Origin of the sequence: Pseudomonas sp. ATCC PTA-122608 (genome assembly GCF_001952855.1) — a bacterium.
GTDB lineage: Bacteria > Pseudomonadota > Gammaproteobacteria > Pseudomonadales > Pseudomonadaceae > Aquipseudomonas.
This window is the reverse complement of record NZ_LPNO01000046.1, coordinates 114,308-170,834: the sequence shown is the minus strand read 5'-3', so window position 1 is coordinate 170,834 and position 56,527 is coordinate 114,308. Positions and strand designations below refer to the sequence as shown.

Below are 56,527 nucleotides of genomic sequence, written 5' to 3'. Positions count from 1 at the left end.
GTGAAATGCATTTTCCATCACCACCACCAGCGGCTGTTCGATGCCCTTTTTCCAGCCATGCAGCCGGGCCAGCTTCAGTGCCGTCTCGTTGGCTTCGGCACCGGAGTTGTTGAAGAACGCCTGGTCCAGCCCGGAAAGCTGGGTCAGTCGTTGGGCCAGCCGCTGCTGCCAGTCGATGCTGTAGAGGTTGGAGGTGTGCAGCAGCAAGCCCGCCTGTTCACTGATGGCCGTCACCAGGCGCGGGTGGGAGTGACCGACGTTGGTCACCGCCACACCCGCCACGGCGTCCAGGTATTCGCGACCCTGCTGGTCCCACAGGCGCGTGCCAAGGCCACGGGTAAAGCTCAGGGGCGACGGTTGATAAGTGGTCATCAGGCAGGCGGCGGTCATGGCATCAGGCTCCAGTGCATCGTAGTGATGGCGCCAGTATCGTTAGCCATCTGAGCTGGATAAACTGCATAAATCTGCAATCACTTTAAACCAGGACTTGATAATGGATCTGTTCCAGGCGATGACGGTGTACGTGAAAGTGGTGGAAGCCGGCAGCATGACGGCCGCCGCGCAGTCATGCGGCATGTCCACCACCATGGTCGGCAATCACCTGCGTGCCCTGGAGCAACGACTTGGGGTCAGCCTGCTAAAACGCACCACACGCAAGCAAAGCCTGACCGAGTTTGGCGGCCTGTATTATCAGCGTTGCCTGGAAGTGCTGGGGTTGGTGGCAGACTCTGAGCAAATGGCCGAACAAGCCAACAGCGACGTGCCCAAGGGCCTGCTGCGGATCACCGCACCACCGGCTTTTGGCACCGAACGCCTGGCACCGGCGCTCAGCGAATTTTCCCGGCGCTACCCACAGATCAAGCTGTACGTGGTGCTGAGCAACCAGCGGATGGACATGGTCGACAGCGGCTTTGACGTGGCCATCCGCTTGGGCGACCTGGACGCTCCAAGCCTGATTGCGCGCCCCATGCAGGATTACACCATCACCCTCTGCGCCTCTGCGGAGTACCTGGCGCGACGTGGCACACCTCAACGCCCCGATGATCTGCAGCAACATGACTGCCTGGCGTTCGCTTACCCGGCGACCGACGATTGGCGCAACGCCGACAAGTTGTGGCGAATGCGCGGCGCAGAGGGCGACGTGGAAATCCCCGTTTCCGGCTCGTTGACCATTAACAGTTCGCAGGCCTTGCGCCAGGCTGCACTGGAAGGCATGGGCATCGTGATGCTGCCTGACGCCTTGGTCGAGCCAGACTTGCGGGCCGGGAAACTGGTGGCATTACTGACGGACTACCAACTGCCCAGCCGACCAATGCACTTGCTGTACGCCCAAGACCGTTATCGCCTACCCAAGCTGCGGGCATTTGTGGATTTCGTCATGGAGAAGTGGGCGCGCTAGAGGTCCACCCCGAGTTCGCGCAAGCGTTCGCGGGTCTGCCCGGCAGATACGTGGTGAATCCCTTGCCAGCCAAGCGCAATGGCCGCGTCGATATTGCCGACTACATCGTCAATAAACACCACCTCCCCCGGCTGGATATCCGGCAGATGGGCGCGCACCTGCGCCAGGCTGGCGTGGTAGATCGCGGGATCGGGCTTGATCAACTTGATTTCGCCAGACACCACGATGTCGCGAAAATATCGCAGGAACGGGTAGTTGGCTCGGGCATAGGGAAAGGTTTCGGCGGACCAGTTGGTCAGGCCGAACAGCGGCATCTTTGCCTCATGCAAGGCTTCGAGGATCGCCACGCCCTCAGGCAATGAACCACGCAGCATCTCGTGCCAGCGGTCGTAGTACGCCTGGATCAGTGGTTCATGCTGCGGATGTTCGGCAATCAGCGTGCGGGTCGCCTCGGCCAGGGTGCGCCCGGCGTCCTGCTCGGTGTTCCAGGCCTGGGTGCAGACGGTGTCCAGGAATTGCTGGCGTTCATGGTCGTCGGCAATCAGCTGGCGGTAGAGATGGTGCGGGTTCCAGTCGAACAGGACACCGCCGAAATCAAAAACGACTGCACGAATCGTCATGAAGATCCTCCGTTAGCGTGGGTGTGATAACGGCCTCAGTCTGGCATGACGCGCACAAAAAAGCGGCCCCTGGAGGCCGCTTTTTCATTACCCGAAGCGCTTAAGCCTGAACCAGGCCCTTGATCTTCACGGTCGGATTGACGTCAGCGTCGTAGTCCACGCCGTCGATCTCGAAACCGAACAGGCGCAGGAATTCTGCCTTGTAGCCGGCAAAATCGCTGATCTCGTTGACGTTGTCGTCAGAGACCTGATTCCACAGGGCCGCTACCGCGTCTTGAACCTTCGGCTCAAGTTCCTTCAGGTCGGCACGCAGGCGGCCGTCGGCGTCGAGCTTGGGCTCTTTGCCATACAGGCTGTCCTTGAACAGGCCATAGACCTGTTCGATGCAACCTTCGTGGGTGCCCTGCTCTTTCATCACTTTAAACAGCAGCGACAGGTACAGCGGCATGATCGGGATCGCCGAGCTGGCCTGGGTCACCACGGCCTTGAGCACCGACACACGGGCGTCGCCCTTCAGTGCAGCCAGGTTGTCGCGCAGGGTCAGGACTTTCTTGTCGAGGTCCTTCTTGGCTTCGCCGATGGAGCCGTTCCAGTAGATATCCTGGGTCAGTTTCTCGCCGAGGTAGGTGAACGCGGTGGTCTTGGCGCCTTCGGCCAACACGTCGGCGTCACGCAGGGCGTCGATCCACAGCTGCCAGTCTTCGCCGCCCATGACTTTCACGGTGCCGTCGATTTCTTCCTGGGTAGCCGGCTCAAGGGTGGTGTCGACCACGATGCCCTTGTCGGTGTTGATACCGCGCAGGGTCACGGCCTTGCCGATCGGTTTCAGAGTGGAGGTGTGCACCACGCCTTGCGGGTCGGTACGGCGTGGCGCGGCCAGGCTGTAGACCACCAGGTCGATCTTGCCCAGGTCTTTCTTGATGGTTTCGATGGTCAGGCGCTTGATCTCGTCGGAGAACGCATCGCCGTTGATGCTCTTGGCATACAGGCCTTTTTCCAGCGCAAACTTCTCGAAGGCGGCGCTGTTGTACCAGCCGGCAGAGCTGAGCTTGCCTTCTTCGCCTTCTTTCTCAAAAAACACGCCCAGGGTGTCGGCGCCGCAGCCGAAGGCAGCGCTGATGCGCGCGGCCAGGCCGTAGCCGGTGGAAGCCCCGAGGACCAGCACCTTTTTCGGGCCGCCTGCGATGGCACCGTGTTCGGTCACGTAGTCGATCTGCTCTTTGACGTTCGCTTCACAGCCAACCGGGTGAGCGGTCACACAGATAAAGCCACGAACCCGCGGTTTGATGATCATAAAATTTCTGCCTCTTCCAAGGTGCCGAAGGCCAATGGTGGCCATTACAGCGTCAATCGTACCGGTCTATGACGTCCGGAAAACCGAAGCGTCACGATAGTCGCAAATCTTCTGTTCACAAAATGCTATCCGCCAAGCGTTTGATCCGGCGCACAACTGCGGTGGTTTGCGGGGGCAGTGGTAAAAAACTGTGCTCGACCTTCACAATTTCGCAATATTTAAACCGCCCGGCGGCTAAATAACCCCTTATGATGGCGATATTATTTCGACATGTTTCAAATCCGGCACCCGCCATAGGGATTTACGTTCATCTGCCTGGCCTTGCCAGCCCAGGATCGGGCGATTTTGAAGCAATCGAAAACCGCCCGATGGAGCCCAGTTTCATGAGTAAGAGTGTCATCCGCAAACGCCTGGCGTCCGCCGCCTGGGTCCTTGGCGTATTGCTGTTCATTTATTGCTTCCCGCGTACCACCCTCGTGTTTCTGCTGTTGGTGGTGTTCTGCGGGCTGTATGACTTCCTGCGCAATGGCTTGTACGACGGCCCGACCATCAAGAAGTACTTCGTCGGCAACGGCCGCAATACCTGGCTGCTGGCACCGTTCAACACGCTGTTTGATTTGTTGAGCCTGCGCAATCGCCACGTTTACAAGATGAACGACCTGCCGCCAGCCTGGCGCGAAGACCTGCAAAAGGTGATCGACGACGCCATGGCCAACAAAGACGAAATCATCCAGTACCTGGATGAGCGCATGGCCGAGAAAAAACGCGGCATGCTGTTTTTCCAATGGTACGGTCGCCCGATCGAGACCACCCTGGATATCCCGCAACTGCGGGAAAAACTGCCCTACGTGAAAACCATCGGCGTGTCGGTGTTCAACGAAAACCGTTCCACTTCGTTTCACTTCGGCCCGCTGCGCATGATGTTCCGCGTGCTCTACAACATGGCACCGGCGCCCCATCACGACGGCGTGTACATTCAGGTCGGCAAGCACAAGCACTACTGGCACGATGACCCGCTGTTTATCTTCGACGACACGCTGATGCACGCTTCCTTCAACAAGAACGACGCCAAGCGCTACTGCCTGTTCATCGATATCGTGCGGCCAACCCTGATGCCGTCCTTGCTAAACGGCCTGATCGCGGCTTTTGCCGGAGCCGTCTTTACCTTGCGGCGGTTTTTCTACAAAAACTGGAAGCTGATTCAGTAACTTCTGCGGCATGATGGTGCGCGACGGTGTTTGCGCCTGGCTCCAGTGCCGGGGAAAATGCCAGTCCAATGCGACCGAAAACGGCGCGCACTATCCTCAAGCCACGGGCCTTCCATGGTCCGGTGGCCGTGCTTTCAGGGAATCAGAATGCCCCAAAGACAAGTCATCAATGCCTCCGTAAGCCCTAAAGGCAGCCTCGAAACGCTGTCGCAACGTGAAGTCCAGCAACTGAGCGAAGCCGGTACCGGCAGCATCTACACCCTCTTCCGTCAATGCGCCCTGGCCATCCTCAACACTGGCGCGCACATCGACAACGCCAAGACCATCCTCGACGCCTATAAAGACTTCGAAGTCCGTATCCACCAGCAGGACCGTGGCGTGCGCCTGGAACTGTTGAACGCTCCCGCTGACGCTTTCGTCGATGGCGAAATGATCGCCAGCACCCGGGAAATGCTGTTCAGCGCCCTGCGCGACATCGTCTACACCGAAAACGAACTGGACAGCCAGCGCATCGACCTGAGCAGCTCCCAGGGCATCACCGACTACGTGTTCCACCTGTTGCGCAACGCTCGCACCCTGCGCCCGGGCGTCGAGCCGAAGATCGTGGTGTGCTGGGGCGGGCACTCGATCAATACCGAAGAATACAAATACACCAAAAAGGTCGGCCACGAACTCGGCCTGCGCAGCCTCGACGTGTGCACCGGCTGCGGCCCCGGCGTGATGAAAGGCCCGATGAAGGGCGCGACCATTTCCCACGCCAAGCAACGCATTACCGGCGGGCGCTACCTGGGCCTGACCGAGCCTGGGATCATCGCCGCCGAGGCGCCGAACCCGATCGTGAATGAGCTGGTGATTTTGCCGGACATCGAAAAGCGCCTGGAAGCCTTCGTGCGCGTCGGCCACGGCATCATCATCTTCCCGGGCGGCGCCGGCACCGCCGAAGAGTTCCTGTACCTGCTTGGCATCCTGATGCACCCGGACAACCGCGACGTGCCGTTCCCGGTGATCCTCACCGGGCCGAAACACGCCGCGCCGTACCTGCAACAGTTGCACGCGTTCGTCGGCGCAACCTTGGGTGAAGCAGCGCAGGCCCACTACCAGATCATCATCGACGACCCGGCTGAAGTGGCGCGGCAGATGACTGTCGGTTTAAAAGCGGTCAAACAGTTCCGCCGCGAGCGCAACGACGCGTTCCACTTCAACTGGCTGCTGAAGATCGACGAAGGCTTCCAGCGCCCGTTCGACCCGACCCACGCCAACATGGCCAGCCTGCAACTGAGCCACGCCCTGCCGCCCCATGAACTGGCGGCCAACCTGCGCCGGGCGTTCTCCGGGATCGTGGCGGGCAACGTCAAGGACAAGGGCATCCGCTTGATCGAGCAGAACGGGCCGTATGAGATTCATGGCGACCCGGCGATCATGAAGCCGCTGGACGAGTTGCTGAAGGCGTTTGTGGAGCAGCACCGGATGAAACTGCCCGGCGGCGCGGCGTATGTACCGTGCTACCGCGTGGTGCAGTGAGTCAGCGCTGAACCGCTACGCACTTGATCTCCAGCAGCAAGCCCGGATTGGCCAGTTCTGATACGCCAATGACCGTCCAGGCGCACAACCCTCGCGGGAACAGGCGGTTTTTCACTTCACGGAAAACCGCCATGTGTTCGCTAAGGTTCACGTGGTAGGTGGTCATGTCGACCACGTCTTCGAAGGTACACCCACCCTCCTCCAATACCAGCCGCAGGCTCTCCCAGGCTGCGATGAACTGCGCCTCGGGGTCGGTGATGACTTCCAGGTTTTCCGTGCGGCCGACCTGGCCTGCGCAGTACAACGTCTTGCCGACTTTTACCGCAGGAACGTAGCCGGCGCGCTCGACGATGGGGTGCATGGAGGTGGGGATGATGAGGTGGCGGTCGGTCATATGTTGTATCTCTTTGAGCAGCAGTATTCGATGCCGGGAAGAAAGCGGTTGGGCTATCTTTTTACCGCCTGGCGCTACTCAGCGCATCCAAAAGTTTGCCCAAGGAACCTGGTCAATGAACAACAAACCTGAGCCTCAACCCACAACAGTCAGCGTTCAAGCGCTGATAAGGTCTGATTCGTTGCCTCGACAAACCGATTAGCATTGAACAGATGACACAAGCCTGCGCCAAGCAGGCATCAAAATCCTCCTGGCTGGCTGGAACTCTCTTTCACGGTTCGCGTAACCTTTGGCCTATCCACGTCATATGCATGACGACTGACCCAAATCTGGAAGAACTAAAGTGCGCAAACTCACACTACTTTTCCTGACGCTGATCCCCACTCTCGCCCTCGCCGAATCCATCACCTGGCCCGACCTGCCCGTCACCTGCTTCGTCAGCGGTCGTTCCGCTACCAGCCAGGATGTGGACACCGGTTGTGCCGCGTTTCTGATCAATGTGAAGGGCAAGCCGGCAGGCACGCCGATCAAGCTGGATATCCCGCAATACGCGATGCATGTTGACGAAGGCACAGGGAAGGAAACACCGGTGATCCTCATCCAGGCGGAAGAGAACGGTGATGTAAAAGCCGTAGGTTACAAGGAGCTCGGCACCGGCCAGTTAGGCGCGGCGCTGCTCAGGGAAGTTCGGCTTCTGGGTACGAAGAAGCCGATTTAAGCCAATGGAAAACGGTCAGCGAACCCAACCGCCGCCTTGCCAGTGATAGCCGTCATTGCGCTGTACCCAGTGCGGATGCACATAGCGATAACCCGGGCGCTCCGGCTCCCAGTGACCATGCACCGCCACATACCGCCCGCCTTCCCAACGCCAGTAGCCACGCGACCACAGGTAGCCAGGTCGCCCTTCCGGCTCCACCTCGATGACCTGCACCGGCGGCGGTTGCGGCGCGACGACTTCTACATATTCACGCTGCACCGGTCGTCGATCATGCACGACCCGCTCCTCTACACACCCGGAAGCCGCGACGACCAGAGCCGCCAATGCCGCATAACGTAACAACATACAGAATCCTCGGGCGTCACCGCCCAGCGTTTACATCAGTAAAAATGCCCCCTTGTTCCAGCCGCGCTCCTGCTTGGCTATAAGACTTTTTAACAGGTGCCAACTGTCAGATTGCTGAACCCACGGGCGGACGGCAGGTAAAGAAAAACTGACCTTTCAGGATGTACACGCTGCGGCCGGTTGTTTCAAACGCACCAAAATCAGCCCCGCCACCACCACGGCGATTCCTATATACGTCGATGCATAAATCACATCGCCAAACATCAGTGCAGCCCACACCAGCGTCACCGGTGGTTCCAGGTACACCAATGCCGCCACATGGGTGGCTGTCATGACCCGCAGCAACATCCACAAACTCAGGTAAGCCACGAAGGTTGAAAACACCGTCAGCCAAATGATGGAAACCAACACATTGGGAGCCCGTGGAATGCTCAGCGTATCGGTGTACAGCACTGCCGCCGCAAATCCGATCAAGGTCAGCAATGACTGAATAAACAGCGCCAGGCTGAGGTCACCGGACTGAGTCTGGGCCGACCGGCGTTCGTACAGCGTGGCCACGGTCAGACCGAGCGCCGACACCAGGGGCAGTAAATACATGACCAACTCGACTTCGACCCGGCTGTTGCGGTATTGACCCGCGATCACAATCGACACGCCGGTAAAACCGATCATCAACCCCAGCCATTGCCAGCCACCACTGCGCTCGGCCACGCTGCCCGATGACAGCGCCGCCGTCATCAATGGCTGCAATGCCGCGATGATCGCCGCAATTCCCGGCGGCAAGCCGTTCTGGATCGCCACGTAGACACAGGTCAAATACAGAAACTGCGAGAGGAAACCGACCACCGCGTGGTGGCGGATCTGCGCCCAGGAAACCTTCAGCAGTCGCACGTTCAAAAACAGCGCCAGGCACAAAGACACCAGTAAAAAACGCCAGAACAGCACATTGAAAATACCGTCACTCTGGGTCGCCAATTTCGCGCCGATAAAGCCCGAACTCCAAGACAGGACGAACACCATCTGTAACAGCAGCAGCCCTATGGTTGATCGTTTCATTGAGCCTCCGGTTCGCTTGATTGACCAAAAGGCTAAGTGCCGCGCATGATTCTGTATATTTGAATAAGCCGCACCACTAATCCTGAAAAGTGGAATCATGAGCAAACAACTGAACATCGATCTATTGCGTACCTTCCACGCCGTTGCCCGTTTTCAGCGATTTAACGAAGCGGCCAATCACGTGCACCGCAGTGCTTCGACGGTGACCACGCAAATCAAAAAGCTCGAAGATCAGGTCGGCCAACGCCTGTTCAGCCGCAGCAACCAAGGGGTTGAGCTGACCATGTACGGCAAGAAACTTCTGGGTGAAACCACCGAGTTTCTCAAGAGCCACGACCGCTTGCTGGCCTCGCTCACGCCGCAACGCATGCAGGGCAAAATCCGCCTGGGCCTACCTGATTCATATGCCCCGGACTTCATGCAGGACTTTCTGCCCCGCCTGGTCGTCGACAACCCACTGTTGGAGCTGGAGGTAGAAGCGCGCTCCAGTGGCGAACTGCTGACGTTGTTCAGCAGCAAGCAGCTGGACCTGGCCCTGATTGTCAGCGCCCAGCCCTTGGAACAAGGCGAGCGCCTGGGGGAAATCCAGCCGCTATGGGTCGCCGCCGAACACTTCAGCTATCCACCGCAGGCGCCGCTGCCGATTGCCGTGCAACTGTCAGGTTGCCCCTATCGCGCCGCAGCGATTCGGGCCCTGAAGGAGCACGGCACTTACTATCGGGTGCTGCTGGAAAGCGCGAGTTCGCCGGCCGTTGAAGCCTGCATCCGCAGCGGGATGGCGGTGGGTTTGGTGGAAGAGAGCCGGATGGGCAAGGGATTGACGCGAGTGATCGCCGGGGCAGAATTGCCGCCGTTGCCGGTGCATCATCTGTATTTGCTCTGCGATAGCAGCAACCTGTTAGCGCTGCATGTGTATGAACAAGTCAAATCCGGCTACAGCGTTTAGGGCGGGCCGAAACGCAGCAGCACCGCGTCGATAAATCGCCGCAGCTTGGCGGTGCGCTGGCGGTTCGCGGTGTAGAGCAGATGCATCTGCCGGCTCGGCGCCTCGAAGTCCGGCAGCAGGCGTACCAGTTCGCCGCTGTTCAAGGCCGAACGTAAAAAATCCTCAGGCCCGAGCACAATCCCAAAACCATCCCGCGCGGCAGACATCAGGGCCCGGCTTTCATTCACGTGCAGGCGGCTGGCGACCTGCGCCTTGTGCAACACGGAGCCTTGGTAGAACGACCATTCGCGATCAGCCGGGCGTGACCAGTAGGCGTATCCCAGGCACTCGTGGTGTTCAAGGTCTGCGGGCGTGAGTGGCGTGCCTCGCTCGGCCAGGTACTTCGGCGACGCGCAGACCACCAGGCGATAGGGCTGCAGCGGCCTTGCGGTGAGGCTGCTGTTCGCCAGCGGGCCGATGCGAAACGCCACTTCGTAGCCCTCCTCCACCAGGTCGACAAAGCGGTCGGTCAGGTGCAGGTCGATTTCGACCTCGGGGTTGTCCCGTAAAAACTCGGTCACCAGCGGCATCAGGCTGTAGGAGCCAAAGGTCACGGGGGCGCTGATTTTGAGTTTGCCCCGCGGCGTGTCATTCATGATCTGCGCGAGGGAATCCGCTGCCTCTGCCTCCGTCAGGATGTGTTTGCAACGCTCGTAGTACGCGCTCCCCAACTCCGTCAGGCTTTGTCGGCGCGTGGTGCGGTTGAGCAAGCGTGCGCCCAGTCGCTGCTCCAGCGCCGCTACATGCTTGGCCACCATCTGTGCTGACATACCCAGGCGCTCGGCCGCGCGGGCGTAGGAGCCCAACTCGGCAGCCATCACAAAGGCACTCATGCTTGATAGGCGGTCCATCATTCACTACTCCCAGTAACAACACCCAGACCAGAACGGCCATTTATCCTCATTCAGTAGCCAATCATCATAACGGCTCTCTCAACAAAGGAGCACTGACATGAAAATTGGCATCATCGGAGCAGGCTTTATCGGGCGCGCTGTTGCGCAATTGGCGTTGGCCGCCGGCCATGAAGTGATGTTGAGCAACTCCCGTGGCCCGCAGTCCATGAGCAGCGTGCTGAGTGGCATTCGTGGGGTTCAAGTGGGCACCGCGCAAGAGGCGGCGCAATTTGGCGAATTAGTGCTGCTGGCCATTCCGTTCGAGCATTACCGCAGCGTGCCGGCGCAGTGGCTGGAAGGCAAAACCGTGATGGATGCCAACAACTACTACCCGAATCGCGACGGCCATATTCCCGTGCTCGACCGTTTCGAAACCACCACCAGCCGGTTGGTGGCCGAGCATCTGTCGCAGTCGAATGTAGTGAAAGTGTTCAATGCCATCCTGGCGCCGGACCTGACCCAGGACGCCCGCACCCGCGGTGCGCCGGACCGGCGTGCGCTCCCGGTCGCAGCGGATGACCCGGCAGCCAAGGCGCAAGTCATCGCCCTGTTGGACGAGATCGGCTTCGACGCAGTAGATGCCGGTGGGCTGGATGAGAGCTGGCGGTTTGAACGCGCCAAGCCGGCGTACTGCATACCTCTGGATAAAGAGGGACTGAAGGCGGCGTTGGCGGCTGCAGAGCGCCAGGTCGAGTTGCCCGCGCACTGGTAACACCTGCAAAAAACCCGCTGACCGTTACCGGTTCAGCGGGCTTTTTTTTACATCGGGTTGATCCTGAATCAGGACCTCTCCAACGTCTTACAGCGCGATGTCAGAAGCTGGCTTGCTCGGCTCAGCCGCAGGCTTGGCAGCCTCGGTGGCTTTAGGAGCAGTCAACTGCGGAATCGCTGGCGGAGGGGTCAGTTGCAGAATGTTGGCGGTGTAGGCCCATTCTTTTGCAACGGCTTCCGGGCTGTCGTTCAGCTTGGTGCCGTAGCTAGGCACGATCTGGTGCAGCTTTTCCTGCCACGCCGGGGAAGCAACCTGTTCCTTGAACACTTTCTGCAGCACGGTCAGCATGATCGGAGCCGCGGTGGACGCGCCTGGCGATGCACCCAACAGTCCTGCAATGGTGTTGTCAGCCGAGCTGACCACTTCGGTACCGAGTTTCAGGACGCCGCCCTGCTCTTCGTCACGCTTGATGATCTGCACACGCTGACCGGCTTGCCACAGGCGCCAGTCTTCTTTCTTGGCGTTCGGGAAGTACTCTTGCAGCGCCTTGAAGCGGTCGTCATCCGACAGCATCAGTTGGCCGGCGAGGTACTCGACCAGTGGGTATTCGCGGATACCCACTTTGGTCATTGGCCAGATGTTGTGGGTGGTGGTGCTGGTCAGCAGGTCCAGGTACGAGCCTTCTTTCAGGAACTTGGTCGAGAAGGTCGCGAATGGGCCAAACAGAATCACGCGCTTGCCATCCAGCACGCGGGTGTCCAGGTGCGGAACCGACATCGGCGGTGCGCCAACGGAAGCTTTACCGTAGGCCTTGGCCAGGTGCTGCTCGGCAATCGTTGCGTTATCGGTCACCAGGAACGAACCGCCAACTGGGAAGCCCGCGTATTCCTTGGCTTCAGGAATGCCCGACTTCTGCAGCAGGTGCAGTGCACCGCCGCCCGCGCCGATGAACACGAACTTGGCGTCGGTTTCAGTCTTGGTGCCGTCTTTCAGGTTCTTGTAGCTGACACGCCAGGTGCCATCGGCGTTCTTGGTGATGTCCTGCACTTCGCTCGACAGTTTCAGGTCGAACTTCGGCGTGGTTTGCAGGTGAGCGACGAACTGGCGGGTGATCTCGCCGAAGTTCACGTCCGTACCGATCGGGGTCCAGGTGGCCGCGATTTTCTGGTTCGGGTCACGCCCTTCCATCATCAGCGGGACCCACTTCTTGATCTGAACCGGGTCTTCGGAGTACTGCATGCCGGCGAACAGCGGGCTCGCTTGCAGCGCTTCGTAACGCTTCTTCAGGAACTTGATGTTGTCATCGCCCCACACGAAGCTCATGTGCGGAGTGGAGTTGATGAACGAACGCGGGTTCTTCAGGACGCCCTGCTGAACCTGCCAGGACCAGAACTGACGGGAGATCTGGAACGCTTCGTTGATCTCGACCGCTTTCGGGATTTCAACGTTGCCGTTCTTGTCTTCCGGGGTGTAGTTCAGCTCAGCCAAAGCCGAGTGACCGGTACCGGCGTTGTTCCAGCCGTTGGAGCTTTCTTCGGCCACGCCATCAAGGCGCTCGACCATCTCCATCGACCAATCCGGTTGCAGCTCATTGAGCCACACACCCAGGGTCGCACTCATGATGCCGCCGCCGATCAGCAGCACATCGACTTTCTTTGCCTCTTCCGCGTGAACGGAGGTGATCCCCATCGACAAAGCCAGCCCCAGCAGGGCAGTGTTTACTTTTTTAAACATCAGTAGCACCTATGATAAAACGCCATCCGCCCCACCGCCCCTGATCATGGGCAACCCTCAATCACGCTGCGCCAGGCAACGCACCGCGGGGTTTGCACATTCATTCGGGGACCGCAGGGTGGGCACACAAGGCCGACGTATCGACCTCACTTTTATGTCCCTTCTGCGCTGACTTCTTATCATTATTGGCTTCAGCTACCTGGGCGACAGCCAACCGCCGGGACGTATACGGATGTACGTACCCGATAGAGACTAGACCAAGATGGCGCGCAGAATATCACGCTCGGACGAGATCGGGCGTCTGTTCTAGACTCGGTGGTTCTACGGGCAGCAGGCTTAACGCCAGGTCGACCGACTGACGCAGGCGGTCGGCAGGCACACCATCCCGTGCCTGAATCGAAATACCGTGCAGGAAGGTCGCGTAAAAATCGCCCATGGCCTGCACATCTGCGTCCTCGCCAAGCTCCTGGCAGGCCTTGGCTTGCTGCAGCCTGGCGATGATTGAATCGGTGCGTTGCCTGCGGTGTTCACGCAACCATTGCTGAATATCGTCGCCGTCCGGGCTGGTACTGCTTGCGGCACTGACGACCAGACAACCACTGGGCCGACCGGGCTGCGTATAGGTGGTGATGGCATCGTCCAACATGCGCCTGATCGCCTCTCTCACACCCGTTATCTGCAGCGCGCGGTCAGCAAAACCACCTTCATCTTGTTCATACAAGGCCACGGCTTCGCGGAACAACGCTTCTTTACTGCCAAAAGCAGCATAGATCCTCGCCGAAGCAATCCCCAGGGCAGCTACCAACGCAGACATGCTCGTGCCCTCGTAACCTTGCTCCCAGAATAGCCACATGGCGCGCTCCAGAGCGGCTTCCCTATCAAATTCGCGCGGACGTCCGGCCATTAATCAGTTACCTGTCGGTGTAATTTCGTCACTTTAACGCATATCGGGTTGACGTTAACAAACCTGCGCCCCTATTCTTTGTCGACCGACAAACAATAGGAACATTTCGATGCGTACTCTTAAAGGCCCCAGCTTGCATCTGGCGCAATTCAGCCATGACGAACCGCCGTTCAACAGCCTGGACAGCATCGCTGGGTGGGCCAAAGCGAAGGGATTCAAAGCGCTGCAGATTCCCGCATGGGATACCCGCTTCTTCAACGTCGAACTGGCAGCCCGCAGCCAAAGCTACTGCGATGAGATCAATGACAAGCTCGCTGGTTACGGTTTGCAGATCAGCGAACTGACCAGCCACATCTTCGGCCAGTTGGTCGCCGTGCATCCTGCCTACGACGCGATGTGGGACGCGTCCATCCCTGCGCCTTTGCGGGGTAACCCCAAGGCACGCACGGAGTGGGCCATCGAACGCATGCAGATGAGCATCATCGCCTCCCAACGGCTGGGGCTCGCAGACCTGGGCACGTTTTCCGGCTCCCTCGCCTGGCCCTATTTGTTCCCCTTCCCCCAACGCCCGGAAGGGCTCATCGACGCCGCATTCGACGAGTTGGCACGACGCTGGCGACCACTTTTGGATTTGGCTGAAGAAAACGGCGTCAACCTTTGCTACGAGATCCACCCCAGTGAGGACCTGCACGACGGCACCAGCTTCGAGCGTTTCTATGAGCGCGTAGGCCAGCATTCGCGCTGCAAAATCCTGTTCGACCCTAGCCACTTTGTGCTGCAGCAGTTGGATTACCTGAGCTATCTGGACATTTACCAATCTTTCATCCGCATGTTTCACGTCAAGGATGCCGAGTTCAACGCCACTGGCCGCCAAGGCATCTACGGCGGCTACAGCCCATGGGCCGAGCGTGCTGGACGCTTCCGCTCGCTGGGGGATGGGCAGGTGGATTTCAAAGGCATCTTCTCCAAGCTTGCCCAATACGATTACCCAGGCTGGGCGACGCTGGAATGGGAGTGCTGCCTGAAAAACCAGGAGGACGGCGCTCGGGAAGGCGTTGATTTCATCAACCGCCACATCATCGGCGTCACCGACCGCATCTTCGATGACTTCGCCGGAGCACCGGTAAACCCGCAGCAAATCCAGGCCATGCTCGGCCTGACTCAACCGCTTGAGGCACGCCAATGAACGCAGCGAAGGCTACATCCCTGAGTACCGCCGACGGGTTCACTCATCATTACGTGCGGGTTGATGGCAGGAAGCTCCACTGCGTGATGGCAGGCAGCGGCGCCCCCGTGTTGCTGATACCGGGCTGGCCACAAACCTGGTACGCCTTTCGACATGTCATGCAAGCCTTGGCTGATAAGGGCTTCAAGGCTATCGCCGTGGACCCGCCAGGGCTGGGCAATTCAGATCAGCCTGAAAAGGGCTACGACACCGGCAATATTGCCGATGTGCTGCACAGGGCCTTGCTGGCGCTTGATATCACGCGTTACCACGTCGTGGGACACGACGTCGGGATGTGGGTGGGTTATGCGCTGGCGAGTGACCAGCCACAGGCCGTGCGTACACTCACCCTAACCGAAGCCGTCATACCTGGCCTTGCCCCACCGCCCCCGATATTCGTCGCGCCGCAACAGAACATCTTTCTCTGGCACTTTCTATTCAATCAAGTCCAGGACCTGCCCGAAGCGCTGATTACCGGACGTGAAGAAACCTATCTCAATTTCATGTTTGATCGCTGGGCCTTTCACCGCGATGCCGTCGCCTCCGACGTCTACATCCGCGCCTATTCATCCCCAGGTGGGCTGCGCGCAGGGTTTGATTATTACCGCGCGATTCCCGAAACCATCCGACAAAACCAATGCCGAGCAACTCGCCTTTTGGAAATGCCGGTGTTAGCCATCGGTGCCGAACACGCCACCAACGACGCACCGCTGGTGACGCTGGAGGGGCGCGCATCTGACCTGCGCGGGGCGATCATTGCTGACTGCGGGCATTTCGTGATGGAAGAAGCGCCGCAAGTGTTTTGCGGGCATTTGCTGGACTTCCTGGAGGAGCACACATCGGAATGAAGGCTTTCGCCAAAGAGATGGAACGCTCGCGCAAAAGGCTGTTCTAGACACCCTAGCCGCTGCTTGCGTAGCATCGGCGGCTCTCCACCGTGTCATCCATCCAAACAGAGCGATCTATGTCCATCCACCAAACCCCCGGGCACCTGCTGCCCGCGCGCAGCGCCGCCAAAATGGAAGCTGCCATGGCCGTGGGCGCGTTCGCTATCGGCACCGGCGAATTCGCCATCATGGGCCTGATGCCCGACATCGCCCACAACCTCAATCTCAGCGAACCGCAGGTCGGCCACGCCATCAGCGCCTATGCGCTGGGCGTGATGGTCGGCGCCCCGCTGCTGGCCATCCTCGGCGCCGCGTTGCTGCGTAAACACATGCTTCTGTTGCTGATGGGCCTTTATGCCCTAGGCAACCTGGCCACGGCGTTTACCCCAACCTTCGGCTCGCTGGTGGCTTTCCGCTTTATCAGCGGCCTGCCCCACGGCGCCTACTTCGGCATCGCCGCGGTGGTCGCCTCCAGCATGGTGCCCAACGACAAACGTGCCGGCGCTGTCGCGCGGGTGATGATGGGCCTGACCCTGGCCATGCTGCTCGGCAACCCCATCGCCACCTTCCTCGGTCAACATTTTGGCTGGCGCTCGGCGTTTGCACTGGTCAGCGCCATCGCCCTGTGCACCATCGCGCTGGTCTGGCAATTCGTACCGGATCGCCACGACGAACCCCGCAGCGACCCACGCAAAGAACTGCGCGCTTTCACCAAACCACAGGTGTGGATGGCGTTGTCGATTGGCGCTATCGGGTTTGCCGGGATGTTCTGCGTGTTCAGCTACCTGGCGCCGACCATGCTCGAAGTGACCAAAGTGTCGCCGCAGTGGATCCCCTTCGGTCTGGCCGCGTTTGGCGCAGGCGGCATCATCGGCAACATCGCCGGCGGCAAGCTGTTTGATCGCCTGCAATTTCGCGCAGTGGGCTGGATCATGGTGTGGTCGATGGCCGTGCTGATCTTCTTCACCTTCGCCGCCAGTTCGCTGTGGAGCGTACTGCTGGGTATTGGCCTGGTCGGCACCATGATCGCCATGGCCGCGCCGCTGCAAATCCGCTTGATGGACATTGCGCATGAGGCACCGAGCCTGGCGGCGGCGTCCAACCACGCGGCGTTCAACCTGGCGAATGCGCTGGGGCCGTGGCTGGGTGGGATGGCGATTACGGCGGGATACGGGTGGACCAGCACGGGTTACATCGGCGCTGCCACGGCACTGGTTGGCTTGGGCATCTACCTGATCGCCCGCCGCATGAAAGGCGGCCACTGACGCCACACCTCCAACGCCCGCCCACAATCCAATGTGGGAGCGGGCTTGCTCGCGAAAGCGGTGGGTCAGTCACCGAGTAAATGACTGCCCCCCCCCGCTCAGTCAGTCATCATGCAACAACCCCGAACCATACTCCCCGTAACTACTCCCCAGCGCATTGCCGCCAAAATTCATCTTGGCGGCTTTGCTGGGGCTATGGTCCCCAAAGGCTTGGCATCCCCCTGAAAAACACGGGTCGCTACTCAGGTCGCTACTCATGCCCGATGAACCCGACGAACAAGCGGCTAACAGCAAAGTGCCAGCGACCATCACGACCTTGAAGATATTGGAGATATTGGAGATCATTTTTCAGTTCCCTGTGGGCTTATGGGCTGAGCGTAGGCCTCAATACCGGTGGGAATTATGAAACTTTGCCGTGGGACAGGATCGGTTCAGGTTGATGTCGTTTTGGCGACGAATTATCCCGGCACATATTCTGATTGGCGATATCAACCGTTAGCCCCTACATATTAAAGCCAACCAGGCATCAATTCAGATGATCCTGCGGCCTACATAGAGGGAAGCTCAAGTAATGGCTAAAGACGAAAAAACCAGTGAAAGCGTCGCTTCAAAAGCAGCCAAGCTGCTGGCGGATCCAACCACTCCGCCGGATGTGAAATCGGTGGCGGCTTCAGCGTTGACTCAAGCCCCGGACAAAAAGAAGAAATAAGCTGAACCGTGCCAGGGTGGCTGAAGCTCTGGCACTGACCACCACGGGACCAGGACCATTCCTGTTAAACTGTCCGCCCTTCGCCTTATCCATCTCAGATCCTAATGTCCTCACCTATAGCACCAACGCCATCGCTTTCCCGTCGCTTCTCTGTTGCTCCGATGATGGATTGGACGGACAGACACTGCCGCTTCTTCCTGCGCCTCCTCTCCCAAAACGCCCTCCTTTACACCGAGATGGTCACCACCGGCGCAATCCTCCACGGCGACCACGAACGCTTCCTGCGCCACAACGAGGCCGAGCACCCACTCGCCCTGCAGTTGGGCGGTAGCGTCCCCGCCGACCTGGCCGCCTGCTCCAGCATGGCCCAGGACGCCGGTTACGACGAGGTGAACCTCAATGTCGGCTGCCCCAGCGACCGGGTGCAAAACAATATGATTGGCGCCTGCCTCATGGCTCACCCTGCCTTGGTGGCGGATTGCGTGAAGGCGATGCAGGACGCGGTCTCGATCCCGGTGACGGTAAAGCACCGCATCGGCATCAACGGCCGGGACAGTTATGCCGAGCTGTGCGATTTCGTCGGCCAGGTGAAGGACGCGGGTTGCACCAGTTTCACCGTGCATGCGCGGATCGCCATTCTGGAAGGGCTGTCACCGAAGGAGAATCGGGACATTCCTCCGTTGCGCTATGACGTGGCGGCGCAGTTGAAGCAGGATTTCCCTGAACTGGAGATCATCCTCAACGGCGGAATCAAGACCCTCGAACAGTGCCAGGAACATCTACAGACCTTCGACGGTGTGATGCTGGGTCGCGAGGCTTATCACAATCCGTATTTGTTGGCCGAGGTGGATCAGCAGCTGTTTGGCAGTACTGCACCTGTGATCACCCGCGCCGAGGCGCTCGCGCAGTTGCGTCCTTATATAGCCGAACACTTGGCGACCGGTGGCTCGATGCACCACATCACCCGCCACGTACTGGGGCTGGGGACGGGTTTCCCGGGGGCGCGGAAGTTTCGGCAGTTGTTGTCGGTGGATATTCATAAGGCCAGTGATCCGCTGGCGTTGCTGGATAAGGCCGGGGAGTTGCTGGAGGGGCGGTGATTTGGGTGTCAGTGGGTTTATTGGGTGGCTGACACGACGCCTTCGCGAGCAAGCCCGCTCCACATTTGGATGGGGGGATGTCAGGAAGATGGGGGTGGCTGCAGAGGCAAGGCTGCTCCCGACGTTTGATCGGGTGGTCATCGGGCAGTTGGGTTGAACCTGCTGGCTGTTTTGGCCTCCTATTGAGCATTGGCCGGTGATTCAAACGGCTGTTTTCAGGTTGTTGCCCTCGCAAACGATCGAATGCATTTGCGCCCTTGAGCGGCTGTCGGCGCTCGGGTAATGTCATCAGACCCACAGGACAGAGCACGCCCATGACTTCCAAGCTGGAACAACTCAAGCAATTCACCACTGTAGTAGCCGATACCGGCGATTTTTCTACCCTCGCCAAGCTCAAGCCACAAGATGCCACGACCAACCCTTCCCTGCTGCTCAAGGCCGCGTCGATCCCAGGCTACGCCAAGCTGTTGGACGAGTGCGTTGCTGACTGCAACGGCGACGTAGGCCTGGCGAGCGACCGTTTCGCAGTAGCCGTCGGCCAGGAAATCCTGAAAGTGGTGCCCGGCCGTATTTCCACAGAGGTGGATGCCCGCCTGTCGTTCGACACTGACGCCGTACTCAAGCGCGCGCATCGTCTGATCGACCTGTACGACAAGGCCGGCGTTGGCCGCGACCGCGTGCTGATCAAGATCGCTTCCACCTGGGAAGGCATCCGCGCCGCCGAGCAGCTGGAAAAGGAAGGCATCCAGACCAACCTGACGCTGCTGTTCTCCTTCGCACAGGCCGTGGCTTGCGCTGAAGCCGGCGTGTTCCTGATTTCGCCATTCGTAGGCCGTATCTACGACTGGTACAAGAAAGCCAACGGCAACGACTACACCGGCTCCGAGGATCCGGGCGTGCAGTCGGTGACGCGCATCTACAACTACTACAAGGCCAATGGCTACAAGACCGTGGTAATGGGTGCGAGCTTCCGTAACCTGAGCCAGATCGAAGAGCTGGCCGGTTGCGACCGCCTGACCATCAGCCCGGACTTGCTGGAAAAACTGGCTGCCGACAATGGCAAGCTGGAGCGCAAGTTGGCGCCAGGCCATGCCGGTGAGGCGCGTGTGCACCTGACCGAGGCGCAGTTCCGTTGGGAATCCAACGAAGACGCGATGGCTACCGAGAAGCTGGCCGAGGGCATTCGTCAGTTCGCCCGCGACCAGGAAAAGCTCGAAGCGCTGTTGGCCGCCAAGCTGTAAAAGCGGCGGCGACAAAAAGGGCGGCACCTGTGAGGGTGCCGCCCTTTTTTGTATTAGCCGATTTCGAGCCGAACTCAGTTAAAAATGTGGGAGGGGGCTTGCTCCCGAATACAGGGCGTCAGTCGCTATATTCACTACTGACCCACCGCTTTCGGGAGCAAGCCCCCTCCCACACTTTGACAGTGTTTCAGCTGGGAATTAGTGCCGCTCCAGCGCATTCACCAGGTCGTGGAACGCCTCGCGGTTGGAGTCGTTCAAGCCCATCAGGATCTTGTGGGCTTCCAGCACCTTGACCCGTACCACTTCCTCGGACTGGTCCTGGGATGGCAGGTCGGTCAGGCATTCCGGGCACGGGATCGGGCGGTCAACGATGTTGAACACTTGATCGAAGCCCATGGACTGCAACAGACGGGTGATGTCTTCGTGGGTGGTGACGACAGTCGGCAGCAGTCCGACCTTCTTCCGAGACAGAATGGACAACTTGGCCAACAGCCCAAGGGTGGTGCTATCGATGCTGCGGGTTTCGGTCAGATCGATCACGATCGCCGAGAAATTCAAGGCTGTGAAGATCCGCTCAATCGTCGCATCCAGCGCCGAACACAAGGTCAGGCGCACTTCACCGACAAACTTCAGGACAAACGTCCCGTCTTGCTCGGCGAATTGGATTCTTCCGGTACTCATCAAAGATTCCTGCTCAACACCAATAGGGCGATATCATCCGGCATCTCCCCTAGCGTGGCCAATCCAAAAACCTGCCGCAGGCCATCCAGGCTGCCGCCCGCCGACCTGACCCGTTGGGGTAAGGCGGCTTCTTTCTCTTTGAGTGTAGGCTCTGGCAAAAGGTCCAGGATACCGTCGGACATCAGCGTTAAGCTGAAAGTCGGCGGCAATTCCAGGATGTGGTCTTCGTAGGTGGCTTCATTGAACAAGCCCACTGGCAAACCACGCCCTTCCAGGTAGCGCACACTGTCTGGAGTGTATAAAACCGGCAATGGCAGGTGACCGCCAATGCTGTAGGTCAAAAGACCTGTTTCTTCATCAATCACGCCGCCGACCATCGTCACGTGCTTGCCCAGCTTACAGCTGATCAGGCCCCGGTTGATGTGGCCCAGCACTTGCGAAGGAGTGAACTCCGGCAAGGTGCCATTGCGCTTGGATTCGAATAACAGCCGTGTGGTCATGAACTTCAACAACACGGTCACGAATGCCGAGGAGGCGCCGTGGCCGGAAACGTCGGCCAGGTAGAACGCGACTCGCCGCTCATCAACGCGGAAGTAATCGACAAAATCACCCGACAGGTACAGCGACGGGATGATCTGGTGGGCAAACTTGAACTCGTCGATGCTCCACGGGCTCACCGGCAGCATGTTCATCTGCACTTGGCGACCGGCGTTCTGGTCTTCCTGGAGCAGGTTCAGGCTGGCTTCGAGTTCGCGGTTGGCGGTTTCGAGCTTTTCACGGTAACGCTGGTTTTCCAGCAGCAACCGTGCACGATCCAGGGCACGGCGCACCGAGTGCTCCAGTACGGCCAAATCTTCCAGGGGCTTGATCAGGTAGTCGGCAGCGCCCAGGCGCAAGGCCTCGACCGCATCATTCATCACACCGGCACCGGACACGACAATCACCGGTGTCTGCGGGGAAAGGTCAGTCACCTGGCGGATCAGCTCGAGGCCGCCCACCTGGGGCATGCGCAGGTCGCAGATCACAAGGTCGGGCTTGTCGCGCTCGAATACCTGGAGACCCTGGAGGCCGTTGCTGGCCTGCAGGACGCTGAAGCCACTGTCTTCCAAATAGGCCGCGAGACTCGCGCGCACTACTTCGTCGTCATCGATTATCAGCAGCGTGGCACTGGTTTTCTGCATGTGGGCAAACGGCGCCAGAATTAGGTTGGCGTAGGCAGCTCGACAATGGCCGGGCGTACTACTGGATTCGCTTTCTAGCCTCTCTGTCCTACAAAGTGCCGGGATATTGCCCATGCACAAAGGTAAAGCAGAGGTGCCCTTCTAAGGCGCAGACGGTACTCCCATCCGCCAGGGGTTTCAAGCTCACGGCGATGGTCGCCGGGCGTCTTTACATCGCAAATCACCGGTAGTTATAAGAACGCATAAAACCGCGACTTAAAGTAAGCACGTAACCCACGGATAAACCTTGAATGCCGCCCACAAAAAAGGCGACCCGAGGGCCGCCTTCCTGATTCAAGCCTGAAGCTTAAAAATCGTCTACAACCTTGCCATCCTTGACCTTGAACTCGCGGTTCTGCAGGTAAGCGTTGCGGATGAAGGTGTATTTATCGCCGCTGATCAGCTTCTCGGAGGACAGCAGGCTGGCACGCGTGTCGACGATATTCAGGCCGAAGGTGCTGTTGCGCCAGCCGATATCGTTCATGTAGCGGTATGGCTGGGTGTAGCCGTCCACATACTTGGACGGCGCGTCACGCAGGGTGCTGGGGCCCAGCAGTGGCAGCATCACGTAGGGACCGCTGTCGACGCCCCAATGGCCGAGAGTCTGGCCGAAGTCTTCGTCATTGCGTTGCAGCCCCATTTTGGTGCCGACATCAATGAAGCCCAGCACGCCGAACGTGGTGTTCATCAGCAGGCGAGCCGTGTCGACGCCAGCCGCGTGCGGCTTGAGTTGCAACACGTCGTTGGCAAAGTTGCCGACGTCGCCGATGTTGCGGAAGAAGTTGTGCACGCCGTCCTGCACGAATTGCGGGGTCACGAACTGATAGCCTTGGGCCAAAGGCTTGAGGGCGTAGGTGTCAACGGTGTCGTTGAAGGTGAAGATCGGGCGGTTGACGCTTTCCCATGGATCATCTTCCGAGGCCGCCTGGGCCACGAAAGGAACCAGCAAAATACTCGCACATACGGACAGCTGAGCTAGACATTGGCTCCAGCGCATAGCTTGAACTCCTTGAATGGTCTGTCATGGGCGCTATGCCCTGAATGAGGCCGTCAGTATATGACGGAAGTGTCAGATTAGGCAGCCTTGCAGAAATGTCATTCGAGTAAATGCACAAAAACCCTACAAATGCCGCAGATGTAACTTGCTTGTCATCCGCGTTCGATAGCGTCACTGCTATTTCAGGGACGTCGAAATGCCACACGCCGAAATTGTTACTGCCAGCGCCCCGTCCTTGACGGCCGTACTGTTCGGGCTGAGTGGCTGCCTGGTGGATTTTGGTTCCCTGGCCCGTGCCGACTCCACACCTTCAAGCGATCCGCATGCCACTGTCGGCGCCCTGAAGATCCTGCGCAGCCTCGAAGAACAGCGCATCCCCTGCGCATGGCTGGACGAGCTACCTCTTTCGGTTTCCACACCTCTGGCTGCAGGGCTGCCACGCTGGATCAAGGCCGCCAAACCCTCCTCCACCCGCTGGCCCGCGCCCCACGCGTGCTGGCAGGCCTTGATGGAGCTGAACATCGAGCGCCTGGAAGGCTGCGTCCTGGTCAGTGGCGAACCGCGCCTGCTGCAATCGGGGCTCAACGCCGGCCTGTGGACCATCGGCCTGGCGTCCTGCGGCTCACTGTGCGGGCTTTCCCCGGAGCAATGGCAAGCACTTACCGAGAAGGAACGCGAGCATAAGCGCGCCAAAGCCACTGTCGCGCTCTATGGCCTGGGCGTGCATTCGGTCATTGACCACCTTGGCGAACTGCACACCTGCCTGGCCGACATCAGCCTGCGCCAGCTCAAAGGCGAGAAGCCCTGATCGAGATCATGCACAGTCGGCGCCAGTGGATTAATCTACAGGTCAGCCCGTAGACCTTTCACGGCGTGCCGCGGTCTATGCCAGTGCCTATCGATAAAAGGAAGAACGCCATGCCTGCCCGCGAACAACTGCAAGAACAGGTCAAAACTTTGCGCGAGCAATTGGATCAGAATCCAGAAATGCCCCTCGAAAAGCGCGAAGAGCTGCAAACATTGATTGCTGAACTCGAAGTTCAGGAGCCACTGGAAGGCGCCATTCAGGATCCAAGCATCGCCGATGGTGTGAACCTGGCGGTAGAACGCTTCGAACTGGACCACCCAGGCATTGCCGGAACCTTGCGCAATATTGTGGTGACCCTGGGTAACATCGGGATTTAATAGCCGGACACCTATCAAATGTGGGAGCGGGCTTGCTCGCGAATGCGGTCCGTCAGCTGATACATAGGCTGGCTGATACACCGCTTTCGCGAGCAAGCCCGCTCCCACATTTATTTTGTGTGAAGGCTACTGACGAGCCAGTCGCAGGTTCTGGAACTGCAGATCTTCAGTACTGCGATACGGGTTGATATCCAGCCCGCCGCGACGCACATACCGCGCATACACCGTCAGTTTTTCCGGCTTGAGCAAGCGCTGCAGGTCGAGAAAGATTCGCTCCACGCACTGTTCATGGAAGTCCGAGTGCTGACGGAAGCTCACCAGGTACTCCAGCAGGCTGGCGTGATCCAGCGCCGCGCCGCGGTACTCCACCGCCACACTGCCCCAGTCAGGCTGGCTGGTCACCGGGCAGTTGGACTTGAGCAGATGGCTGTGGACGCTCTCCTCCACCACGCGCGAATCGTCGCAACGCAGCAGTTCAGGGCGCGGGTGCTCGTAGTTGCTGACGGTAATGTCCAGGTCATCAATGCACACACCTGGCAACGCGACCACGCCTTCGGCTTCAACCTCGCCCAGGCTGCGGATGCGCACGCCAACCGGCTTGCCGGCAGCGGCACTCAGGTCGGTACGCAAGGTGGCCTCAAGGCTTTGCACATCGGCAAACGCGGTCTGGTTCAGCGAATTGAGGTACAGCTTGAAGGACTTCGACTCGATGATATTCGGCGAGTCGGCCGGAATACTGAATTCACCGATGGCCACCACTGGCTTGCCGGACGGCAGCAGCCAGGACAGTTCGAAGCAGTTCCAGAAGTCCACGCCTTTATACGGCAGGGTCTCGGCGCTCAGGCCCAGCTCGGCCCACTTGGCAGCGCGGGGAATCGGGAACAGCAACGACGGGGTGTAGGTGGAGATGTATTCACTGGACTTGCCCAGCGGCGAATGTTCGGCTGCGGGATGCATGGCGGAAACCTGGCTAAATAAACGCCGCCATTCTACCCGCCTTTGCCCGTCAATGGCTTACTGGCTGACCGTCAGCTTGCCGACCATGCCCGCCTGGTAGTGGCCGGGGATGTTGCAGGCAAACTCCAGGCCGGTGGCTTTGGTGAAGGTCCAGGTCAGTTCGGCAGTCTTGCCGGGCTCTACCAGCACGCTGTTGGGATCGTCATGTTTCATGCCGCCCATGTCGCCGTGACCCATCGCACTGTGGTCCATATCGCCCATTTTCATGCCGGTGGCCGTCAGCATGCCGCTGGCCTGCATCTTGAGCATTTCTTGCTGATGCGCGGCGTGCATCGCAGCGTCGCCAAGATTGAACTCGTGGAGCAACTGGCCTTTGTTGACCAGCACAAAGCGCACGGTCTCACCGGCTTTTACATCGATGGCCTTGGGCGAAAAGGAAATGTCCTGCAGCACCACTTCCACCGTGCGCGTGGCCTTGGCGGCGGGCGCAGCCTCACCGAAGGCGAAGGTTTCAGCTGGAGATGCCAGCACCGGAAGACTCAGCGCCATCAGGCAGCCCGCCAACAGCCAGGATTTATGCAAAAACATGGTCACACTCCAAAGGTTCGGAATCAGTCTGTGGGACACTTTACGAACGCGCCGCTGCCAGCCAGCTGACGGCCAGATTACAACTTTGTCAGCTTGAGCCTGCCTCAGGACCTGCGCTGTATAAAGTCTGTGTTTACGTAAAGCCATGAGCCGCCCATGAAACTGCTGATCGTCGAAGACCAACCGAAAACCGGCCACTACCTGCGCCAGGGCCTGGCCGAGGCCGGGTTCAACACCGAACTGGTGGCCGACGGCACCACTGGCCAGCATCTGGCGCTGACCGGCGACTACGACCTGTTGATCCTCGATGTGATGCTGCCGGGTCGCGATGGCTGGCAGATCCTCCAGGCCGTGCGCAACGCTGGGCTCGACATGCCGGTACTGTTCCTTACCGCGCGAGATGCCGTGGAAGACCGGGTGCATGGCCTGGAACTGGGCGCCGACGATTACCTGGTCAAGCCCTTTGCCTTTTCCGAACTGCTGGCCCGGGTACGCAGCCTGTTGCGCCGTGGCAGCAGCCCGCCTCAGGAAACCAGCCTGCAACTGGCCGACCTGCGCATGGACCTGATCCGCCGCCGGGTAGAACGCGACGGCCAACGCATCGACCTGACGGCCAAGGAGTTTTCCCTGCTGGAACTGTTGCTGCGACGTCAGGGCGAAGTCTTGCCCAAGTCGCTGATTGCCTCTCAGGTGTGGGACATGAACTTCGACAGCGACACCAACATCATCGAAGTCGCGATCCGCCGCCTGCGCCTGAAGGTCGACGATAACTTTCCCAACAAGCTGATCCATACCGTGCGCGGCATGGGCTATGTGCTTGAGGAGCGATTCAGTTGATGAAACGGATTTCCCTGGCCAGCCGCCTGGCACTGCTGTTTGCCGGTTGTACCGCCGTGGTTTCGCTGTTGGCCGGCGTGCTGTTCAACCATGCCAGCGAGGCGCACTTTATCGAGCTGGACCAGCAGTTGCTCGACGGCAAGCTGATAGCGCTGCGCAGCACATTGCAAGGTGCCGACACGCCCGAACGATTTGCCTTACGAGAAACAAAGCTGCGGGAGGAGCTCAACCGCCAGCCCGACCTGGCCCTGCGCATTACCGCTGGCGATGAGCGCTGGTTCGACGGTGCCCCCGGCATCACCCTGCCCCAGGCGCCTGGCCTGCACAGCGTGCAGAACGCCGGAACCGATTACCGCGTGTACAACGTGCCGCTGGTGCCTGGTAACGCGGACTCTCCACGACTGACGCTGATGCTCGACATCACCCACCATCAACACTTCCTGCAACGCATGCAGCATCTGATCTGGTTGACCGTCGGACTTTCCGCCCTGGCCACTGCCCTGCTCGGTGCCTGGGCCGCCCGCAGCGGGTTGCGACCACTGCGGCGCATGAGCGAAGTGGCCGGCAGCGTATCCGCCCAGTCCCTGACCCAGCGCCTGCCCCAGGAACAAATGCCGGTCGAACTGGCGGAACTGGCCCAGTCCTTCAACGCGATGCTTGGGCGCCTGGACGATGCCTTCCAGCGGCTCTCGGCATTTTCTGCCGACATTGCCCATGAATTGCGCACGCCACTGTCGAATTTGCTGACACAGACCCAGGTCATCCTCACGCAGCCACGGGCGCTGGAAGACTACCGCGAGGCCCTGCACAGCAACCTCGAGGAACTGCAATGGATGGCACAGTTGGTCAATGACATGTTGTACCTGGCCAAGTCGGACCATGGGCTGCTGGCGCCCAAGCGCGAACCCCTGGTGCTGGCGGACGAAGTGGATGCACTGCTGGAGTTTTTTGCGCCGTTGGCGGAAGACCTTCAGGTGCGGTTGGTTCGGGAAGGGGGTGCCAACACTTCAGGTGACCGCAGCATGTTGCGCCGGGCGATTTCCAATCTGCTGGATAACGCGCTGCGGTTCACCCCTCCGGGTGGCGATGTCAGTGTGCGGATTGTCGAGGATATGCAAGGCGTAACGTTGAGCGTGGAAAATACCGGGGAAGGCATTCCAGAGGCGTTGTTGCCAAGGTTGTTTGACCGGTTTTACCGGGCAGATCCGGCGCGTCACGAAGGGAGCAGCGAGCATGCGGGGCTAGGGTTGGCGATTACCCAGTCGATTGTGCGAGCCCATGGAGGGCGGATTTTCTGTGAGTCGGGGGCGGGCTGGACGCGGTTTGTGATGGTGTTGCCGCAAAGGCATTGATGCAAGCTGTACCGGCCCTTTCGCGAGCAAGCCCGCTCCCACATTTTGACCGAGTGCATTCAGGAAGAACGCGATCGAAATGTGTGGGGCTTGCTCGCGAAGGCGGTCTTAAGAATTACGAATACCTGAGGGCATGCGCCGGCTCAATCTTCGCAGCCCGATACGCCGGATAGATCGTCGCCAAAAAGCTCAACACAAACCCTGCCGAGCAAATCAGCAACACATCCCCGCCCTGCAACTCCGAAGGCAGGTTGCTGACGAAATACACGTCCGAACTGAAGATATGCTGCCCGGTCACCCGCTCCAGCCACCCCACCAGTTCACTGACGTTCAGCGCCGCAATCACACCGAGAATGCCGCCGATCAAGGTACCGACGATCCCGATCACCGTGCCCTGCACCATGAAGATCGCCATGATCTGCCGTGGCGTGGCGCCGATGGTGCGCAGGATCGCAATGTCGGCGCCCTTGTCGTTCACCACCATGATCAAGGTCGCGATGATGTTGAACGCCGCCACGGCAACGATCATCAGCAACAGCAGGCCGATCATGGTCTTTTCCATCTTCATCGCGCTGAACAGGCTGCCCTGGGTGTGGGTCCAGTCATCGGCCTTGTAGTCGGCGCCGAGGCTGGCGGCGATATCCGCCGAGACCTTGGGTGCGGCATACAAGTCTTTCACCGCCAGGCGCACGCTTTGCACCTGGTTCGGCTCCCAATGCTGTATCTCGGCGGCGTCGGCCATGTGGATCAAGGCCATGGAGCCATCCAGCTCAGCCCCCACCTTGAATACGCCGACCACGTTCAAACGCTGCATGCGCGGGGTGATGCCACCGGGCGCGCTGCTGATTTCCGGCACGATCAGGGTCAGCTTGTCGCCAACGTTCAGGCGGAAACGCCGGGCGGTGATCTCACCGATCACCACGCCAAACTCGCCCGGCTTCAGGTCTTCCAGATGGCCCTGGACGATATGCTGGGCAACAATCGACACCTTGCCTTCCTGGGCAGGGTCCACACCGCTGATCTGGATCGGCTGCATCGCGCCCTTGTAGGAGAGCATGCCGTCCATCTCGGTGAACGGCACGGCGGCGGTCACTTCAGGGTTCTTCATTGCAGCGGCGGCCACCGGCTGCCAGTCGCTGATCGGCTTCACACCCACGATGGTCGCGTGGGGCACCATGCCAAGGATGCGTGAGCTCATTTCCCGCTGGAAGCCGTTCATTACCGACAACACCACAATCATCGCCAGCACGCCCAGGGCGAGGCCGATCATCGAGGTCATCGAGATAAACGAAACAAAACGGTTGCGGCGCTTGGCGCGGGTATAGCGCGTGCCGATGAAAATCGATAACGGTCTGAACATTCGCGGGCACCGTTGAAAAAATAGAAAACCCGGCGCCGGGCGCCGGGCTTGAAACAGGTCAGATGGCGACCAGATGACCTTCCTGCAGGTGCAGCACACGGTCCATCTGACGGGCCATGCTCATGTCATGGGTCACCACCAGGAACGCGGTGCGCATCTGGGTGCTCAGTTCCAGCATCAAGTCCTTGATGCCCTGGGCGGTGTGGGCGTCGAGGTTACCGGTGGGCTCGTCGAGCATTACCAGGCCCGGGTTGTTGACCAGGGCACGGGCAATCGCCACACGCTGGCGCTCGCCGCCGGACAATTCAGCCGGTTTGTGCTCCAGGCGATGGCCCAGGCCGACCCGCTCCAGCAACGCCTTGGCACGCTGGCGCGCCTCGGGAATCGCGGTCTTGCCGATCAACAGCGGCATGCAGACGTTTTCCAGGGCGGTGAACTCAGGCAGCAAGTGGTGGAACTGGTACACAAAACCCAGCGAACGGTTGCGCAACTGGCCACGGGCCTTCTCGCCCAGGGCCGACAGTTCTTCGCCAGCCAGCCAGACACTGCCCTGGGACGGCGTATCAAGGCCGCCCAACAGGTTCAACAAGGTACTTTTGCCGGAACCGGAACTGCCAACGATCGCCACGCGCTCGCCCGGATGCAGTTCCAGCTGCAGGTTGGACAGCACCACCACGGATTCCGGGCCTTCCTCGTAGGATTTGCCCAGGTTGCGGCAGCTCAGGATTGCTTTTTCAATCATGCCCGATTCACTCATAACGTAAAGCCTGCGCCGGCTGGGTACGTGCCGCGCGCCAGGCTGGATACAGGGTGGCAAGGAAACTCAGGACCAACGCGCAAGCGCCAACCATCAACACGTCCTGGCTCTGCACCTGGGACGGCAAGTAGTCAATGAAGTAGACGTCGGAGTTCAAGAATTTGTGGCCGATCAACACTTCCAGCCCGGCGATGGCGGCACTCACGTTCAACGCGGCGAGAATCCCCACCACGGTGCCAATCAAGGTGCCGACTACGCCGATCACCGTGCCCTGGACCATGAATATCGCCATGATTTGCCCCGGCGTGGCGCCAAGGGTGCGCAGGATGGCGATATCGCCCTTCTTGTCATTCACCACCATCACCAGCGTGGAAATGATATTGAAGGCGGCGACGGCGACGATCAGCAGCAACAGCAGGCCGATCATGGCTTTTTCCATGCGGATGGCCTGGTACAGGTTGCCGTGGGTTCGGGTCCAGTCGCGGGCGTAGTACTGGTTTTCGCCCAGGTGCTGGGCGATTTCCCACGAGGTACGCGGTGCGTCGAACAGGTCGTTGAACTTGAGGCGCAGGCCCTGTACTTGATCCGGCTTCCAGCGATGCAGGCGGGCCAGGTCGGTCAGGTTGGTGAGACCCAGGTAGCCGTCGATCTCACCGGCGCCGACATGGAAGATGCCGACCACGGTAAAGCGCTTCATACGCGGGAACATGCCGGCCGGAGTCACGGTGACTTCCGGCGCGACAAAGGTCAGCTTGTCGCCGATGCCCACGCCGAGCTTGGCCGCGGCCTTGTCGCCGATAGCAATGCCAAAGCTGCCGGGCGACAAGTCGTCCAGTTTGCCCTGTTGCATGAAGTTATCGATGATCGAGACGTTGCGTTCCTGCGCCGGGTCGATGGCATTGAGCAGGACTTTCTGCACCTTGCCGTCATTGGTCAACAGGCCCTGCATCTGGGTGAAGGGCGCAACCGCCAGCACTTTGGGGTTCTGCTTGACCTTGGCGGCCAGGCTTTGCCAGTCGCTGATGGGCTCACCCGACTCGATGGTCGCGTGGGGCACCATGCCCAGCACGCGGGTGCGCATCTCATGATCGAAGCCGTTCATCACCGACAGCACCACGATCATCACGACAACGCCAAGGGCGAGCCCGATCATCGAGGTCAAGGAAATGAACGACACAAAATGATTGCGACGTTTTGCACGGGTATAACGCGTGCCAATAAATACGAAGAGAGGTCTGAACATGTCGGGGCTTGTTCGGAGGAAAAGAAGACGTCCTTGTGGCGGGGTCAGGTAAGCAGCTTTACACTCAGACCATCACCGCTGCCTTGGGTTCGCCATGTCGACATTAGATGAAGAAGATCGCCGCGAATACTACCGTATCGAGGACATGATCGCACTGGAAATTACCCCGCTGTCGGGCCCGGAAGCGCTGAGCAAGGAAGTGTTGCTGGATGATTCGCCGCTGTTCAATCTGCTCAGCGAGTTGCACCTGAGTGAATTCGAATCCCAGCACCTGCTGCGCCAGATCGGCGAGCGGGACCGCACCCTGGCCGCCTTCCTCAAAGTGCAGAACAAACGCATGGATCTGCTCAGCCAGATCATGGCGCAAAGCCTGCTGGGCGAGATCGGTACGCCGCAGCCCGTGGTCATTTCCGAAGGCGGCATCGAGTTTCTGAACCCCACGGCGATCCAGCCCGACAGCCACCTGGCGGTCAAGCTGGTGCTGATGCCACAAGCCCTCGGCCTGTTGCTGCGGGCCAAGGTCACCCATTGCGACGCCAAGACCGGCGGTTTTGAAATCGGCACGGAATTCGAAGCCATGACCGATGCCCAACGCCAGTTGCTGGCGCGCTATATCCTGCAGAAACAGGCCCAGGAACGGCGCCTGGCGCGGGAAAAAAGCGACGAATCCGACACCTGAACACGAACACTGAATGGCGCGTAGCGTCATCCATCCAGCCAGCAATCCTGGCGTAAAGGAGCAACTGTGACCCTGATTTATGGCCACCGCGGTGCCAAAGGCGAAGCACCGGAAAACACCCTGACCAGCTTCCAGGAATGCCTCAAGCACGGCGTGCGCCGTTGCGAACTGGATTTGCACCTGTCCATGGACGGCGAGCTGATGGTCATTCACGACCCGACGCTCAAGCGCACCACCGACCGGCGCGGCAAGGTCGTCGAGTATTCGGCTGCCGACCTGGTCAAGATGGACGCACGCAAAGGCGGCCCGGGCTGGGTCAATCCCTGCCCGATCCCACGCCTGGAAGAGCTGTTCGAACAGTGCGACTTCGATCACTGGCAACTGGAAGTCAAAAGTGCCTCGCGCACCCGCGCGGCAACCACCGTGCTGGCGATCCGTGAAATGGCGCAGCGTTTCGGGCTGATGGACAAGGTCACCGTGACCTCAAGCTCGCGAGAAGTGTTGAAAGCAGCGCTGGACCTCACTCCGGACCTGTCCCGAGGACTGGTAGCCGAATACGCCTGGCTCGACCCGTTGAAGGTCGCGGCCAACTATGGCTGTGAGATTCTGGCGTTGAACTGGACGCTGTGCACCCCTGAGCGTCTGGAAAAAGCCCAGCGCCAGGGTTTGCACGTGTCCGTATGGACAGTCAACGAACCCGCGCTGATGCGCAGGCTCGCCGACTTCGGCGTAGATAGCCTGATTACAGACTTTCCCGGTTTGGCCACTGCCACCCTCGGGAATTACTGAAATCGGTCTCCCCGGCCGGCTCAGGCCACCGGCCGGAGCCGCTCAAAAAAGCCGGTTGAGGCCGTCGTAGGCCGCTACCCGATAGGCTTCAGCCATGGTCGGATAGTTGAACGTGGTGTTGACGAAATATTTGAGGGTATTTTGCTCACCCGGCTGGTTCATGATCGCCTGGCCGATGTGCACGATCTCCGACGCTTGATAGCCGAAGCAATGCACGCCGAGCACTTCGAGCGTCTCGCGGTGGAACAGGATCTTCAGCATGCCCTGGGGCTCACCGGCGATCTGCGCACGCGCCATGCTCTTGAAGAATGCCTTGCCGACTTCGTAAGGCACCTTGGCCTTGGTCAGTTCGTGCTCGTTCTTGCCGATGGAGCTGATCTCGGGAATCGTGTAGATCCCGGTCGGCACGTCGTTGACGTAGCGCCAGCTGCCGTTGTCGACAATGCTGCCAGCGGCCGAGCGGCCCTGGTCGTGGGCGGCACTCGCCAGGCTTGGCCAGCCGATCACGTCACCGGCACCGTAGATGTTGGTCACGCAGGTGCGGTAGTTCTCGTCGACTTCGATCTGGCCACGGCTGTTGACCTTCACACCGATGTTTTCCATGCCCAGCTTGTCGGTGTTGCCGGTACGGCCGTTGCACCACAGCAAGGCGTCGGCCTTGATCTTCTTGCCGGATTTCAGGTGCAGGATCACACCGTTGTCCAGGCCTTCGACCCGCTCGTACTCTTCGTTGTGGCGCACAGTGATGTTGTTGTTGCTGAAGTGGTAACTCAACGCCTGGGAAATTTCCGAGTCGAGGAAGCTCAGCAACTGGTCGCGGTTATCCACCAGCTCGACCAATACACCCAGGCCGCTGAAGATCGAGGCGTATTCACAGCCGATCACGCCGGCGCCATAGATGATCAGTTTGCGCGGGGTGTGGCCCAGGCTGAGGATGGTGTCGCTATCGTAGATACGCGGGTGGTGGAAATCGATATCCGCCGGGCGATACGGACGCGAGCCGGTGGCGATGATGATGTGCTTGGCCACCAGCTTCTCGACCACGCCGTTGGCGCAGACCACTTCGACGGTTTGCTCGTCGGCGAAGCTGCCGGTGCCGAAGAACAGGTCGACGCGGTTACGGGCATAGAAGCCGGTACGCGATGCAACCTGCTTGGAAATGACTTTTTCAGCGCTCTTGAGCACGTCCGGGAACGAGAACCAGCGCGGCTCACCAATGGCCCGGAACATCGGGTTGGTGTTGAACTGCATGATCTGGCGCACCGAGTGACGCAAGGCCTTGGACGGGATGGTACCCAGGTGGGTGCAGTTACCGCCGACCTGGCGACGGCTATCGACCATCGCCACCTTGCGCCCTGCTTTGGCGGCGTTCATCGCCGCACCTTCTCCAGCTGGGCCCGAACCCAGTACCACTACGTCGTAGTTGTAGACAGCCATGCGTACTCCTCAGAACAGGCCAGGGCGCACGGTTGGGCGCCTGGCTAAATCATGCCGCGGCCAGCGGTCATGAAGGATCAATGTGGCTCAAGTGTGTGAGCCGGGGCACAGTCTATAGAAGGCTCAACGCCGCGCACATTAACCCTTGGTCGCGTCGTAGGCCAGTTTTGCCTTTACTACACAGCGTTCGTTATTGAATTAACCTGTAGGCAAGCACCTTTCAGGACGGGCCATTATGCGACATGTGATTGTTTGTTTATTGCTGATGTTTTCGATCCCGGCGCTGGCGAATGAGGCTGATCGCCTCAAACAGGCCGACTTTCCTGCGCACTCCCGTCAACTGATTCTAAAAAACCAGGCCGTCCTGACCTATTTGTGGGCGGATGTGTATGCCGCAGCGCTGTTCGCCCAACCTGACCTGAGCGCCAAACAGGCCCTGGACCAGCAAAAAGACCTGCGCCTGGAGCTGTATTACTTCCGCGATATCGACCGCAACGATGTCATCAAGGCCGCCACCGCCAGCCTTGAACGCCAGCAAACACCCGCCGCCCTCGCCCGCCTGAAACCTGAACTGGATCAATTGCACAAAAGCTTTCGCAACATCCGCAGCGGTGACCGTTATGCGCTGGACTTCCAGCCTCAACGCGGCCTGAACCTGGAAATCAACGGCACGGTGGTGTTCAGCAGTCGCAATGACGAGTTGGCCAAGGCTTATCTGGGAATCTGGCTGGCACCAAAGGGCTTGTCCGACAGCCTGCGAAACACCCTCCTCAACTGATCGCAAAAACCCTGTGGGAGCGGGCTTGCTCGCGAATGCGGTGTATCAGTGACTTATAAGCTGACTGACACACCGTTTTCGCGAGCAAGCCCCGCTCCCACATTGGATTTTCATCACCCGCAGGCCTGCGGCAATTTGCCAGCTTGCTATCGGTTTTTTGTTGCCTGTGGTGTCTTATACACATATCGTTACAAAACTGTTCAGCGCCAGCCTCGTGCCAGAGCTTCAACAGCAAGGACGGTTGCGACCAGGGATTACCAATAAGATAGCCAAAATGAGTGCATGACATGTCCACTACAACGGGCAAGGGCAAGGCGATTTTTCGCGTTGTCAGCGGTAACTTCCTTGAGATGTTCGACTTCATGGTCTATGGCTTCTACGCCACGGCCATTGCCAAGACATTTTTCCCCACCGACAGCGCTTTCGCGTCCCTGATGCTGTCCCTGGCGACCTTTGGTGCCGGGTTCCTGATGCGTCCGCTGGGCGCGATTTTCCTCGGTGCCTACATCGACCGTCACGGCCGAAAAAAGGGTCTGGTGATCACCCTGGCGATGATGGCTGCCGGTACCGTCCTGATTGCCTGCGTGCCCGGGTACGCCACCCTGGGCGTCGCGGCGCCGCTGATCGTGCTGTTCGGTCGCCTGCTGCAAGGCTTCTCCGCCGGTGTCGAGCTGGGCGGCGTGTCGGTGTACCTGGCGGAAATCGCCACCCCGGGCCGCAAAGGCTTCTTCGTCAGTTGGCAGTCCGCCAGCCAGCAAGCCGCGGTGGTATTCGCCGGTCTGTTGGGCGTGGGCCTGAACCACTGGCTCAGCCCGGAAGAAATGGGTGACTGGGGCTGGCGCGTGCCGTTCCTGATCGGCTGCCTGATCGTGCCGGTGATCTTCGTGATTCGTCGCTCCCTGGAAGAAACCCCGGAATTCCAGGCACGCAAACACCGCCCTACCCTGCAGGAAATCGTCCGCTCGATCGGCCAGAACTTCGGCATCGTGATCGCCGGCATGGCGCTGGTGGTAATGACCACCGTGTCGTTCTACCTGATCACCGCCTACACCCCGACCTTCGGCAAGGCCGAATTGCACCTGTCGGACTTCGACGCCTTGCTGGTAACCGTGTGCGTCGGCATCTCCAACTTCATCTGGCTGCCGGTGATGGGTGCAGTGTCCGACAAGATCGGACGTAAACCCCTGCTGCTGGGGGCGACGATTCTGGCGATCCTCACCGCATATCCGGCGCTGTCCTGGCTGGTGGTCAACCCGAGCTTCAGCCATCTGCTGATCGTGCTGCTCTGGCTGTCGTTCCTGTATGGCTCGTACAACGGCGCGATGGTTGTAGCGCTGACCGAAATCATGCCGGTAGAAGTGCGTACCACCGGTTTCTCCCTGGCCTACAGCCTGGCGACGGCGACCTTTGGTGGCTTTACTCCGGCAGCTTGCACCTACCTGATCCACGTGCTGGACAACAAGGCGGCACCGGGCATCTGGCTTAGCGGCGCGGCAGTGCTGGGTTTGATCGCCACATTGATCCTGTTTAAAGGCAATCGGCATGAACTGCGTACCGCGCAGGCTTCGATAGTCGGCGGCGCTTGATAGGTCGCTTTCGCGAGCAAGCCCGCTCCCACATTTACCCGCGTATCACCTGAAGAGATGCGGTCGAATGTGGGAGCGGCGGTGCGACGATTCGACTTGCTCGCGAAGAGGCCCTGCCAGCCACTACAAAACCCACAGACATAAAAAAGCCCCGAACCAGTCGGGGCTTTTTCATTTACCGCTGATGCTTAGCGCGGGAATGCTGGCGGGTTAACCCCGGCCATGTCTTCCATCACACGAACCACCTGGCAGCTGTAACCGAATTCGTTGTCGTACCAGACGTACAGAACAACGCGGTTATCCTGGGTGATGGTCGCTTCAGCGTCCACCACACCAGCGTGGCGCGAGCCAACGAAGTCGGTGGACACCACTTCCTGCGAGTTGACGAAGTCGATTTGCTTATGCAGATCGGAGTGCAGCGCCATGTAGCGCAAGTACTCGTTCATCTCTTCACGGGTGGCGGCTTTCTCAAGGTTCAGGTTGAGAATGGCCATCGACACGTTCGGCGTCGGAACACGGATCGCGTTACCGGTCAGCTTGCCGGCCAGCTCAGGCAGGGCCTTGGCAGCAGCGGTGGCAGCACCGGTCTCGGTGATTACCATGTTCAGCGCGGCGCTACGGCCACGGCGATCGCCCTTGTGGAAGTTGTCGATCAGGTTCTGGTCGTTGGTGTACGAGTGAACCGTTTCAACGTGACCGTTAACAATGCCGAACTTGTCGTTCACAGCTTTCAGCACCGGCACGATGGCGTTGGTGGTGCAGGAAGCGGCGGACACGATCTTGTCGTCAGCGGTGATTTCAGCATGGTTGATGCCGTGCACGATGTTCTTCAGCTTGCCCTTGCCAGGCGCAGTCAGGACAACGCGGTCGATACCCGGGCAAGCCAGGTGCTGGCCCAGGCCCTCGGCGTCACGCCACACACCGGTGTTGTCCACCAGCAGTGCGTCCTTGATGCCGTACTGGGTGTAATCCACCTCGGCCGGGTTCTTCGCGTAGATCACCTGGATCAGGTTACCGTTGGCGGTGATGGTGTTGTTTTCTTCGTCGATGACGATGGTGCCGTTGAACGGACCGTGTACCGAGTCGCGACGCAGCAGGCTGGCGCGTTTGGTCAGGTCGTTTTCTGCACCCTTACGAACCACGATGGCACGCAGGCGCAGGCCGTCGCCGCCACCGGTTTTTTCGATCAGGATGCGCGCCAGCAGACGGCCGATACGACCGAAGCCGTACAGCACAACGTCGGTGCCTTTGCGGGCAGCAGCGTTTTGCTGGCCAACCACATCGGCCATTTCTTCACGCACGAACTGCTCGGCGGTGCGGCCAGCGCCTTCTTTGCGGAATTTATAGGCCAGCTTGCCCAGGTCTACCGAGGCCGCGCCAAGCTTGAGCTCGCTCATGGCCTTGAGCAGGGGGAATGTTTCGTGGACGGAGAGTTCGCTGTCGTCGGCGGAACGATGGCGAGCAAAGCGATGAGCCTTGAGAATCGCGATGACTGATTGGTTGATCAGGCTGCGGCCATAGATCGAGCTCACCACGTTGTTATTGCGGTAGAGCTGACCGATAAGCGGAATCATCGCTTCAGCGAGTGCTTCACGGTCGATCCATTCACCAAGACACTGGTCGGGCTTCTGAGTCACGGGAACCTTCCACATGTAGGGGCAGAAAAAAGGGGCTACATTATGCCGCCCGACCGCCCTCGGAGCAATGCGCGCACCACAACAAAACCCCTTGCAAAAAAATATCACCGCGCTGGAGCCCAGTAAATACGTGGCTTCCAGCGCACCCCCTTCTGGGCCATTGTGACAAAGTGTCCGTAACCCTCCGAAACATACACCGATTTCGGCACTACATAATGAGTCAAAAGACGCCTTTGTTTGTCTTAGCCACTACATTTCCTACAAACCGTAATAGGCTCAGTCAGCAACTGACAGGCGGCACTCCGGGCCGTTACAATTACCGACTTTGTCGCAACGCTTGGAGCTCAACCTTCCGTGCCCGTTCTGCGTCTACCGCTTCTCCCTGCCGCGGCAGGTAAACAGCACTGGGGCAATCTGCCCGGTGCCGCCCTCAGCCTGGCCATCGCCGAGGCTGCCAGCGCTGCCAAGCGCTTTACCCTGCTGCTCACCGCCGACAGCCAAAGTGCCGAGCGGCTGGAACAGGAGCTGAGTTTCTTCGCCCCCGATTTGCCGGTGCTGCATTTCCCGGACTGGGAAACCCTGCCCTACGATCTGTTCTCGCCGCACCAGGACATTATTTCCCAGCGCATCGCCAGCCTGTACCGCTTGCCGGAACTGGCCCACGGCGTGCTGGTGGTGCCGATCACCACGGCACTGCATCGCCTGGCGCCCACCAAGTTCCTGCTGGGCAGCAGCCTGGTGCTGGATATCGGCCAGAAGCTCGATGTGGAGCAAATGCGCACCCGGCTTGAGGCCAGTGGCTATCGCTGCGTCGACACGGTGTACGAGCACGGCGAGTTCGCGGTGCGTGGCGCGCTGATCGACCTGTTCCCGATGGGCAGCAAACTGCCCTACCGGATCGACCTGTTCGACGACGAAATCGAAACCCTGCGTACCTTCGATCCGGAAAACCAGCGCTCCATCGACAAGGTCGACTCGGTCAAGCTGTTGCCGGCCCGGGAATTCCCGCTGCAAAAAGACGCGGTCACGCGCTTCAAGGCGCGTTTCCGCGAGCGCTTTGACGTGGACTTCCGCCGCTGCCCGATCTTCCAGGACTTGAGCAGCGGGATTACCCCCGCCGGTATCGAGTACTACCTGCCATTGTTCTTCGACGAAACCTCGACCCTCTTCGATTACCTGCCCCAGGACACCCAAGTGTTCTCGCTGCCGGGCATCGAACAGGCGGCGGAGAACTTCTGGAATGACGTGCGCAACCGTTATGAAGAACGCCGCGTCGACCCGTCCCGTCCTTTATTGCCACCGGCCGAGCTGTTCCTGCCGGTGGAAGACTGCTTCGCCCGCCTGAAAAACTGGCCGCGCGTAGTCGCCAGCCAACAGGACGTGGACGCCGGTGCCGGCCGCGAGCGCTTCCCGGCACAAGCGCTGCCGAACCTGGCAATTGAAGCCAAGGCCAGCCAGCCGCTGGAAGCGCTGTCGAATTTCCTCGGCGACTTCCCCGGCCGCGTGCTGTTTACCGCCGAGTCCGCCGGGCGCCGCGAGGTGCTGCTGGAGTTGCTGGAACGCCTGAAGCTGCGGCCGAAAACCGTCGACAGCTGGCCGGACTTTGTCGCGAGCAAGGATCGCCTGGCGATCACCATCGCGCCGCTGGACGAAGGCTTGCTGCTGGACGACCCGGCCCTGGCACTGATTGCCGAAAGCCCGCTGTTCGGTCAGCGGGTGATGCAGCGTCGCCGTCGCGAAAAACGCGCCGACGCCAACAATGATGCGGTGATCAAGAACCTTACCGAACTGCGCGAAGGCGCGCCGGTGGTGCATATCGACCATGGCGTGGGCCGCTACCTGGGCCTGCAGACCCTGGAAATCGACAACCAGGTCGCCGAATTCCTCACCATGGAATACGCCGAGGGCGCCAAGCTTTATGTGCCCGTGGCCAACCTGCACCTGATCGCCCGCTACACCGGCAGCGACGACGCCCTCGCGCCGTTGCACCGCCTCGGTTCCGAGACCTGGCAGAAAGCCAAGCGCAAGGCCGCCGAACAGGTACGCGACGTGGCCGCCGAGTTGCTCGACATCTATGCCCGCCGTGCCGCCCGCGAAGGTTATGCCTTCGCCGACCCGAAAGCCGACTACGCCACCTTCAGCGCCGGCTTCGCCTTCGAAGAAACCCCGGACCAGCAAACCACCATCGACGCCGTGCGCGCAGACATGCTGGCGCCCAAGCCGATGGACCGCCTGGTGTGCGGCGACGTGGGCTTCGGCAAGACCGAAGTGGCGATGCGCGCGGCCTTTATCGCGGTGCATGGCGGCCGGCAAGTGGCGATCCTCGTGCCGACCACCCTGCTCGCCCAGCAGCACTACAACAGCTTCCGCGACCGCTTTGCCGACTGGCCGGTGACCGTGGAAGTGATGAGCCGCTTCAAATCCGCCAAGGAAGTGAATGCGGCCATCGCCGACCTGGCGGAAGGCAGGATCGACATTGTCATCGGTACCCACAAACTGCTGTCGGATGACGTGAAGATCAAGAACCTCGGCCTGGTGATCATCGACGAAGAGCACCGCTTCGGTGTTCGTCAGAAGGAACAGCTCAAGGCCCTGCGCAGTGAAGTCGACATCCTGACCCTTACCGCCACGCCGATCCCGCGCACACTGAACATGGCAGTGTCGGGCATGCGTGACCTGTCGATCATCGCCACGCCGCCGGCGCGCCGGTTGTCGGTGCGCACCTTCGTCATGGAGCAGAACAAAAGCACGGTCAAGGAAGCCCTGCTGCGTGAGTTGCTGCGTGGCGGCCAGGTGTACTACCTGCACAACGATGTGAAAACCATCGAGAAATGCGCCGCCGACCTCGCCGAACTGGTACCGGAAGCCCGGATCGCCATCGGCCACGGGCAGATGCGCGAACGCGAACTCGAACAGGTGATGAGCGACTTCTACCACAAGCGCTTCAACGTGCTGATCGCCTCGACCATCATCGAGACCGGCATCGATGTGCCGAGCGCCAACACCATCATCATCGAGCGCGCCGACAAGTTCGGCCTGGCCCAGCTGCACCAGCTGCGCGGCCGGGTCGGGCGCAGTCACCACCAGGCGTACGCCTATTTGCTGACGCCGCCGCGCCAGCAGATCACTTCCGACGCCGAGAAGCGCCTGGAAGCGATCGCCAACACCCAGGACCTCGGCGCCGGCTTTGTGCTGGCCACCAACGACCTGGAAATCCGTGGTGCCGGTGAACTGCTGGGCGATGGCCAGAGCGGACAGATCCAGGCCGTGGGTTTCACCCTTTATATGGAAATGCTCGAACGGGCGGTAAAAGCCATCCGCAAGGGCGAGCAACCGAACCTTGACCAACCGCTGGGTGGCGGCCCGGAAATCAACCTGCGCTTGCCGGCATTGATTCCCGAAGACTACCTGCCGGATGTGCATGCGCGGCTGATCCTGTACAAACGCATCGCCTCGGCCACCGATGAAGACGGCCTCAAGGACCTGCAAGTGGAGATGATCGACCGCTTCGGCCTGCTGCCGGAACCGACCAAGAACCTGGTACGCCTGACCCTGCTCAAATTGCAGGCCGAGCAACTGGGCATCAAGAAGGTCGACGCCGGGCCGCAAGGTGGGCGTATCGAGTTCGAAGCGCAGACGCCGGTGGACCCACTGGTGCTGATCAAGCTGATTCAGGGCCAGCCCAATCGCTACAAGTTCGAAGGGGCTACGCTGTTCAAGTTCATGGTGCCGATGGAACGCGCCGAAGAACGCTTTAATACACTGGAGGCGCTGTTTGAGCGCCTCATCCCGAAATCTGCTTGAAGGACGCCCCAATGCGCCTGTTCCGCGTTTTGAGCTTGTTATTGGTGGTCGTTGCCCCTTCGGCGTTTGCCGACAGCCCGTACCTGGTGGAAATGATCCTGGTGCGCCAGAACGCCGAGCCGGTGATCAATAGCCGCGCGGCGCCGGAAGACTGGGACGCGGGGGCACCTCGCCTGCCGGCCGACAAAATGAGCCCGCCGCGGCTGGGCAACATCGTCGACAAGCTCAGCGCCGACAATAATTACACCGTGTTGCTGCACCGGGCCTGGGATCAGAACCTCGGTGAACAACCGGTGAAGCTGGCCATCAGCGACGGCCAGGAACAGTTCGGTCAGTTTCCCATCGAAGGCACCCTGAGCCTGCAGCTCGGGCGCTTTACCGATATCGACGCCGACTTCTGGGTCAACCAGTTCGACGCCAACGGCAGCGTCATTGCCAGCGAACACCTCAGCCAGCAAGACGTGCGCACCAAGAACAACCAGCTCAACTACCTGGACGGCGGCCACCTCGCCCTGCTGATCAAGATCACTTCGCTGACCGCCAAGCCGCCCAGCGCACCACCGCCCGATGTCCAGGACTGATCCAGCACCATGCCCCTGACGTCGTCGTTGACCAAACCCCTGGCCCCTTCGTGGGCCAATCGCTTTAAAGAGCAAAGCCTTGAGCGCGGCCGACGCTACGCCCTGGAAAACCGTGTGCGTATCGTCGAGTCCGGCGACAGCACCATCATTGCCAGCTGCGAAGGCTCGGGAGGCAACGTCTACCGCCAGACCATTTCGCTGCGCGAGTCTGCCAAGGGCACGCTGATCCTGGTGGATAGCCGCTGCACCTGCCCCGTGCACACCAACTGCAAACACATCGCAGCGGTGCTGCTCAAGGTCCAGGAAACCCTGGCCTACCCGGCGGCGGCCCAGGATGCGGAGTTGCTGGAGAAGCTCCAGGCGGTGCTGGATAACCGCGTGGTGCTGCCGCAAGTGGTGATGGAAGACGTGCAGCCGGTGCCACGCTTGTGGCTGGCGAGTATCGAGTTCAGCGCCTTCGAGCCGCGCAACGGCAAGATGCAGCGTTATATCCAGCACCGTGCAGCGTTGTCCTTCAACTATTTGGGCAACTACGTCAGCGGCCAGAAGAACGCCGACATTATCGTGCGCCAGGAACAGCAGAGCCTGCGGATCAAGCGCCACCCCGAGATTGAGCAGCAGTTTCGCGAACAACTGCGCCTGCTGGGCTTCAAGATCGCCACCCGCCAGAGCAAGGCCCTGCCGGAAAGCGCCGGCGAGCTGTTCGAGATGGTCAATGACAGCGCGTGGCTGAACTTCACGTTGAATGCATCGCCGACCCTGCGCGCCCAGGGTTGGGAATTGCAGATCGACGAAGATTTCGGTTTTGACCTGAGTGCCGTAGACGACTGGTATGCCAGCGTCGACGAAGTGCCGGAGCGTGACTGGTTCGACCTGGAGCTGGGGATCATCGTCAACGGCGAACGCCTGAGTTTGCTGCCGATCCTGCTGAACCTGATGCGCTCCCACACCGAGATCCTCAACCCGGAAAAACTCGCTCGGCGCCGCGATGACGAACTGATCCTGGTGAACATTCCCGGCCTGCCCAACGGCCACGGCCCGCTGCAAGTGGCGCTGCCTTACGGGCGGCTGAAACCGGTGCTGGCGACCTTGGGCGAGTTCTACCTGCAAGAGCCCGGTACCACTGCGCTGCGCCTGGCCAAGGCCGACGCCATTCGCCTGAACCCGCTGGAAGACTTGCCGCTGCAATGGGAAGGCGGCGAAAAGATCCGCAACTTCGCCCAGCGTCTGCGGGACATCAAGGATTTCAGCTGCGATGCGCCTGAAGGCTTGAACGCGACGTTACGTCCTTACCAACTGGAAGGCCTGAGCTGGATGCAGTCGCTGCGCCAGCTCGACGTCGGCGGGATTCTTGCGGACGACATGGGCCTGGGCAAAACCCTGCAAACCCTGGCGCATATTCTCAGCGAGAAAATCGCCGGGCGCCTTGACCGGCCGTGCATGGTGGTGATGCCCACGAGCCTGATCCCGAACTGGCTCGACGAAGCGGCGCACTTCACGCCGCAGCTCAAAGTATTGGCGTTGTACGGTGCCGGGCGTAAGAAACATTTCGCTCAATTGCAGGACTACGACCTGCTGCTGACCACCTACGCCCTGCTGCCCAAGGACATCGAGCAACTGGCCGCCCTGCCCTTGCACGTGTTGATCCTCGACGAAGCGCAGTACATCAAGAACCCCAACAGCAAGGCCGCCCAAGCTGCCCGCGAGCTGAACGCCCGCCAGCGCCTGTGCCTCAGCGGTACACCGCTGGAAAACCACTTGGGCGAGCTGTGGTCGCTGTTCCACTTCCTGCTGCCGGGTTGGCTGGGGGATGTGAAAAGCTTCAACCGCGATTACCGCGTGCCAATCGAAAAACGCGGCAGCGATGTGCGATTGCAGCACCTTAATGGTCGGATCAAGCCGTTCCTGCTGCGCCGTACCAAGGAGCAGGTGGCGACGGAGTTGCCGCCCAAGACCGAGATCATTCATTGGGTCGACCTCAACGAAGCCCAGCGCGACGTGTACGAGACCATGCGCCTGGCGATGGACAAGAAAGTTCGCGACGAGATCACCCGCAAGGGCGTGGCCCGTAGCCAGATCATCATCCTGGAAGCGCTGCTCAAGTTGCGTCAGGTGTGCTGTGACTTGCGCCTGGTCAATGATGCGACATTGCCGGCGAAAGGCAGCAGCTCGGGCAAGCTCGACAGCTTGATGGAGATGCTCGAAGAGCTGTTTGCCGAAGGCCGCAGAATCCTGCTGTTTTCCCAGTTCACTTCGATGCTGAGTCTGATCGAAGCCGAACTGAAGAAGCGTGGCGTTGCCTATGCGCTGTTGACCGGGCAAACCCGGGATCGCCGCACGCCGGTGAAGGATTTCCAGAGCGGCAAGCTGCAGATCTTTCTGATCAGCCTGAAGGCCGGTGGCGTCGGGCTTAACCTGACGGAAGCAGACACGGTGATTCACTACGACCCGTGGTGGAACCCGGCGACGGAAAACCAGGCGACCGACCGTGCGTATCGTATTGGCCAGGAGAAGCCGGTGTTCGTCTACAAGATGATTGCCCGAGGCACCGTGGAAGAGAAAATCCAGCATTTGCAGAAGGAAAAGTCTGATCTGGCGGCGGGCGTTCTGGATGGGCGGACGACGGGGGATTGGAAGCTGGGGAATGAGGATATTGAGGCGTTGTTTGCGCCGTTGCCGCACAAGCAGGAAAAGCGCTGACTGTTAGATCGCCTTCGCGAGCAAGCCCGCTCCCACATTCGATCGCATTTCCTCAGTGGATACGCGGTCAAATGTGGGAGCGGGCTTGCTCGCGAAGGGCGCACCGCAGTTGTCAGTCGATCAACTGAGCATCTCGCAGCGCACCAAGCGCTGCCAGCCAACGCGGATCCTGCTTGTACTCGGTCGAAGCCACAGCTTGGCCCCGCATCCGCGCGATACGCGCCGATGGCGTGACCTTCATGCGCTGGGCAGCACTCAGGGCCAGCTCGGCGGCAGCGCGATCGTTGCACACCAGGCCCATGTCGCAGCCCGCAGTCAGCGCCGCCTCGATACGGCTAGCAGCATCACCGACCACATGGGCGCCAGCCATCGACAGGTCATCACTGAAAATTACCCCGTCGAACTGCAACTCACCGCGCAGAATGTCCTGCAACCAGCGCCGGGAGAAGCCGGCCGGTTGCGCGTCGACCTGTGGATAAATCACGTGGGCCGGCATGACGGCCGCCAACTGCTTGCTCAGGCGCGCGAAAGGCACCAGGTCATTGGCGCGAATCTGTTCCAGGCTGCGTTCATCATTGGGAATTGCGACGTGGGAATCGGCTTCAGCCCAGCCGTGGCCGGGGAAGTGTTTTCCGGTGGCCGCCATGCCGGCGCTGTTCATCCCACGGATAAAGGCACCGGCAAGCACGGCAGCGCGCTCGGGGTCGCCTTCAAATGCGCGCGTGCCTACGACTGCGCTGCGCTGGTAATCGAGGTCCAGCACCGGGGCGAAGCTCAGGTCCAGGCCGACTGCCAACACTTCTGTCGCCATGACCCAACCGCACTGCTCGGCCAGTTGCTCGGCATTCGGATTGTCGGCCAAGGCGCGCATCGCCGGCAGGCGGACAAAGCCCTGGCGCAAGCGCTGCACGCGTCCGCCTTCCTGATCGACCGCCAGCAGCAGGTCCGGGCGCACGGCGCGAATCGCGGCGCTCAACTCACGCACTTGGCGCGGGTGCTCGATATTGCGTGCAAAAATGATCAGGCCGCCCACTTCGGGCTGGCGCAACAAGTGGCGATCTTCAGCCGTCAGCCAGGTACCGGCGACGTCCACCATCAAAGAGCCTTGCAGGGCTTGGGTCATAAAGCTTCCTTAAATAACGCGCGCAGCCCGGAGCCCTCGCGAGATCGCATCGCCAGGATTGAATCTGGAAACGGACGCTCAGCGGGAGCAACGGGCTGTGGGTAAATAGCTGAAATCGGCATGGGCGGCTAGCTTAGCGGATGCAAGCGGCCGCGCACACCCGGACGGGGTTAAACCTTGGCCGGGACCGGTACCGACTTGCTGCGGGGACGCAACTGGGCGGCGGCCATGGCCTGGTCGGTAACGCCGGTTTCGGCACGCATGCCGGCGGCGAGAAACGGCACCATCAGGCGCATCACCTGCTCGATGGAGGTGTTGACGCCAAAGTCGGTCTCGGCAATCGCACGCAGGGCCTTGATCCCGGACATGCTGAACGCTGCAGCACCGAGCATGAAGTGCACGCGCCAGAACAGCTCGATCGGCGGAATACGCGGTGCGGCTTCGTTGACCAGCAACATATAGCGGCGGAATACCTTGCCGTACATGTCTTCCAGGTAGCGACGCAGGTGGCCCTGGCTCTGGCTGAATGCCAGGCCCAACAGGCGCATGAAGATCGACAGGTCGTTACCGCTGCGAGGCTGGACCACTAAGGCTTGCTCGACGAGGATTTCCAGCAGGTCTTCCAGGCTTGGCTTGTTTTCAGGCTTCGCCTGGCGACGTTCCAGCTCACGGTCGAGACTGATGCAGAAAGGCCCCAGGAAACGTGAGAACACGGCCTGGATCAGCGCTTTCTTGGAGCCGAAATGGTAGTTCACTGCTGCCAGGTTGACCCCGGCCTTGCTGGTGATCAGCCGCAATGAGGTTTCAGCAAATCCTTTTTCCGCGAACAACTGCTCGGCAGCATCGAGAATGCGTTCAACGGTTTCCGACTGGGCCATGGCTACTCCGCCTGACAAACACTTGTTTGAAACATACGTTTCAAGCTATGTCTTGTCAAGCCTGCAGGTCGGTTTGCGGCTGGTCGGTCACCGATTTCATGGCCATTTAATCACATTCGCCAACGTCTGTAGGCGGCGCTGTTTTAACCCTGTAGGACGGATGACAAACGACCGTCCAGCGGAGTGACTGAAAACGGTGATTGCCAAGCGCAGTCCACTGTATATAATCCCAGTCACTGTATAAAAAGACAGAGCGATCAACATGCTAAAACTGACGCCACGCCAAGCTGAGATTCTGGCTTTTATCAAGCGCTGCCTCGATGACAACGGCTACCCGCCGACCCGGGCAGAAATTGCGCTGGAGCTGGGATTCAAGTCGCCCAACGCCGCTGAAGAACACCTCAAGGCCCTCGCCCGCAAAGGCGCGATCGAAATGACGCCGGGTGCCTCACGAGGCATTCGTATCCCTGGCTTCGAAGCCAAGGCCGACGAGTCGACACTGCCGATTATTGGCCGGGTCGCAGCCGGTGCGCCGATCCTGGCGCAACAGCACGTCGAGGAATCCTGCAACATCAACCCGACGTTCTTCCATCCCCGTGCCGACTACCTGCTGCGAGTCCATGGCATGAGCATGAAGGACGTGGGTATTTTCGACGGCGACCTGCTGGCCGTCCACACCACACGTGAAGCCCGCAATGGCCAGATCGTCGTCGCCCGTATTGGCGATGAAGTGACGGTCAAACGCTTCAAGCGCGAAGGCAGCAAGGTCTGGCTACTGGCCGAGAACCCTGAGTTTGCGCCGATTGAAGTGAACCTGAAGGATCAGGACCTGGTGATTGAAGGCTTGAGCGTCGGCGTTATTCGCCGCTAACGGAGGCATCATGCAGTTCCTACAGACCCCACAACACACTCAGCTGTCGCTGTTTGAGGCCTTTATGGCCCAGCCCCTTGCGCCCATCCTCAAGGAAACGGTCGAAGCGCCCTGGAGCGCCGAACCCGAGGCGTTCAGTGAACTGTCGTTGCGCGGTGCTGCCGGGAGCTGCCTGAGCCTGCTGGCGCCGATCCTTCGCGAATTGAGCGAAGAGCAGGACGCACGCTGGCTGACGCTGATCGCCCCGCCGTCCAGCCTGACCCAGGCCTGGCTGCGGGATGCAGGCCTGAACCGCGAGCGCATCCTGTTGCTGCAACCCCGAGGTGCCCAAAGTGCGCAGCAGTTGACCTGCGAAGCCTTGCGCCTGGGTCGTAGCCATACGGTGGTCAGTTGGCTGAACCCGCTGACGACAGCGGCCAGGCAACAGCTGGTCAGCGCCGCACGTACGGGCGATGCACAGAGCTTGAACATTCGGTTGGGATAAAACGATGCGCGGATAACTGACGTCTGTCAGGGTCCGCCATGACGCGAGGCTTCTTCAGGATTGAGAAGCCGATCTTCACGATTCAATCTTACAAAAAACCGACAAACGGACTCAGTGAAGAATCCGTGGGCCGTCTTCCTTCTCCGGCTCGCCTTCAGCCAGGCGCCCTGCCATCTGCACACCTACGCTCAACATGGCTTTTGCCACTTCCACGTGCTGGCCTTGCAGGAATGCTTTTGCGTCTTCGGAAAAATCCAAAATAACCAGAGAACCCTCGTCCTCGGCCCGGCGCAACTCGATTCGGCCGTCGGGCAATTCAACAATTTCCAGAAAGGACGTTGGCATAAAAGTCTGTTCTCCACGAAAGGCCGGCATTATATCAGTCATCAGCGCGGCCTCGCTCAGGATCTGGACAGCTTTCTTTACGGCTTGATGAATGGTGCCCAACTTAACTCAGCACTCGTTCAATCCATCTCGAAACCGAACGGCCAGTTTCTTCAACTCCTGCCTCCAGCTTTCCAGCTCCTCTCGGCTTAATGGCTCAGGCCCTTCTTCGTCCAGGCTCACGGCTACGATCAGCGGCTGGGTCACATCGCCTTTGGGGGTGTGTTTCACCCGTGGCGGCTGAAACATATCGGCGTGGGCTACCAGCAATCGGGCCAGCCAGCTGTCCGGGCTCTGCGCCATTTCCACCAACTCGGCCAACTCCGGGATGGCCATGGTCTCCAGCACGTCACGGTTGATGATCATCTCTGCACGCGGTGAACCGGCCTGAGGCAGGCGATAGAACCCGGCAATCTCATGGCACAGGCCAAGCAAGGCGCCATACAGGTGGAACAGCGCCGCTTCACGCCCGGCCTGTACCAGCGCGATAGCGTTCATCTCCTTTCCTTCCTCGGCGCGGCCGAGGGCTTCCAGGGACAAACCCGCGAAGTAAATTTTCTGGTTGGTACGGGTATAGAGTTCGTTGGCCATGAAGGCAGTCTCCACAACGAAAAGGCGTAATGCTGACGGTGTAGGAGCGAGCTTGCTCGCGAAAAACCTGAGCATACCACTGGGTGCCAGGCTTCCCGCGTTATCGTTAACGACCTTCGCGAGCAAGCTCGCTCCTACAATCCGTATCAAGCGCCCTGGCGCTTGTCCTCGACCTTCCACTTGCCGCCGTCGTAGAACGCTTTCCAGCCGGTAGGCTTGCCTTCCACTTCGGTCTGCACGTACTGCTCCTTGGTCTTGCGGCTGTAGCGGATCACGGACGGACGACCGTCCGGGTCCTTCTTCGGCGCTTCGCAAAGGAAGTGGTACTTAGGATCGATCTCGTCCTTGTGAGGCACGATCTCGATCACCAGCGGAGCACGGGTCTCGCGGTTTTTCGGGAACTGACTGGCAGCCAGGAACAGCCCCGAAGCGCCATCACGCAGGATGTAGGTGTCGTTGACCTTCTCGCACTTGAGTTCAGGCATCTTCACCGGGTCCATCTTCGGCGGCGCCGCGTCACCGCTTTTCAGCAGTTTGCGGGTGTTCTTGCACGTCGGGTTGGTGCAACCGAAGAACTTACCGAAACGGCCAGTCTTGAGCTGCATCTCGCTGCCGCACTTGTCGCATTCCAGGCTCGGACCTTCGTAGCCCTTGATGCGGTAAGTGCCTTCTTCGATCTCATAGCCGTTACAATCCGGGTTGTTACCGCAGATGTGCAGCTTGTGCTTCTCGTCCAGCAGGTAGGCGTCCATCGCCGTGCTGCAGATCGGGCAACGGTGCTTGCCACGCAGTACCAGCGACTCGGACTCACCCTCGTCATCGGCCGCGATTTCATCGCCCGGCACCAGGTTGACGGTGGCCTTGCAGCGCTCTTTCGGCGGCAGGCTGTAACCCGAGCAACCGAGGAACACACCGGTGGATGCCGTACGAATCTGCATCGGGCGACCGCAGGTGAGGCACGGAATATCCGTCATCACCGGCTGGTTGGCACGCATGCCGTTCTCGGCGCTTTCAGCTACTTCGAGTTTCTTCTTGAAGTCGCCGTAGAACTCGTCGAGCACGTTTTTCCAGTCGCGTTCGCCCTGGGCCACGTCATCGAGGTTCTCTTCCATGCCGGCGGTGAAGCCGTAGTCCATCAGGTTGGAGAAGCTCTCGGACAGGCGCTCGGTGACGATGTCGCCCATCTTTTCCGAGTAGAAACGACGGTTGTGCAAGGCAACGTAGCCGCGGTCCTGGATGGTGGAAATAATCGCCGCATAGGTCGAAGGACGACCGATACCGCGTTTTTCCATCTCCTTGACCAGGCTTGCTTCCGAATAACGCGCCGGCGGCTTGGTGAAGTGCTGGGACGGGTCGAGCTTGATCAGCTTCAACACATCGCCCTGGGCCATGTCCGGCAGCACGTCATCGTCGCCCGGCTTGGCGATTTGCGGCATCACGCGGGTGTAACCGTCGAACTTGAGGATACGGCCCTTGGCACGCAGCTCGAAGTCACCAGCACCCACGCTGACAGTAGTAGACAGGTATTGCGCCGGCAGCATCTGGCAGGCCAGGAACTGGCGCCAGATCAGCTCGTAGAGGCGCTCAGCGTCCCGCTCCATGCCGCTCAGCTTGCTTGGCTCGGTGTTGGCGTCGGAGGGACGAATCGCTTCGTGAGCCTCTTGTGCGCCTTCCTTGCTGCTATAGACGTTCGGCTTCTCTGGCAGGTACTTCTTGCCGAACTCGCTTTCAATATAAGTGCGCGCCATTGCCACCGCGTCTTGCGACAGGTTGGTGGAGTCGGTACGCATATATGTGATGTAGCCCGCTTCATACAGACGCTGGGCCATCATCATGGTCTTCTTCACCCCGAAGCCCAGGCGGTTGCTCGCAGCCTGTTGCAGGGTGGAAGTGATGAACGGCGCCGACGGCTTGCTGCTGGTGGGCTTGTCTTCACGCTTGACGATGCTGTAGCTGGAAGCCTTGAGCTTCTCCAGCGCGGCCATGGCCTGGGCTTCGTTGAGCGGCTTGAAGGCCTCGCCTTTCTCGCGGGCCACTTCAAAGCGCACGTTGTTGCCCTTGGCGGTGCCCAGGTCAGCGTGCACTTCCCAGTATTCTTCGGGGTTGAACGCACGAATCTCGCGCTCACGCTCCACCACCAGCTTTACCGCCACCGACTGCACACGGCCGGCGGACAGGCCTCGGGCGATCTTCGCCCACAGCAGCGGCGAAACCATGTAACCCACGACGCGGTCGAGGAAGCGGCGGGCCTGCTGGGCATTGACGCGGTCAATGTCCAGTTCGCCCGGCTTGGAGAAGGCTTCCTGGATCGCCTTCTTGGTAATTTCGTTGAACACCACGCGCTTGTAGCGGCTGTCGTCACCACCGATGGCTTCCCGCAGGTGCCAGGCAATAGCCTCCCCTTCGCGGTCCAAGTCGGTTGCGAGATAGATGGTGTCAGCATCTTTGGCGAGCCGGCGCAGCTCTTCGATGACCTTTTCCTTGCCCGGGAGGATCTCGTACTTGGCTTTCCAGCCATGATCGGGATCGACACCCATGCGCGAGACGAGCTGCTTGCGCGCTTTCTCTTTAGGCGTGAGCACCGGACCTTCGCCCGCAGCCGCCTTGCCGCGTTTGGCGGCAGGCTCCTTGCTGGCGCTAGCCGAACCGCTGGTGGGCAGGTCTCGGATATGGCCGATACTCGACTTCACCACGTACTCGTTACCCAAGTACTTGTTGATGGTCTTGGCCTTAGCCGGGGATTCCACAATGACCAGCGATTTGCCCATGGATCGGAAAATTCCTGAATTCGAGAAGTGAAAGGCGGTTGGCGCCTGACGCGGCAACGCTATATATAGTGGCAACAAGGTGAGGTCAAGCGCAGCATTCTGCGCGGCCTGCCTTTATTGCGCGGAAAAAAGGCTGGGTTCGACCTGGATCAAAGCAAAGCGCGGGACCTGTTCGCCGTCAACTTCGACGGTCTCCAGGAACATGCTCAAGGGACGCACCCAAAAGCCGTAATCGCCATACAGTGCTTGGTAAAACACCACTTCCTCTTCGGTCTCGGAATGCCGCGCCACATTAAAAACGCGGTACTGCGGACCTTTATAATGCTGGTAGAGCCCTGGTTCGACTTTCATGCTCTGCCCTCTTACAAAATTTGTTAAAAAAAAATATAAAAAATTCCAAAAAACAAAAACCGGGGCACTGGGCCCCGGCTTCCGTCAGCGAAACGTTTAGATACGTTCGAAGACGGTGGAGATGCCTTGGCCGAGGCCAATGCACATGGTCGCAACCCCAAGGTTGCCGCCATTTTGCTTCATCACGTTAAGCAACGTGCCGGAGATACGAGCACCGGAACACCCAAACGGGTGACCCAAGGCAATCGCGCCGCCGTGCAGGTTAACCTTCTCGTTCATCTTGTCGAGCACTTTCAAATCTTTCAGCACTGGCAGGGCCTGTGCGGCGAAAGCTTCGTTGAGCTCGAAGAAGTCGATGTCGGAGATGCTCAGGCCTGCGCGCTTCAATGCTTTTTGTGTGGCCGGTACTGGACCATAGCCCATGATTGCCGGGTCCACACCTGCGACTGCCATCGAACGAATCACCGCCATCGGCTGGATACCCAGGTCCTGGGCACGCTGGGCCGACATCACGATCATGCACGAAGCACCGTCGGTGATCTGCGACGAAGTACCGGCTGTCACGGTGCCGCCCTTTGGATTGAAAGCAGGCTTCAAGGCCGCCAGGCTTTCCAGGGTGGTGTCCGGACGAATGGTTTCGTCGTAGTCGAACAGTTTCAGGAAACCGTTCTCGTCGTAGCCGTTCATCGGGATGATTTCATCCTTGAACTTGCCTTCCAGGGTCGCCTTGTGGGCGAGCTGGTGGGAACGCAGGCCGAATGCGTCCTGGGCTTCGCGGGTAATGCCGTGCATTTTGCCGAGCATTTCTGCGGTCAGTCCCATCATGCCCGAGGCTTTCGCCGCGTACAGGGACATGTGCGGGTTCGGATCGACACCGTGCATCATGCTGACGTGGCCCATGTGCTCCACGCCGCCGACCACGAACACATCACCGTTACCGGTCATGATCGCTTGGGCAGCGGTGTGCAGCGCGCTCATGGACGAGCCACACAGGCGGCTGACGGTCTGGCCGGCAGCGGTGTGCGGGATCTGCGTCATCAAGGAGGCCATGCGGGCGATGTTCCAGCCCTGCTCCAGGGTCTGGTTGACGCAGCCCCAGATCACGTCTTCGACTTCGTTCGGGTCGACCTTGACGTTGCGTTCCAGCAATTTGCTGATCAGGTGCGCCGACATGTCTTCAGCGCGGGTGTTGCGGTGCATGCCGCCCTTGGAGCGGCCCATCGGAGTACGACCGAAGTCGACAATCACGACGTCTCTTGGATTCAAGCTCATAAATATTCTCGCTCTAGTCGTCTGGGCACTTAACCGAAGAAGCTCTGGCCGTTCTTGGCCATCTCACGCAGCTTCGCGGTCGGGTGGTACAGCGGGCCCAGATCAGCGTATTGATCAGCCAGGGCAACGAACTCGGCCACACCGATGGAATCGATGTAACGCAGCGCACCACCACGGAATGGAGGGAAACCAATACCGTAGACCAGGCCCATGTCGGCCTCGGCTGCGGTTTCAACGATGCCGTCTTCCAGGCAGCGCACGGTTTCCAGGCACAGGGCGATCATCATCCAGTTGACGATGTCCTCGTCGGACACTTCACGCTGTTCGTAGATGACCGGCGCGAGTACTTCGTGAACCGACGGGTCGGCCACTTTCTTCTGCTTGCCCTTCTTGTCGGTCTCGTAAGCGTAGAAACCCTTGCCATTCTTCTGGCCCAGGCGCTTGGCTTCGTAGAGCGCGTCGATCGCCGAGCGGCGGTCGTCTTTCATGCGGTCCGGGAAGCCTTCAGCCATCACGTCACGACCGTGGTGGCCGGTGTCGATGCCGACCACGTCCATCAGGTACGCCGGGCCCATTGGCCAGCCGAATTTTTCCATGACTTTGTCGATGCGCACGAAATCCACACCGGCGCTGACCAGCTTGGCGAAACCGCCGAAGTATGGGAACAGCACGCGGTTGACCAGGAAACCCGGGCAGTCGTTGACGACGATCGGGTTCTTGCCCATTTTCTTGGCGTAGGCAACGGTGGTGGCAACGGCCAACTCGCTGGACTTCTCGCCACGGATCACTTCCACCAGCGGCATCATGTGCACCGGGTTGAAGAAGTGCATGCCGACGAAGTTTTCCGGACGCTTGAGGGCCTTGGCCAGCAAGGTGATGGAAATGGTCGAGGTGTTGGAAGCCAGGATGGTGTCTTCTTTAACCTGGGCTTCAACTTCAGCCAGTACCGCCTGCTTGACCTTCGGGTTCTCGACAACCGCTTCGACCACCAGGTCGACGTGGCCGAAATCGCCGTAGGACAGCGTAGGACGAATGCCGTTAAGCACTTCAGCCATTTTCGCTGCAGTCATGCGGCCTTTATCCACGCGACCCACCAGCAGTTTCGCGGCCTCTGCCAGACCCTGCTCGATACCGTGCTCGTTGATGTCTTTCATCAGGATCGGCGTGCCTTTGGACGCCGACTGATAGGCGATACCGCCGCCCATGATACCGGCGCCGAGTACGGCAGCCTGCTTCACATCGCGGGCGATTTCGTCGTAGGCCTTGGCCTTTTTCTTCAGTTCCTGGTCGTTCAGGAACAGACCGATCAAGCTCTGCGCCGCAGAGGTCTTGGCCAGTTTGACGAAACCAGCGGCTTCGATTTCCAGGGCCTTGTCGCGACCGAAGTTCGCGGCCTTCTGGATGGTCTTGATCGCTTCAACCGGCGCCGGGTAGTTCGGGCCGGCCTGGCCTGCCACGAAACCTTTGGCGGTTTCGAACGACATCATCTGTTCGATGGCGTTGAGCTTGAGTTTTTCGAGCTTTGGCTGACGCTTGGCCTTGTAGTCAAATTCGCCGCTGATGGCGCCTTTGATCAGGTTCAATGCGGCTTCTGCCAGCTTGTCGGGAGCCACCACAGCATCCACGGCGCCGACTTTCAGCGCGTCTTCAGCACGGTTTTCCTTGCCGGCGGCAATCCACTCGATGGCGTTGTCGGCACCGATGATGCGCGGCAGGCGCACGGTACCGCCGAAGCCTGGGTAGATGCCCAGTTTCACTTCCGGCAGGCCGATTTTCGCGGTGGCAGACATCACGCGGAAGTCGGCGGCCAGGCACATTTCCAGACCGCCGCCCAAGGCGATGCCATTGATCGCGGCAACGGTCGGCACGTTGAGGTCTTCGAAATCGCTGAAAATCTTGTTGGCTTCGAGGTTGCCAGCCACAAGCTCGGCATCGGGCAGCTTGAAGTTGTCGACGAATTCGGTGATGTCAGCGCCGACGATGAACACGTCCTTGCCGCTGGAGACGATCACGCCCTTGACCGATGCATCTGCTTTGATGGTGTCTACGGCCTGACGCAATTCATTCAGGGTTAGACGGTTGAACTTGTTGACGGACTCACCCTTGAGGTCGAATTTCAATTCGACGATGCCACTTTCAAGAGCCTTAACCGTGATGGCTTTACCTTCGTAAATCATCAACTGATCTCCACGATATGGAAGCTGAACAGTACACGTCGGACGCAGGATTCAGCGTAGACACTGACGTTACCGTCGATGCTAACGCCAATTTGCCAGGCACACCCGCCAACGCGATAGTCGGGATTCTGTACGAACGGTCTGAAAGACAAACGCTCAATTCATACGCCCGTTTGATTTGGGTACGTCACCTTCAGCCAAATCCGAAGAATTGTCAATCGCTCGAAAGGGCCGGAAAAACGCGACTTTT

At 59.8% G+C, this 56,527-nt stretch carries 53 protein-coding genes (1 of these 53 only partly in view); 25 read left to right on the top strand and 28 right to left on the bottom strand.

All coding sequences use genetic code 11. The features are described from left to right. Positions 1-390 carry the beginning of an aspartate aminotransferase family protein gene (locus AU074_RS26675; RefSeq protein ID WP_076017275.1) on the bottom strand. The gene continues 780 nt to the left of window position 1, outside the view, so the window shows 390 of its 1,170 coding nt (coding positions 1-390); the start codon lies at positions 388-390; its stop codon lies off the left edge, out of view. A 103-nt stretch (positions 391-493) separates the two neighbouring features. Between AU074_RS26675 and AU074_RS26670 the strand changes: the two genes are divergently transcribed. Then, positions 494-1,399 carry a LysR family transcriptional regulator gene (locus tag AU074_RS26670; protein WP_076017274.1) on the top strand — a complete coding sequence of 302 codons (906 nt, stop codon included), beginning with the start codon at positions 494-496 and terminating at the stop codon, positions 1,397-1,399. Here AU074_RS26670 and AU074_RS26665 read toward each other — a convergent pair. Both AU074_RS26665 and fabV read right to left on the bottom strand, forming a co-directional pair. Then, positions 1,396-2,019 (bottom strand): HAD family phosphatase, encoded by a 624-nt coding sequence (locus AU074_RS26665; protein WP_076017273.1) that lies wholly within the window; start codon positions 2,017-2,019, stop codon positions 1,396-1,398. The two genes, AU074_RS26670 and AU074_RS26665, sit on opposite strands and share 4 nt — an antisense overlap. Before the next feature lie 100 nt (positions 2,020-2,119). Then, entirely contained in the window at positions 2,120-3,313 is a 1,194-nt protein-coding gene (gene fabV / locus AU074_RS26660; RefSeq protein ID WP_076017272.1) for an enoyl-ACP reductase FabV, read from the bottom strand. 383 nt (positions 3,314-3,696) lie between these two features. Between fabV and AU074_RS26655 the strand changes: the two genes are divergently transcribed. Both AU074_RS26655 and ppnN read left to right on the top strand, forming a co-directional pair. Next, a complete protein-coding gene (locus AU074_RS26655; protein WP_076017271.1) occupies positions 3,697-4,521 on the top strand; it encodes an aspartyl/asparaginyl beta-hydroxylase domain-containing protein in 825 nt (274 codons plus the stop codon). 147 nt (positions 4,522-4,668) lie between these two features. Continuing rightward, the gene (ppnN, locus tag AU074_RS26650; RefSeq protein WP_003218868.1) at positions 4,669-6,042 is read left to right on the top strand and encodes a nucleotide 5'-monophosphate nucleosidase PpnN; all 1,374 of its coding nucleotides are present in this window, start codon (positions 4,669-4,671) and stop codon (positions 6,040-6,042) included. A gap of 1 nt (position 6,043) precedes the next feature. On the opposite strand, the gene AU074_RS26645 is transcribed toward ppnN, so the two are convergent. After that, positions 6,044-6,436, bottom strand: a complete 393-nt coding sequence (locus AU074_RS26645; RefSeq protein ID WP_076017270.1) for a RidA family protein — start codon at positions 6,434-6,436, stop codon at positions 6,044-6,046. Between the two features lie 343 nt (positions 6,437-6,779). On the opposite strand from AU074_RS26645, the gene AU074_RS26640 reads away from it, so the two are divergent. Next, the gene (locus AU074_RS26640) at positions 6,780-7,154 is read left to right on the top strand and encodes a hypothetical protein (RefSeq protein ID WP_076017269.1); all 375 of its coding nucleotides are present in this window, start codon (positions 6,780-6,782) and stop codon (positions 7,152-7,154) included. Positions 7,155-7,169: 15 nt separating this feature from the next. Here AU074_RS26640 and AU074_RS26635 read toward each other — a convergent pair whose 3' ends face one another. Beyond that, the gene (locus AU074_RS26635) at positions 7,170-7,499 is read right to left on the bottom strand and encodes a YXWGXW repeat-containing protein (RefSeq protein ID WP_063032202.1); all 330 of its coding nucleotides are present in this window, start codon (positions 7,497-7,499) and stop codon (positions 7,170-7,172) included. A gap of 156 nt (positions 7,500-7,655) precedes the next feature. Further along, positions 7,656-8,555 carry a DMT family transporter gene (locus tag AU074_RS26630; protein WP_076017268.1) on the bottom strand — a complete coding sequence of 300 codons (900 nt, stop codon included), beginning with the start codon at positions 8,553-8,555 and terminating at the stop codon, positions 7,656-7,658. A 97-nt stretch (positions 8,556-8,652) separates the two neighbouring features. On the opposite strand from AU074_RS26630, the gene AU074_RS26625 reads away from it, so the two are divergent. After that, entirely contained in the window at positions 8,653-9,501 is an 849-nt protein-coding gene (locus tag AU074_RS26625; RefSeq protein ID WP_076017267.1) for a LysR family transcriptional regulator, read from the top strand. Here AU074_RS26625 and AU074_RS26620 read toward each other — a convergent pair. Continuing rightward, positions 9,498-10,394 carry a LysR family transcriptional regulator gene (locus AU074_RS26620; RefSeq protein WP_076017266.1) on the bottom strand — a complete coding sequence of 299 codons (897 nt, stop codon included), beginning with the start codon at positions 10,392-10,394 and terminating at the stop codon, positions 9,498-9,500. The genes AU074_RS26625 and AU074_RS26620 overlap by 4 nt on opposite strands. Positions 10,395-10,491: 97 nt before the next feature. Here AU074_RS26620 and AU074_RS26615 point away from each other — a divergent pair, with 97 nt between their 5' ends. Beyond that, entirely contained in the window at positions 10,492-11,145 is a 654-nt protein-coding gene (locus AU074_RS26615) for an NADPH-dependent F420 reductase (protein ID WP_076017265.1), read from the top strand. 87 nt (positions 11,146-11,232) lie between these two features. Here the strand turns inward: AU074_RS26615 and mqo are convergent, their stop codons facing one another. Together mqo and AU074_RS26605 are read right to left on the bottom strand one after the other, a co-directional pair. Continuing rightward, positions 11,233-12,879 (bottom strand): malate dehydrogenase (quinone), encoded by a 1,647-nt coding sequence (gene mqo / locus AU074_RS26610; protein ID WP_076017264.1) that lies wholly within the window; start codon positions 12,877-12,879, stop codon positions 11,233-11,235. Positions 12,880-13,156: 277 nt separating this feature from the next. Further along, complete coding sequence (locus AU074_RS26605; RefSeq protein ID WP_076017263.1) at positions 13,157-13,783, bottom strand: TetR/AcrR family transcriptional regulator; 627 nt, start codon at positions 13,781-13,783, stop codon at positions 13,157-13,159. Between the two features lie 109 nt (positions 13,784-13,892). Between AU074_RS26605 and AU074_RS26600 the strand changes: the two genes are divergently transcribed. The 3 genes from AU074_RS26600 (at position 13,893) to AU074_RS26590 (ending at position 17,160) form a co-directional block, all read left to right on the top strand. Continuing rightward, positions 13,893-14,969 carry a sugar phosphate isomerase/epimerase gene (locus AU074_RS26600; protein ID WP_076017262.1) on the top strand — a complete coding sequence of 359 codons (1,077 nt, stop codon included), beginning with the start codon at positions 13,893-13,895 and terminating at the stop codon, positions 14,967-14,969. Beyond that, positions 14,966-15,856 (top strand): alpha/beta fold hydrolase, encoded by an 891-nt coding sequence (locus tag AU074_RS26595; protein WP_076017261.1) that lies wholly within the window; start codon positions 14,966-14,968, stop codon positions 15,854-15,856. Before AU074_RS26600 ends, AU074_RS26595 begins: the two co-directional genes overlap by 4 nt. Before the next feature lie 116 nt (positions 15,857-15,972). Continuing rightward, complete coding sequence (locus tag AU074_RS26590) at positions 15,973-17,160, top strand: MFS transporter (protein WP_076017260.1); 1,188 nt, start codon at positions 15,973-15,975, stop codon at positions 17,158-17,160. A 102-nt stretch (positions 17,161-17,262) separates the two neighbouring features. Here AU074_RS26590 and AU074_RS26585 read toward each other — a convergent pair whose 3' ends face one another. Further along, complete coding sequence (locus AU074_RS26585; RefSeq protein ID WP_076017259.1) at positions 17,263-17,505, bottom strand: hypothetical protein; 243 nt, start codon at positions 17,503-17,505, stop codon at positions 17,263-17,265. Between the two features lie 226 nt (positions 17,506-17,731). Here AU074_RS26585 and AU074_RS34225 point away from each other — a divergent pair, with 226 nt between their 5' ends. From AU074_RS34225 to tal, 3 genes are all read left to right on the top strand, one after another. Then, positions 17,732-17,869, top strand: coding sequence for a hypothetical protein (locus AU074_RS34225; protein WP_167410166.1), 138 nt, complete (start codon positions 17,732-17,734; stop codon positions 17,867-17,869). 104 nt (positions 17,870-17,973) lie between these two features. Beyond that, positions 17,974-18,969, top strand: coding sequence for a tRNA dihydrouridine(20/20a) synthase DusA (gene dusA / locus AU074_RS26580; protein ID WP_076017258.1), 996 nt, complete (start codon positions 17,974-17,976; stop codon positions 18,967-18,969). A gap of 314 nt (positions 18,970-19,283) precedes the next feature. Next, entirely contained in the window at positions 19,284-20,210 is a 927-nt protein-coding gene (gene tal, locus AU074_RS26575; RefSeq protein WP_076017257.1) for a transaldolase, read from the top strand. Positions 20,211-20,408: 198 nt separating this feature from the next. Here the strand turns inward: tal and rssC are convergent, their stop codons facing one another. The 3 genes from rssC to AU074_RS26560 all read right to left on the bottom strand — a co-directional run bounded on the left by rssC (position 20,409) and on the right by AU074_RS26560 (position 23,108). Then, positions 20,409-20,891 carry an anti-sigma factor antagonist RssC gene (gene rssC / locus AU074_RS26570; protein WP_076017256.1) on the bottom strand — a complete coding sequence of 161 codons (483 nt, stop codon included), beginning with the start codon at positions 20,889-20,891 and terminating at the stop codon, positions 20,409-20,411. After that, a complete protein-coding gene (gene rssB, locus AU074_RS26565; protein WP_017477221.1) occupies positions 20,891-22,072 on the bottom strand; it encodes a two-component system response regulator RssB in 1,182 nt (393 codons plus the stop codon). Before rssB ends, rssC begins: the two co-directional genes overlap by 1 nt. A gap of 346 nt (positions 22,073-22,418) precedes the next feature. Continuing rightward, positions 22,419-23,108, bottom strand: a complete 690-nt coding sequence (locus tag AU074_RS26560; protein ID WP_076017255.1) for a VacJ family lipoprotein — start codon at positions 23,106-23,108, stop codon at positions 22,419-22,421. 196 nt (positions 23,109-23,304) lie between these two features. Here AU074_RS26560 and AU074_RS26555 point away from each other — a divergent pair, with 196 nt between their 5' ends. Further along, on the top strand, positions 23,305-23,916 hold the full coding sequence (locus tag AU074_RS26555) for a phosphatase (RefSeq protein ID WP_076017254.1): 612 nt from the start codon (positions 23,305-23,307) through the stop codon (positions 23,914-23,916). A gap of 110 nt (positions 23,917-24,026) precedes the next feature. Next, on the top strand, positions 24,027-24,293 hold the full coding sequence (locus tag AU074_RS26550; protein ID WP_076017253.1) for a DUF4404 family protein: 267 nt from the start codon (positions 24,027-24,029) through the stop codon (positions 24,291-24,293). Between the two features lie 126 nt (positions 24,294-24,419). Here the strand turns inward: AU074_RS26550 and queF are convergent, their stop codons facing one another. Together queF and AU074_RS26540 are read right to left on the bottom strand one after the other, a co-directional pair. After that, positions 24,420-25,250 (bottom strand): NADPH-dependent 7-cyano-7-deazaguanine reductase QueF, encoded by an 831-nt coding sequence (gene queF / locus AU074_RS26545; RefSeq protein ID WP_076017252.1) that lies wholly within the window; start codon positions 25,248-25,250, stop codon positions 24,420-24,422. A 57-nt stretch (positions 25,251-25,307) separates the two neighbouring features. Then, positions 25,308-25,838 (bottom strand): plastocyanin/azurin family copper-binding protein, encoded by a 531-nt coding sequence (locus AU074_RS26540; protein ID WP_076017251.1) that lies wholly within the window; start codon positions 25,836-25,838, stop codon positions 25,308-25,310. Between the two features lie 156 nt (positions 25,839-25,994). Here AU074_RS26540 and AU074_RS26535 point away from each other — a divergent pair, with 156 nt between their 5' ends. Together AU074_RS26535 and AU074_RS26530 are read left to right on the top strand one after the other, a co-directional pair. After that, positions 25,995-26,675 carry a heavy metal response regulator transcription factor gene (locus AU074_RS26535; protein ID WP_076017250.1) on the top strand — a complete coding sequence of 227 codons (681 nt, stop codon included), beginning with the start codon at positions 25,995-25,997 and terminating at the stop codon, positions 26,673-26,675. Beyond that, positions 26,675-28,027, top strand: a complete 1,353-nt coding sequence (locus AU074_RS26530; RefSeq protein WP_076017249.1) for a heavy metal sensor histidine kinase — start codon at positions 26,675-26,677, stop codon at positions 28,025-28,027. The genes AU074_RS26535 and AU074_RS26530 overlap by 1 nt, the downstream gene beginning before the upstream one ends. Positions 28,028-28,142: 115 nt before the next feature. Here AU074_RS26530 and AU074_RS26525 read toward each other — a convergent pair whose 3' ends face one another. Genes AU074_RS26525 through AU074_RS26515 form a run of 3 tightly spaced genes read right to left on the bottom strand, consistent with a single transcriptional unit; the run spans position 28,143 to position 31,387 of the window. After that, positions 28,143-29,387 carry a lipoprotein-releasing ABC transporter permease subunit gene (locus tag AU074_RS26525; RefSeq protein ID WP_076017248.1) on the bottom strand — a complete coding sequence of 415 codons (1,245 nt, stop codon included), beginning with the start codon at positions 29,385-29,387 and terminating at the stop codon, positions 28,143-28,145. Between the two features lie 58 nt (positions 29,388-29,445). Continuing rightward, positions 29,446-30,129: a lipoprotein-releasing ABC transporter ATP-binding protein LolD gene (gene lolD, locus AU074_RS26520; protein WP_167662618.1), complete on the bottom strand. Its 684-nt coding sequence runs from the start codon at positions 30,127-30,129 to the stop codon at positions 29,446-29,448. 7 nt (positions 30,130-30,136) lie between these two features. Continuing rightward, positions 30,137-31,387, bottom strand: coding sequence for a lipoprotein-releasing ABC transporter permease subunit (locus AU074_RS26515; RefSeq protein ID WP_076017246.1), 1,251 nt, complete (start codon positions 31,385-31,387; stop codon positions 30,137-30,139). Between the two features lie 94 nt (positions 31,388-31,481). Between AU074_RS26515 and AU074_RS26510 the strand changes: the two genes are divergently transcribed. Together AU074_RS26510 and AU074_RS26505 are read left to right on the top strand one after the other, a co-directional pair. Beyond that, entirely contained in the window at positions 31,482-32,066 is a 585-nt protein-coding gene (locus AU074_RS26510) for a PilZ domain-containing protein (RefSeq protein WP_003218944.1), read from the top strand. A gap of 66 nt (positions 32,067-32,132) precedes the next feature. Beyond that, positions 32,133-32,855 carry a glycerophosphodiester phosphodiesterase family protein gene (locus AU074_RS26505; RefSeq protein WP_003218946.1) on the top strand — a complete coding sequence of 241 codons (723 nt, stop codon included), beginning with the start codon at positions 32,133-32,135 and terminating at the stop codon, positions 32,853-32,855. A gap of 42 nt (positions 32,856-32,897) precedes the next feature. Here AU074_RS26505 and sthA read toward each other — a convergent pair whose 3' ends face one another. Next, positions 32,898-34,292, bottom strand: coding sequence for a Si-specific NAD(P)(+) transhydrogenase (gene sthA, locus AU074_RS26500; RefSeq protein ID WP_076017245.1), 1,395 nt, complete (start codon positions 34,290-34,292; stop codon positions 32,898-32,900). A gap of 235 nt (positions 34,293-34,527) precedes the next feature. On the opposite strand from sthA, the gene AU074_RS26495 reads away from it, so the two are divergent. Then, positions 34,528-35,070, top strand: coding sequence for a chalcone isomerase family protein (locus AU074_RS26495; RefSeq protein WP_076017244.1), 543 nt, complete (start codon positions 34,528-34,530; stop codon positions 35,068-35,070). Between the two features lie 287 nt (positions 35,071-35,357). After that, complete coding sequence (locus AU074_RS26490; protein ID WP_076017243.1) at positions 35,358-36,656, top strand: MFS transporter; 1,299 nt, start codon at positions 35,358-35,360, stop codon at positions 36,654-36,656. Between the two features lie 188 nt (positions 36,657-36,844). On the opposite strand, the gene AU074_RS26485 is transcribed toward AU074_RS26490, so the two are convergent. Further along, positions 36,845-38,308, bottom strand: coding sequence for a glyceraldehyde-3-phosphate dehydrogenase (locus AU074_RS26485; RefSeq protein ID WP_076017242.1), 1,464 nt, complete (start codon positions 38,306-38,308; stop codon positions 36,845-36,847). A 339-nt stretch (positions 38,309-38,647) separates the two neighbouring features. Between AU074_RS26485 and mfd the strand changes: the two genes are divergently transcribed. From mfd to AU074_RS26470, 3 genes are read left to right on the top strand one after another with little or no spacing between them, the layout of a single operon-like run. Continuing rightward, the gene (gene mfd / locus AU074_RS26480) at positions 38,648-42,097 is read left to right on the top strand and encodes a transcription-repair coupling factor (protein WP_076017241.1); all 3,450 of its coding nucleotides are present in this window, start codon (positions 38,648-38,650) and stop codon (positions 42,095-42,097) included. An 11-nt stretch (positions 42,098-42,108) separates the two neighbouring features. Then, complete coding sequence (locus AU074_RS26475) at positions 42,109-42,678, top strand: CsiV family protein (RefSeq protein ID WP_076017240.1); 570 nt, start codon at positions 42,109-42,111, stop codon at positions 42,676-42,678. A 9-nt stretch (positions 42,679-42,687) separates the two neighbouring features. Then, on the top strand, positions 42,688-45,378 hold the full coding sequence (locus AU074_RS26470) for a DEAD/DEAH box helicase (protein WP_076017239.1): 2,691 nt from the start codon (positions 42,688-42,690) through the stop codon (positions 45,376-45,378). A gap of 112 nt (positions 45,379-45,490) precedes the next feature. Here AU074_RS26470 and nagZ read toward each other — a convergent pair whose 3' ends face one another. Next, a complete protein-coding gene (gene nagZ / locus AU074_RS26465; protein ID WP_076017238.1) occupies positions 45,491-46,501 on the bottom strand; it encodes a beta-N-acetylhexosaminidase in 1,011 nt (336 codons plus the stop codon). Between the two features lie 170 nt (positions 46,502-46,671). After that, positions 46,672-47,379, bottom strand: coding sequence for a transcriptional regulator PsrA (psrA, locus tag AU074_RS26460; protein WP_003218964.1), 708 nt, complete (start codon positions 47,377-47,379; stop codon positions 46,672-46,674). A 262-nt stretch (positions 47,380-47,641) separates the two neighbouring features. Between psrA and lexA the strand changes: the two genes are divergently transcribed. Both lexA and sulA read left to right on the top strand, forming a co-directional pair. Beyond that, positions 47,642-48,250 (top strand): transcriptional repressor LexA, encoded by a 609-nt coding sequence (lexA, locus tag AU074_RS26455; RefSeq protein ID WP_003172575.1) that lies wholly within the window; start codon positions 47,642-47,644, stop codon positions 48,248-48,250. A 10-nt stretch (positions 48,251-48,260) separates the two neighbouring features. After that, entirely contained in the window at positions 48,261-48,734 is a 474-nt protein-coding gene (sulA, locus tag AU074_RS26450; RefSeq protein WP_010176355.1) for an SOS-induced cell division inhibitor SulA, read from the top strand. Between the two features lie 111 nt (positions 48,735-48,845). On the opposite strand, the gene AU074_RS26445 is transcribed toward sulA, so the two are convergent. The 6 genes from AU074_RS26445 to fadB form a co-directional block, all read right to left on the bottom strand. Then, positions 48,846-49,079: a hypothetical protein gene (locus AU074_RS26445; RefSeq protein ID WP_003218969.1), complete on the bottom strand. Its 234-nt coding sequence runs from the start codon at positions 49,077-49,079 to the stop codon at positions 48,846-48,848. 108 nt (positions 49,080-49,187) lie between these two features. Then, positions 49,188-49,709, bottom strand: a complete 522-nt coding sequence (locus AU074_RS26440; protein WP_076017237.1) for a DUF6586 family protein — start codon at positions 49,707-49,709, stop codon at positions 49,188-49,190. Between the two features lie 146 nt (positions 49,710-49,855). Further along, on the bottom strand, positions 49,856-52,477 hold the full coding sequence (topA, locus tag AU074_RS26435; protein WP_017477200.1) for a type I DNA topoisomerase: 2,622 nt from the start codon (positions 52,475-52,477) through the stop codon (positions 49,856-49,858). Between the two features lie 114 nt (positions 52,478-52,591). Beyond that, entirely contained in the window at positions 52,592-52,828 is a 237-nt protein-coding gene (locus AU074_RS26430; protein WP_010176359.1) for a DUF1653 domain-containing protein, read from the bottom strand. A 96-nt stretch (positions 52,829-52,924) separates the two neighbouring features. After that, positions 52,925-54,100, bottom strand: coding sequence for an acetyl-CoA C-acyltransferase FadA (gene fadA / locus AU074_RS26425; RefSeq protein WP_076017236.1), 1,176 nt, complete (start codon positions 54,098-54,100; stop codon positions 52,925-52,927). Positions 54,101-54,129: 29 nt separating this feature from the next. Further along, positions 54,130-56,277, bottom strand: a complete 2,148-nt coding sequence (gene fadB / locus AU074_RS26420; protein WP_063032264.1) for a fatty acid oxidation complex subunit alpha FadB — start codon at positions 56,275-56,277, stop codon at positions 54,130-54,132. Positions 56,278-56,527: the final 250 nt, after the last annotated feature.

Excerpts from the sequence above, each read along its gene's own strand:
- dusA (WP_076017258.1), top strand. The coding sequence starts at position 17,974 with ATGTCCTCACCTATAGCACCAACGCCATCGCTTTCCCGTCGCTTCTCT.
- AU074_RS26430 (WP_010176359.1), bottom strand. The coding sequence starts at position 52,828 with ATGAAAGTCGAACCAGGGCTCTACCAGCATTATAAAGGTCCGCAGTAC.
- fadB (WP_063032264.1), bottom strand. The coding sequence starts at position 56,277 with ATGATTTACGAAGGTAAAGCCATCACGGTTAAGGCTCTTGAAAGTGGC.
- AU074_RS26515 (WP_076017246.1), bottom strand. The coding sequence starts at position 31,387 with ATGTTCAGACCTCTCTTCGTATTTATTGGCACGCGTTATACCCGTGCA.
- AU074_RS26495 (WP_076017244.1), top strand. The coding sequence starts at position 34,528 with ATGCGACATGTGATTGTTTGTTTATTGCTGATGTTTTCGATCCCGGCG.
- AU074_RS26475 (WP_076017240.1), top strand. The coding sequence starts at position 42,109 with ATGCGCCTGTTCCGCGTTTTGAGCTTGTTATTGGTGGTCGTTGCCCCT.
- AU074_RS26655 (WP_076017271.1), top strand. The coding sequence starts at position 3,697 with ATGAGTAAGAGTGTCATCCGCAAACGCCTGGCGTCCGCCGCCTGGGTC.
- AU074_RS26525 (WP_076017248.1), bottom strand. The coding sequence starts at position 29,387 with ATGTTCAGACCGTTATCGATTTTCATCGGCACGCGCTATACCCGCGCC.
- fabV (WP_076017272.1), bottom strand. The coding sequence starts at position 3,313 with ATGATCATCAAACCGCGGGTTCGTGGCTTTATCTGTGTGACCGCTCAC.
- rssB (WP_017477221.1), bottom strand. The coding sequence starts at position 22,072 with ATGCAGAAAACCAGTGCCACGCTGCTGATAATCGATGACGACGAAGTA.
- AU074_RS26445 (WP_003218969.1), bottom strand. The coding sequence starts at position 49,079 with ATGCCAACGTCCTTTCTGGAAATTGTTGAATTGCCCGACGGCCGAATC.
- AU074_RS26535 (WP_076017250.1), top strand. The coding sequence starts at position 25,995 with ATGAAACTGCTGATCGTCGAAGACCAACCGAAAACCGGCCACTACCTG.
- AU074_RS26595 (WP_076017261.1), top strand. The coding sequence starts at position 14,966 with ATGAACGCAGCGAAGGCTACATCCCTGAGTACCGCCGACGGGTTCACT.
- AU074_RS26670 (WP_076017274.1), top strand. The coding sequence starts at position 494 with ATGGATCTGTTCCAGGCGATGACGGTGTACGTGAAAGTGGTGGAAGCC.
- AU074_RS26440 (WP_076017237.1), bottom strand. The coding sequence starts at position 49,709 with ATGGCCAACGAACTCTATACCCGTACCAACCAGAAAATTTACTTCGCG.
- AU074_RS26630 (WP_076017268.1), bottom strand. The coding sequence starts at position 8,555 with ATGAAACGATCAACCATAGGGCTGCTGCTGTTACAGATGGTGTTCGTC.
- AU074_RS26645 (WP_076017270.1), bottom strand. The coding sequence starts at position 6,436 with ATGACCGACCGCCACCTCATCATCCCCACCTCCATGCACCCCATCGTC.
- lexA (WP_003172575.1), top strand. The coding sequence starts at position 47,642 with ATGCTAAAACTGACGCCACGCCAAGCTGAGATTCTGGCTTTTATCAAG.
- AU074_RS26620 (WP_076017266.1), bottom strand. The coding sequence starts at position 10,394 with ATGATGGACCGCCTATCAAGCATGAGTGCCTTTGTGATGGCTGCCGAG.
- AU074_RS34225 (WP_167410166.1), top strand. The coding sequence starts at position 17,732 with ATGGCTAAAGACGAAAAAACCAGTGAAAGCGTCGCTTCAAAAGCAGCC.
- sthA (WP_076017245.1), bottom strand. The coding sequence starts at position 34,292 with ATGGCTGTCTACAACTACGACGTAGTGGTACTGGGTTCGGGCCCAGCT.
- AU074_RS26540 (WP_076017251.1), bottom strand. The coding sequence starts at position 25,838 with ATGTTTTTGCATAAATCCTGGCTGTTGGCGGGCTGCCTGATGGCGCTG.
- tal (WP_076017257.1), top strand. The coding sequence starts at position 19,284 with ATGACTTCCAAGCTGGAACAACTCAAGCAATTCACCACTGTAGTAGCC.
- ppnN (WP_003218868.1), top strand. The coding sequence starts at position 4,669 with ATGCCCCAAAGACAAGTCATCAATGCCTCCGTAAGCCCTAAAGGCAGC.
- mqo (WP_076017264.1), bottom strand. The coding sequence starts at position 12,879 with ATGTTTAAAAAAGTAAACACTGCCCTGCTGGGGCTGGCTTTGTCGATG.
- lolD (WP_167662618.1), bottom strand. The coding sequence starts at position 30,129 with ATGATTGAAAAAGCAATCCTGAGCTGCCGCAACCTGGGCAAATCCTAC.
- AU074_RS26490 (WP_076017243.1), top strand. The coding sequence starts at position 35,358 with ATGTCCACTACAACGGGCAAGGGCAAGGCGATTTTTCGCGTTGTCAGC.
- AU074_RS26615 (WP_076017265.1), top strand. The coding sequence starts at position 10,492 with ATGAAAATTGGCATCATCGGAGCAGGCTTTATCGGGCGCGCTGTTGCG.
- AU074_RS26590 (WP_076017260.1), top strand. The coding sequence starts at position 15,973 with ATGTCCATCCACCAAACCCCCGGGCACCTGCTGCCCGCGCGCAGCGCC.
- AU074_RS26605 (WP_076017263.1), bottom strand. The coding sequence starts at position 13,783 with ATGGCCGGACGTCCGCGCGAATTTGATAGGGAAGCCGCTCTGGAGCGC.
- AU074_RS26530 (WP_076017249.1), top strand. The coding sequence starts at position 26,675 with ATGAAACGGATTTCCCTGGCCAGCCGCCTGGCACTGCTGTTTGCCGGT.
- nagZ (WP_076017238.1), bottom strand. The coding sequence starts at position 46,501 with ATGACCCAAGCCCTGCAAGGCTCTTTGATGGTGGACGTCGCCGGTACC.
- fadA (WP_076017236.1), bottom strand. The coding sequence starts at position 54,100 with ATGAGCTTGAATCCAAGAGACGTCGTGATTGTCGACTTCGGTCGTACT.
- sulA (WP_010176355.1), top strand. The coding sequence starts at position 48,261 with ATGCAGTTCCTACAGACCCCACAACACACTCAGCTGTCGCTGTTTGAG.
- AU074_RS26560 (WP_076017255.1), bottom strand. The coding sequence starts at position 23,108 with ATGCGCTGGAGCCAATGTCTAGCTCAGCTGTCCGTATGTGCGAGTATT.
- rssC (WP_076017256.1), bottom strand. The coding sequence starts at position 20,891 with ATGAGTACCGGAAGAATCCAATTCGCCGAGCAAGACGGGACGTTTGTC.
- queF (WP_076017252.1), bottom strand. The coding sequence starts at position 25,250 with ATGCATCCCGCAGCCGAACATTCGCCGCTGGGCAAGTCCAGTGAATAC.
- AU074_RS26510 (WP_003218944.1), top strand. The coding sequence starts at position 31,482 with ATGTCGACATTAGATGAAGAAGATCGCCGCGAATACTACCGTATCGAG.
- AU074_RS26485 (WP_076017242.1), bottom strand. The coding sequence starts at position 38,308 with ATGTGGAAGGTTCCCGTGACTCAGAAGCCCGACCAGTGTCTTGGTGAA.
- AU074_RS26600 (WP_076017262.1), top strand. The coding sequence starts at position 13,893 with ATGCGTACTCTTAAAGGCCCCAGCTTGCATCTGGCGCAATTCAGCCAT.
- AU074_RS26470 (WP_076017239.1), top strand. The coding sequence starts at position 42,688 with ATGCCCCTGACGTCGTCGTTGACCAAACCCCTGGCCCCTTCGTGGGCC.
- AU074_RS26665 (WP_076017273.1), bottom strand. The coding sequence starts at position 2,019 with ATGACGATTCGTGCAGTCGTTTTTGATTTCGGCGGTGTCCTGTTCGAC.
- AU074_RS26635 (WP_063032202.1), bottom strand. The coding sequence starts at position 7,499 with ATGTTGTTACGTTATGCGGCATTGGCGGCTCTGGTCGTCGCGGCTTCC.
- AU074_RS26555 (WP_076017254.1), top strand. The coding sequence starts at position 23,305 with ATGCCACACGCCGAAATTGTTACTGCCAGCGCCCCGTCCTTGACGGCC.
- AU074_RS26625 (WP_076017267.1), top strand. The coding sequence starts at position 8,653 with ATGAGCAAACAACTGAACATCGATCTATTGCGTACCTTCCACGCCGTT.
- topA (WP_017477200.1), bottom strand. The coding sequence starts at position 52,477 with ATGGGCAAATCGCTGGTCATTGTGGAATCCCCGGCTAAGGCCAAGACC.
- AU074_RS26585 (WP_076017259.1), bottom strand. The coding sequence starts at position 17,505 with ATGATCTCCAATATCTCCAATATCTTCAAGGTCGTGATGGTCGCTGGC.
- psrA (WP_003218964.1), bottom strand. The coding sequence starts at position 47,379 with ATGGCCCAGTCGGAAACCGTTGAACGCATTCTCGATGCTGCCGAGCAG.
- AU074_RS26550 (WP_076017253.1), top strand. The coding sequence starts at position 24,027 with ATGCCTGCCCGCGAACAACTGCAAGAACAGGTCAAAACTTTGCGCGAG.